General features: G+C 41.1%; 37 protein-coding genes (1 of these 37 running past the window's edge). 2 read left to right on the top strand and 35 right to left on the bottom strand.

Features of this window, described 5'->3' with window-relative positions:
• A protein-coding gene (locus tag DWZ47_RS16905; RefSeq protein WP_165860915.1) for a hypothetical protein crosses the window boundary here: on the bottom strand, positions 1-2,604 show its 5' portion. 96 nt of this gene lie to the left of the window's left edge; the window shows 2,604 of its 2,700 coding nt (coding positions 1-2,604); its start codon is at positions 2,602-2,604; its stop codon lies beyond the left edge, outside the window.
• Positions 2,605-2,820: 216 nt separating this feature from the next.
• Between DWZ47_RS16905 and DWZ47_RS16900 the strand changes: the two genes are divergently transcribed.
• Both DWZ47_RS16900 and DWZ47_RS16895 read left to right on the top strand, forming a co-directional pair.
• Entirely contained in the window at positions 2,821-5,253 is a 2,433-nt protein-coding gene (locus DWZ47_RS16900) for an ATP-binding protein (RefSeq protein ID WP_117513884.1), read from the top strand.
• A gap of 113 nt (positions 5,254-5,366) precedes the next feature.
• Entirely contained in the window at positions 5,367-5,897 is a 531-nt protein-coding gene (locus DWZ47_RS16895) for a GNAT family N-acetyltransferase (RefSeq protein ID WP_117513931.1), read from the top strand.
• 444 nt (positions 5,898-6,341) lie between these two features.
• Here the strand turns inward: DWZ47_RS16895 and DWZ47_RS16890 are convergent, their stop codons facing one another.
• The 34 genes from DWZ47_RS16890 to DWZ47_RS16725 form a co-directional block, all read right to left on the bottom strand.
• The gene (locus DWZ47_RS16890; RefSeq protein WP_117513882.1) at positions 6,342-7,577 is read right to left on the bottom strand and encodes an MFS transporter; all 1,236 of its coding nucleotides are present in this window, start codon (positions 7,575-7,577) and stop codon (positions 6,342-6,344) included.
• A 36-nt stretch (positions 7,578-7,613) separates the two neighbouring features.
• On the bottom strand, positions 7,614-8,060 hold the full coding sequence (locus DWZ47_RS16885; RefSeq protein ID WP_004296059.1) for a YhcH/YjgK/YiaL family protein: 447 nt from the start codon (positions 8,058-8,060) through the stop codon (positions 7,614-7,616).
• A complete protein-coding gene (locus DWZ47_RS16880) occupies positions 8,057-9,259 on the bottom strand; it encodes an AGE family epimerase/isomerase (protein WP_117513880.1) in 1,203 nt (400 codons plus the stop codon). The genes DWZ47_RS16885 and DWZ47_RS16880 overlap by 4 nt, the downstream gene beginning before the upstream one ends.
• Before the next feature lie 11 nt (positions 9,260-9,270).
• Positions 9,271-10,188 carry a dihydrodipicolinate synthase family protein gene (locus DWZ47_RS16875; protein WP_009039611.1) on the bottom strand — a complete coding sequence of 306 codons (918 nt, stop codon included), beginning with the start codon at positions 10,186-10,188 and terminating at the stop codon, positions 9,271-9,273.
• A gap of 31 nt (positions 10,189-10,219) precedes the next feature.
• Positions 10,220-11,773 (bottom strand): hypothetical protein, encoded by a 1,554-nt coding sequence (locus tag DWZ47_RS16870; RefSeq protein WP_117513878.1) that lies wholly within the window; start codon positions 11,771-11,773, stop codon positions 10,220-10,222.
• A 22-nt stretch (positions 11,774-11,795) separates the two neighbouring features.
• On the bottom strand, positions 11,796-13,367 hold the full coding sequence (locus tag DWZ47_RS16865) for a PQQ-binding-like beta-propeller repeat protein (protein ID WP_374938669.1): 1,572 nt from the start codon (positions 13,365-13,367) through the stop codon (positions 11,796-11,798).
• Between the two features lie 3 nt (positions 13,368-13,370).
• Positions 13,371-15,083 (bottom strand): hypothetical protein, encoded by a 1,713-nt coding sequence (locus tag DWZ47_RS16860; RefSeq protein WP_117513927.1) that lies wholly within the window; start codon positions 15,081-15,083, stop codon positions 13,371-13,373.
• Positions 15,084-15,096: 13 nt separating this feature from the next.
• Positions 15,097-16,779, bottom strand: a complete 1,683-nt coding sequence (locus DWZ47_RS16855; RefSeq protein WP_004296065.1) for a hypothetical protein — start codon at positions 16,777-16,779, stop codon at positions 15,097-15,099.
• A gap of 16 nt (positions 16,780-16,795) precedes the next feature.
• Positions 16,796-18,544 (bottom strand): RagB/SusD family nutrient uptake outer membrane protein, encoded by a 1,749-nt coding sequence (locus DWZ47_RS16850; RefSeq protein WP_117513925.1) that lies wholly within the window; start codon positions 18,542-18,544, stop codon positions 16,796-16,798.
• A gap of 20 nt (positions 18,545-18,564) precedes the next feature.
• A complete protein-coding gene (locus DWZ47_RS16845) occupies positions 18,565-21,813 on the bottom strand; it encodes a TonB-dependent receptor (protein ID WP_117513876.1) in 3,249 nt (1,082 codons plus the stop codon).
• Positions 21,814-22,187: 374 nt separating this feature from the next.
• Positions 22,188-22,943, bottom strand: coding sequence for a creatininase family protein (locus tag DWZ47_RS16840; protein WP_052587824.1), 756 nt, complete (start codon positions 22,941-22,943; stop codon positions 22,188-22,190).
• A gap of 27 nt (positions 22,944-22,970) precedes the next feature.
• Entirely contained in the window at positions 22,971-23,963 is a 993-nt protein-coding gene (locus DWZ47_RS16835) for a FecR family protein (protein WP_117513874.1), read from the bottom strand.
• A 5-nt stretch (positions 23,964-23,968) separates the two neighbouring features.
• Positions 23,969-24,589 carry an RNA polymerase sigma factor gene (locus DWZ47_RS16830; protein WP_004296070.1) on the bottom strand — a complete coding sequence of 207 codons (621 nt, stop codon included), beginning with the start codon at positions 24,587-24,589 and terminating at the stop codon, positions 23,969-23,971.
• A 182-nt stretch (positions 24,590-24,771) separates the two neighbouring features.
• Positions 24,772-26,976, bottom strand: coding sequence for an alpha-L-rhamnosidase C-terminal domain-containing protein (locus DWZ47_RS16825; RefSeq protein WP_182281656.1), 2,205 nt, complete (start codon positions 26,974-26,976; stop codon positions 24,772-24,774).
• Positions 26,977-27,138: 162 nt separating this feature from the next.
• A complete protein-coding gene (locus DWZ47_RS16820) occupies positions 27,139-28,998 on the bottom strand; it encodes a right-handed parallel beta-helix repeat-containing protein (protein ID WP_117513872.1) in 1,860 nt (619 codons plus the stop codon).
• A gap of 35 nt (positions 28,999-29,033) precedes the next feature.
• Positions 29,034-31,130 carry a glycoside hydrolase family 127 protein gene (locus tag DWZ47_RS16815; RefSeq protein WP_117513871.1) on the bottom strand — a complete coding sequence of 699 codons (2,097 nt, stop codon included), beginning with the start codon at positions 31,128-31,130 and terminating at the stop codon, positions 29,034-29,036.
• 128 nt (positions 31,131-31,258) lie between these two features.
• Positions 31,259-32,008, bottom strand: coding sequence for a DUF5131 family protein (locus DWZ47_RS16810; protein WP_055235035.1), 750 nt, complete (start codon positions 32,006-32,008; stop codon positions 31,259-31,261).
• A 729-nt stretch (positions 32,009-32,737) separates the two neighbouring features.
• Positions 32,738-33,676 carry an N-acetylmuramoyl-L-alanine amidase gene (locus tag DWZ47_RS16805; protein WP_117513869.1) on the bottom strand — a complete coding sequence of 313 codons (939 nt, stop codon included), beginning with the start codon at positions 33,674-33,676 and terminating at the stop codon, positions 32,738-32,740.
• A gap of 28 nt (positions 33,677-33,704) precedes the next feature.
• Complete coding sequence (locus DWZ47_RS16800) at positions 33,705-34,055, bottom strand: hypothetical protein (protein WP_004296077.1); 351 nt, start codon at positions 34,053-34,055, stop codon at positions 33,705-33,707.
• Between the two features lie 85 nt (positions 34,056-34,140).
• Positions 34,141-34,659 carry an HU family DNA-binding protein gene (locus tag DWZ47_RS16795; RefSeq protein WP_004296078.1) on the bottom strand — a complete coding sequence of 173 codons (519 nt, stop codon included), beginning with the start codon at positions 34,657-34,659 and terminating at the stop codon, positions 34,141-34,143.
• Positions 34,660-34,971: 312 nt separating this feature from the next.
• Positions 34,972-36,921, bottom strand: a complete 1,950-nt coding sequence (locus DWZ47_RS16790) for a protein-disulfide reductase DsbD family protein (RefSeq protein ID WP_117513867.1) — start codon at positions 36,919-36,921, stop codon at positions 34,972-34,974.
• A gap of 43 nt (positions 36,922-36,964) precedes the next feature.
• Positions 36,965-38,737: a hypothetical protein gene (locus DWZ47_RS16785; protein ID WP_117513865.1), complete on the bottom strand. Its 1,773-nt coding sequence runs from the start codon at positions 38,735-38,737 to the stop codon at positions 36,965-36,967.
• Positions 38,738-38,759: 22 nt separating this feature from the next.
• Positions 38,760-39,302, bottom strand: a complete 543-nt coding sequence (locus DWZ47_RS16780; RefSeq protein WP_229065724.1) for a hypothetical protein — start codon at positions 39,300-39,302, stop codon at positions 38,760-38,762.
• Between the two features lie 121 nt (positions 39,303-39,423).
• Positions 39,424-41,268 (bottom strand): S41 family peptidase, encoded by a 1,845-nt coding sequence (locus DWZ47_RS16775; RefSeq protein WP_117513863.1) that lies wholly within the window; start codon positions 41,266-41,268, stop codon positions 39,424-39,426.
• A gap of 29 nt (positions 41,269-41,297) precedes the next feature.
• Positions 41,298-43,832 carry a PL29 family lyase N-terminal domain-containing protein gene (locus DWZ47_RS16770; protein WP_117513861.1) on the bottom strand — a complete coding sequence of 845 codons (2,535 nt, stop codon included), beginning with the start codon at positions 43,830-43,832 and terminating at the stop codon, positions 41,298-41,300.
• An 82-nt stretch (positions 43,833-43,914) separates the two neighbouring features.
• Positions 43,915-46,134 carry a hypothetical protein gene (locus DWZ47_RS16765; protein ID WP_117513859.1) on the bottom strand — a complete coding sequence of 740 codons (2,220 nt, stop codon included), beginning with the start codon at positions 46,132-46,134 and terminating at the stop codon, positions 43,915-43,917.
• A 21-nt stretch (positions 46,135-46,155) separates the two neighbouring features.
• Entirely contained in the window at positions 46,156-47,211 is a 1,056-nt protein-coding gene (locus tag DWZ47_RS16760; protein ID WP_117513857.1) for an Omp28-related outer membrane protein, read from the bottom strand.
• Between the two features lie 9 nt (positions 47,212-47,220).
• Complete coding sequence (locus DWZ47_RS16755; RefSeq protein ID WP_004306194.1) at positions 47,221-48,339, bottom strand: Omp28-related outer membrane protein; 1,119 nt, start codon at positions 48,337-48,339, stop codon at positions 47,221-47,223.
• 5 nt (positions 48,340-48,344) lie between these two features.
• The gene (locus tag DWZ47_RS16750; protein ID WP_117513855.1) at positions 48,345-49,442 is read right to left on the bottom strand and encodes an Omp28-related outer membrane protein; all 1,098 of its coding nucleotides are present in this window, start codon (positions 49,440-49,442) and stop codon (positions 48,345-48,347) included.
• A 35-nt stretch (positions 49,443-49,477) separates the two neighbouring features.
• Positions 49,478-51,082: a DUF6029 family protein gene (locus DWZ47_RS16745; RefSeq protein ID WP_049702890.1), complete on the bottom strand. Its 1,605-nt coding sequence runs from the start codon at positions 51,080-51,082 to the stop codon at positions 49,478-49,480.
• A gap of 33 nt (positions 51,083-51,115) precedes the next feature.
• Entirely contained in the window at positions 51,116-51,604 is a 489-nt protein-coding gene (locus DWZ47_RS16740; protein WP_004306197.1) for a TlpA family protein disulfide reductase, read from the bottom strand.
• Between the two features lie 36 nt (positions 51,605-51,640).
• On the bottom strand, positions 51,641-52,534 hold the full coding sequence (locus tag DWZ47_RS16735) for a Calx-beta domain-containing protein (protein WP_117513853.1): 894 nt from the start codon (positions 52,532-52,534) through the stop codon (positions 51,641-51,643).
• Positions 52,535-52,571: 37 nt separating this feature from the next.
• On the bottom strand, positions 52,572-54,155 hold the full coding sequence (locus tag DWZ47_RS16730) for a RagB/SusD family nutrient uptake outer membrane protein (RefSeq protein WP_233525063.1): 1,584 nt from the start codon (positions 54,153-54,155) through the stop codon (positions 52,572-52,574).
• A gap of 20 nt (positions 54,156-54,175) precedes the next feature.
• Positions 54,176-57,145: a SusC/RagA family TonB-linked outer membrane protein gene (locus tag DWZ47_RS16725; RefSeq protein ID WP_117513849.1), complete on the bottom strand. Its 2,970-nt coding sequence runs from the start codon at positions 57,143-57,145 to the stop codon at positions 54,176-54,178.
• Between the last annotated feature and the right edge of the window lie 526 nt (positions 57,146-57,671).

Raw genomic sequence — 57,671 nt, 5'->3', positions numbered from 1 at the left:
GCCTTTGGGTAACATCAACGTATGCTTTCCAGCCGGAAAACTATATGCATGCACATTTGCCAAAGGCATTCCATTGATACGGACAGCATTCGTCAATACAGGTTCCGCCTGACCGTAATCATTGGCTGACGCATCGATTTCCAGTTTCGGAGCTTTTGCATACTTTTTCTGGTCGTCTTTGAAATAAGCGACTAACAATTTCACCGGAGCATCCGTTTCGAAAGTGATACTCGTGCCTTTCTCTCTCTGCTCGTTTCCATTGAAACGAAGCGCTTTCATTCCTTTTAATTCAGGAGCTACTGCTTCTATCTTACCTGGAACATCCACAAATAAAGAAATACCCTCCTCCACTTTCACTGTCGGATAATTAGAAATCAGTTTCACGTTTGCAGGAGTCCAGGCAGCAATCTCGACAGTTTCAGTCACCGCATTTCCATTCTGTTTTTCTTTCAACAAAGCGAGGTTGGCTTTGAAATTCTCCAATTCCTTCTCATAGTGTACCAGCAATTCTTTCCATGTCTTGTTCTTTCCATCATCTCCACCGATAGGAATACGACGTTGGGCAGTCTGCATACTGTTGGCATACAAGTAATGTTCGTCCGTCAGTTCCACCAATTTGCGATAGTGTTCCAAGCTTTGTTCCATCAAAGGAATAGCTTCTTCAAGATTCTTAATCTCTTTTCCCCATTGATAATCCAATACCAGTTTGGCAGCTTTCACTTTCAGGTTGAACGCATACGCAAATTCACGATAACAATGCATATCATTCTGTAAACGTGCAAATTCATCCTTATTTGAAGAGACGGAACCAGCTGCTTTATCAATAGCCGCTACTGCTTTATCTCCATGTTCTATTACTTGAGCAACAATATCCAAAGGCATTTCACCTACATGAGGTTGCTTTTTCCATTCTTTTTCTACATACTCTATCAGCTTCTCTCCTTCCGGTCCGCAGCTTTCATAGAATCCCGGATAGATCGTATATTTGTATGGATTGACAAGCTGACTCATAAACATACCCAGTAATAACGTTTGGCGATTTCCCTCTGTGATACCGAAACGACGTAACAACTTCGGAGCAATCTCTCCGCTTTCTTCGTATGCTACACGGATATTACTTGCATTTTCGTCAGAGGTTCCGTAGAACTTGCCCAACTGATGGTCCCAGTAACCCATTTCATCTGTACGGTCGCGGTGGCAGTTCCACGCATAGCGTCCCCAAGTCTGATACCAGATCCAATCACGATCCAATTGGAATTCACGTTCATTGTTCGGTAATTTGTCCGCTGTATAAGGCCAGTCCCAATATGAGGCCTGCGGATAAAGGTGCAACGCATTGGCACCGTGTACATTGTGCATGGCAGTGACCGCCTTTTGTACGAAATCCGGAGAACCCCAGCGGAACGGTTCCAAATTTGCCAGGATATGTACGTTACTGATATGAATGGAACCCAACGAACTCAAATCCGTATGAATTTTCGACCAGGGACCACGAGGTTCGTAGGTAGTCAACGATTCACCATTATACTTATGCATCGTATAAAGATTCTTATAGAGCGGCAAGGCAGCGTCCATCACCAGTTTGCAGTCCGTGTCGTGCGCACGCAACAAAAGAGGTGGTTCATCTGTACGTCCCAATGCCTGTAATCCGTCTTTCACTCCCGGAATAATTGTTTTAGTAAACCATTCCACATCGTCCTCCACTGTACACATCGCTTCACCCAGACAAACAAGTAATCCTACATTGGGATATTTTTCAATGAAAGCGGCAATACTCTTGCGTGTATAATCGGCAATCAGAGGAGTAATGGGGCGGTTACGATCCTGTGTTTTCAGTCCGTAATGTTCAGCAAAGGGTTTGGAAAGAATGATATTATAAAACATCTGTATGACAAAGATACCGCGCTTGTCTGCTTCTTCCGTGAGGAAAGAGAACATTTCTTCGTTCATTTTGAAGGTTTCTTCATCTACTTCCAGTGCAAACGGATAATCTTCCAGTTTCACCAATGAGGCAAACGGATGTCCATTCCAAAGGTACAGTGAATTCATGCGGTTGGCAACCAGCATATCCAAGTATTTAATCCATTGTTCTTTATCATAAAACCAAGGGAAACTTTCCGGTGTATATGGATATTCGTATACGCCATGTCCTGGCAGGTAGGTCATCTTCTGTAACCCTACACATGCACCGCGTAATACCATTTCAGGACCATCTTCCAGTTCCTCCGGGAAGTTCAACTTACCATCCGAATCATTTACACGGTCTATCAGTTCACGACACCCGTAGATGACACCACTTCCATCCCTGCCGGACACTCTGGTCAGATTGCCCGTCGTCGAAATATGAAAACCTTCTTTCTTGAGTGTCGTGTCATTTACTTCCGTCAACAGAATCGTTTTGATTTCGGGATCGGAGAATGTAGTGTCTCCCTGTTGCATCATTACCTGATAACCGGCTTTATCCAAGGTAGTCTGTAACTGCTCCGCACCAAACAAAACACGATTTGACGCATCCGGCGGAGTCATAATCTTCACGGTTTGCCTGCCACACGCTGCCAAAAAAAGTGTGCATGCCGCAAACATGAATAATCTGGTATTTTTCATTCTTCTGATATATATTATAGATTATATAATTCACTTCTTCACTAAGAGAAAGACGAAATAATCCCCTGTTTGTACTCATTTGTCTCTTTTTCCATTTTTCAGCACCAAATTTCCACTTTCACCCTGCTGTGATATGCAAATTCCTCATTATTTAAAAGTTATGCTTATCTTTGCCAGCTAGCTTATAATATAAAACAGAAAACAAGAGCAAACAATATGAAAGAACAAACAAATTATGACTATGAAAAATACGTTCAGATAGCACAGATGGCCAAAATGGGATGGTGGGAGTCAGATTTGAAGAATAAAGAATATATCTGCTCTGACTTTATTGTTGACTTACTCGGCCTTGAAAGTAACCGCATCAGTTTCACCGAATTCCACCAAAGAATACGTGAAGACCACCGGCTGCGTCTTAAAAATGAATATATGTCTCTTTCTTATCTGGAGACATACGAACAAATGTTCCCAATCCGGGCAAAAGACGGGGAAATATGGGTGTACTCCAAGATTAATTTCCAAAAGCCCGATGAAGAGGGATATAGGAACATGACGGGCCTTCTGCAATATATTGACAGACCGATCGATACTACGAATGGAAACATTGATTTCTTTCAAGTGAGCAATTTGCTTTATCAACAAACTAATATTTCATATTCATTGCTTGCTTTTCTGCAATGTGATGATGTTACTCAAGTGGTTAACAAGACGTTAGGAGATCTCCTTCACCAATTTTTGGGTGATCGTATCTATATATTCGAAATAAACAGAAAAGAACAACGCCAGGATTGCACTTATGAGGTTACCGCCGAAGGAATATCCAAGGAACAGGAGTTCTTGAGTAATATTCCCTGGGACCCTTCTACCTGGTGGAATCATCAGATAGCCGAAAGAAGGGCTATCATACTGAACACGCTGGACGACATGCCCGAAGAAGCTGCGGAATATCGTCAGACGTTGGAGATGCAGGATATCAAGTCGCTGATGGTAGTTCCGCTAATCTCTAAAGAAGAGGTATGGGGCTATATGGGAATTGATATGGTAAGAACGCAGCGTAGCTGGAGCAATGTGGATTATCAATGCTTTTCCTCTCTTGCTAATATTATCAGTATTTGCATCGAATTGCGAAAGTCGGAGTTACAAGCCAAAGAAGATCGTCTTGCTTTGGACAACAGCGAGAAGATATTGAGAAACATCTATAAGAATCTTCCGGCAGGCGTCGAACTTTACGACAAAGACGGTTATTTGGTAGACATTAATGATAAAGAGCTTGAAATATTCGGCTTGTCTGACAAGCATGAGGCATTGGGAGTTAATCTGTTCGACAATCCCAATATTCCTTTAGAGGTTAAAGAGAGATTGAGAGCGAAAGAAGATGTAAACTTCTCCATCAATTATGATTTCTCAAAAATAAATCAATATGTAGATAGTCGGAGAAATGGGATTATTAATCTTACCACTAAAGTTACTGCTCTCTATGATTCTCAAAATCGATTTATCAACTATCTGTTTATCAATATAGATACGACGGAAACGACCAATGCATACACCAAGATACAGGAGTTTGAGAATCTGTTTCTTCTAATCGGTGATTATGCCAAGGTAGGATTTGCTCATTTCAATGTATTGACAAGAGACGGATATGCCCAAGATACATGGTACAGGAATTTGGGTGAAAAAGAAGGTACTCCCATGCCGCAGGTTATCGGAGTATATGCACATGTAGTTCCTGAAGATCAGGCTGTTCTGAAAAACTTTGTAGGTGAAGTGAAAACGGGAAAGGCAACCAGTTTGCGTAAAGAAGTTCGTGTATGCAGGGAGAATGGCAAATATACATGGACCAGCATCAATGTGATGGTCAGGGATTACCGTCCGCAAGACGGTATTATTGAGATGTTGTGTATCAATTATGACATCACGCCTTTGAAAGAGACTGAACAGAAATTGATTATTGCCCGCGATAAAGCGGAAGAACTGGATCGTCTGAAGTCGGCTTTCCTAGCTAACATGAGTCATGAGATCCGTACTCCTCTCAATGCTATTGTCGGTTTTTCCAGTCTTCTGGCAGAAACGGACAGCAGAAACGAACGGCAGGAATATATCAAGATTGTGCAAGAGAATAATGAACTTCTCTTGCAACTGATATCGGATATTCTCGATCTTTCGAAAATCGAAGCGGGAACATTTAATTTTGTATATACCAATGTGGATGTAAATGAGACGTGTGCTGAAATCATCAAATCAATGAGTATGAAAGTGAGTAAAGGTGTTGAATTGATTTTTGAGGAACCATTCCCGGAATGTTATATCTATACGGATAAAAACAGATTCACCCAAGTAATCAGTAACTTTATAAATAATGCGTTAAAGTTCACCCAGCAAGGCTGTATCACCCTGGGATATGAACAAGTATCCCATCAGAAAATAAAATTCTATGTGCGCGACACCGGAATGGGAATACCGGAAGAAAAGCAAAAGAGCGTATTTGAACGTTTTGTGAAGCTCAATACCTTTGTTCAGGGTACAGGACTCGGACTTTCTATCTGCAAAAGCATTGTTTCCCAAATGGGAGGAGAAATTGGCGTGGATTCAACCGAAGGAGTAGGTTCCTGCTTCTGGTTTACACACCCGTATCATGCTGCTGACTAGACTGACCATAAGTGAAGAGGGGATTCAATGAATAATAGTTAATACTTATAATAATGAATAACCTCCAACAAGGAAAAAGAATTGTATCTTTGCATTCCATTATTATCATTATTATGCAAAAGTATATAGAAACACCCCGTCTGATTCTCCGCGACTGGAAAGAAGAAGACATCCCGTTTTTTGCCCGTATGAATGCCGATCCGAATGTGATGGAGTTTTTTCTTAATTCATTGTCATCGGAAGAATCATTTGCCTTTTATCAGTGTATTCAAAATGAGTTCCAAACCTGTGGCTTCGGTTTGTATGCTGTAGAACGAAAAGAAGATCATGCTTTTATGGGCTATACCGGACTACATCAGATTACATTTGATGTAGACTTTGCTCCGGGCATAGAAATAGGCTGGCGGTTAGCACACGAATATTGGGGACAGGGTTATGCTCCTGAAGCTGCAACAGCTTGTTTGGAGCATACACGCAATAAAATGGATATAAAAGAACTCTTTTCTTTTACTTCCCTTCTCAACCAACGGTCAGAACGTGTAATGCAGAAAATAGGAATGGAACGAGTAAGGGAATTCGATCATCCGCTTGTCCCTGGTGAACATCCGTTGTGCAGGCATGTGTTGTATCACATCAAATTTTAAAAAGCTATTGACTTTCCTCTTTTAATTTTGTATATTTGCAATAACCAATTAGCTAACAATAGATATGATATATACAAAAATAAAGACATAAAGAGAATTTTCAGAAACATAAATATGTGTCTGAAAGAATAGAAATGGGGTGGAATCTACATAGATTTCACCCCATTTTGTTTAATATATTCGTATCTACTTAGTGAATTATCCCGAATATCGTTTATTATAAATGTAAGACCCGTTTATAATAAACTGTTTCATTATTTATTAAAAATGCAAATTGAGTTTATTAGCATCCTGTATAATAAAAAGAAAACAGTTTAAGAGTAAGAATAGTACGAATACAATATTTACAAATATATCTATACATTTGAGATAATAAATGAGCTTTACACTAAAATTCTTTTCTTCTTATTACTCATAACACCCCAAACTATAACCATCATTGTATTACTCCATATTATCCGTTTTAGGTCTTAAAAAGTAGATTTGTAGCCCTAATGCAAGTGCAACGACAATACTAAGCATAGCAAATCCTTCGCCCAGACTTCCACCGTCCGTCCATTTTCCCAATAATTGAGTTACTGCAGCTCCTGCAAAAACTCCTGTCATATTCATAATACCATATGCCGTCCCCCTATATTTAGCAGAAACGAACTGGCATAGAATAGGCATATTGTTGGCATCGAAAATACCAAAGCCGATGCCGAACAACAATCCTGCACCTATTACGCTAATGAAACCGTGTCCGAAACCTAACAATAACAGTGCGGGGATAGTCATCCCCAGTCCGATTGCCCCTGTATAGACACGTCCGCGGATATTCTTCAGCACCCATCTATCCGACAAGAATCCTCCCAATATTACTCCGACAAATGAAGATAGAGCAATGGTAATCGTAGATATTGGTCCTGCCTGTGACATCGGAATATCCAGATTCTCCGCAAATAGCGTTGGCAACCAGTTCTTTGTAGCCCACCCCGGTAAACTCGGAGCTGCAAAATAAAATAATATCACCCAAAAAGAAATATTTGAAAATAACAGTAACAGCCCTTTTCCAATTGAATTCCCCTTGTTAATGCCATTAGCAACAACCTTTTCTATTTTCATTCGGACAGGATTCTCATGCAGGAAAAAGATAAGAACCACAGAATAAGCAATACCTACAATGCCAAACCAGTGAAAAGTGCTCTGCCAGGAAAATGCAGCGGCTGCCGTAGCTCCAAACCCACCGATTGCCTGACCGACATACAGTCCGGTCATGTGAACTCCAATTGCCAATGAGCGTGATTTGTCCTGATGCCAATCCGCTATCAAGGACAGAGCGGAAGGAATATACAATGCTTCACTAATCCCCATCACTGCACGCAAACCATATAATTGCTCAAACGTCGTGGCATATCCCATCAGGAATGTTACAGCTGACCAAACAAACAAGCTTCCGACAATTAACCGTTTACGACTAAGCCTGTCTGCAATAATTCCGGCAACCGGGCTCATAAAGCCGTAAATCCAAAGAAAGACTGCCATTAATGCACCGAAAGCTTCTGCCTTCGTCAGCTCTACAATATCTATTTTCATTGCTTCCTGCATTGTAGAAAGCATTTGTCTATCCATGTAGTTGAGCAACGCTACTACCCAAAGCAACGCAACCACTACCCATGGATAAATATTTTTATTTTTCATGGTAGTTATATTTAAAAGATTTTTGAGACTGTTTACTTAGACTTTTACTTTAGCTATCAGTTTGCGTATCCAGCCTTTACCGATAGCCGGAGCATGGGGGTCCTCCGGATATACAATGACGAATTGTCCGGGCAAGAGATTGATGAAAGTAGTAGGAACGTCACCATATAGGGCACAATCACTCTTTTTATCATAAGCTTGTCTTTCCACTTTTAATTCTTCCAAGGCTTTCCAGCCAATGGTTTCTTTGCCTTCAAGCAATATGTGCACATCAATATAATCGTGATGCAGTTCTAATAAACGCTTTCCTTCAGGAATACATTCGGGATAGATATTATTGACAATCAGATTATCACCATCCAGTCTGATAGTTCCCAGTTCCTCGTGCAACAGATCGTGCGATTTCACATAATCGAAAAGCTGTTTGAACAACGGGTGAAGTTTCTCCACCCGTTGGCTATTTTGTAAATTGGATACAATCATCTTATTTCTTTTTTTATTTCAGACATTATTTCCTCACAAAGCATATATCCTTTTGTCATCATGCGAGGGATATGAAAAGGTCCTTTAAATAAATTTCCTTTTGCCGGCTGGGCGACTGTTCCATCCCGATGGAGATAGCCATACCACTCTCCGTATTCTTTGTCCGGGAAATGTGTATATGTCCACTCGCTGATTTGTTGATGCATCTTCAGGTATTTCTCTTCTTTCGTCATCAGATAGGCATACAGGGTAGCGATAATTGCTTCTGTTTGCGGCCACCAGAATTTCATATCCTGCGCATAGTCCTGCGAAGGAAGATTCCTGCAATCTTTGAAATTGATAATACCGCCGAATTCTTTATCCCAGCCCCACTCCCATGACCAGTCCAGAATCTTCAGCCCCAGTTCTTTTATGTTTTGATCCCTTCCCCGGAGCTTGGATTCTTCCAGCAAAAACCAAGCTGTTTCGATACAATGCCCCGGATTGATGGTACGCCCCATATTGGAGTCTATAAATTCTCCGTTCGGTCCTACGGTTTCCAATAATGCCTTGAACTCCGGATGTAGGAAATCTTTTTCCAGACAGCTAATGGACTCGTCAATCTGCCGTGTCAGACATTCGTCTTGAATAGCTTCCCTGATTCGGGAAGCTACGTTTATCAATATCATGGTGATGGAATGTCCTTTCATGGGGAGCGTATCTGTATATTTGGGAGCAAGCAGTCCGGGAGTTTGCAGGAAATATTGCATACGTTTGAACAGTTCGAGTGCCTTCACCGCATACGTCTTATCCCCCGACGCTATCGAATATTCGGACATCGCTATGGCTGCAAATGACTCGGAGAAAATATAACGGCGCTTACGTAAAGGGTGACCGTCTGCTGTCATCTCAAAGTACATACGCCCGTCCGAATCAAAGCAATACTTCTCTATAAAGTCTAGTGTGCTTTTTGCGGCTTGCAACCATGCCGGATTCTTTTCTATATGATTATAGGCATAGGAACAAGTAAATGCAAAACGCCCCTGAAACCAAACGGATTTTGTACTATCCATTAATGCACCGTCGCGATCTACACAAGTATATATACCACCATTCACTCTATCCAGTCCATACTTTATCCAAAAGGGCATGATATTATTCTGCATATCATCCTTATAGGTATTAGCCCATTGTTGTATATAGTCAGTAATATTCTTCATACGTCCTCCTGTTAGAATTTATTGCAACGTTCGAAGAAACGGATTTCTTCCAGTTCCGCTTTCATTTGTTTTTCTTCGTCAGCGGTCATGTTTTGGAAAGGAGTACGGTTGCCGCCCAAATCAAGTCCGATAAGCTTCATGATACGTTTGCCACCAACAATATTCCCACGGAAATGGCAGATTACGTTAATCACTTCCTGAGAGAAGTTTTGCAATTCACGGGCTTGCTCCAATTCACCGGCTTTCCAGGCATCAATGATACCTACCAGGTTTATACCGTTATAGTTGGTCGTTCCGCCGATTCCGCCTTGCGCCCCTCCCATTGCGAGACAAGGAAGAATGGTTTCATCCTGCCCGTGAAGCATATCGAACTTGCCGTCTTTATACAAACGACATTGATTGTATTCATACAGGCTTTCGAAGGTATATTTGATTCCCGTAAAATTGGGAATACGGTTTTCAACAGCTTTCAGGAAAGCAAGCATCGATAAGAATGCTCCATTGAATGCAGGAATGTGATAATAATAGAAGGGCAGCTTCGGTGCTCCGGCAGCGATTTCTTCGCAGTACTTTACCAATTCTTCTATTCGTCCTATTTTCGGGAAAGGAGGTGCCATTGCACCAATTCCCCAAGCTCCGATTTTCTGCGCATGTTCCGCCAGCATCCGGCTTGACTTTACGCAGCAACTCCCCACGTGTACAATAACCTTAAAGCCATCCGGTGCAACTTCCATCCAACGTTCTGCCAACTTCATTCGTTCTTCATCAGTCAACATATACCCTTCTCCAGAAGAACCGTTGATGAAAACACCTTTCAAGCCATTTTTTACAAGTAGCTTTGCATAGGCTTCGATTGGTTCATAATTTACTTCTCCATTTTCATAAAACGGAGTAAAAGGAGCATTGATTAATCCTATAATCTTTTCCATAATACAGTTTCTTTTTTTAAGTTTAATATATTTAGTTATTTTTCAATTTATCTATGGGGGTATCTATACCCTTGTCTGATAGTCCCGGTCCTCCACCGCCGGTATATCCACCACTTTCGCCTGTTTGCCATGCCGAAATCCAAAATGCATAGATATCCGCCTGATTCAGATAAAACTTCAACCGGACTGTTTTCCCCACCAGTGATGTTACGCCTGGATGTTTTTCCCATGAAATCATCTGTTTCGTTTTATCCGATTTTTTCATTGATATGCAGTCTTTCTTTGTAAATCCTTCCATTGGCTGACCGTTATCATCCAACACTTCTACCGCTAAAGTTCCCTTCACATCTGCATTTACAAACAAATAGTTTCCATTTGCCGGAATCTTAGTTTTTATTTCTACATATCCTTCTTTTCTTCCTGCCCGCATCGAAACAAAACCATCACGACGAAGCATCGCAAGTCCTGTGGCAAAATTGGAATCATGTTTCGGCTTGCTGTTATAGCGTCCACTGACATAAAAATAAAGAGAGTCTCCGACTATCAGAGGGCTACCCGCAGTAGACTGTACATTGCCTGCATTCCATGCATGAAAGTCCTCACTGACAGGAAGAAATGGTTTCTTGTTTTCCCGGTTCCAATGAAAACCGTCTTTGCTCCAACCTATCAGGACTTCATTCCTTTTTTGAATGTTCAGACTGTCACAAACATTGTTCTCCGGTCCCTGCCAAACGGTGAAGTAGCCTAATATACAGCCCTCATACGGCATTGCTTCATGATTGTATATCTGTGGACGCAGTTCGGGAAATTGAGGATGACGCGGATCGTCGTCATCGGCATTAAACCAATAACGGATAAACTTATCACTCTTGTTGTCATATATCCTATGTGCCAGGCTAACCAGCATTTCCGGATCTTCATGTTCCAAATAATTGCGTGAACGCCTATACACTCCATTTATGGTTTTCAATGACAGGACATATTTCTTGCGAAACGGGTCGTAATAAGCCGCACAACGGTCGTACAATTCTCCCGAAAGAGCTTTCGGCTCACTCCAATGGATTCCGTCAGAAGAATATTTGAGTTTCATGCTGACTGTGAAGCGATTATTAAATTCTACAACAAACATTTTATAACGCTTCGTCCGGTCTTTCTCAAATTTATCAAGCAACACGGAAACGCAATCATGCTCTAATGTATCTACGATATTGGTTCCCGGAACAACGTCCAGCTCCGGTTTTATCCAGACTTTCCCGTCGAACGACTCTGCATAGCAAGTGACGAGCCCTAATAACTTCCCGCCACCGGCAGAATACCACATCTTGAATTTTTGCTCTTCCTCATCATACCATACGCCACCGCTAAAAGGGGCGGCATAAGGGTCACCATTTATATTCAATTCCCATTTTTTATCAGCCTTCAATACAGGATTGCCTGAATAATAGACGGGGGAATGATGTATTCGTTGCAGATTTGTTTTCTCAATGAATGTTGTATCCACAAAAAGGATACGTCCTGTTTGCCCGCATACCGAAACATTGCACATTAATAATAAGAAAACTGCCAATAAAGAATATTTCTTCATAATCGTCTACATTTTAAACTACTTACTTTTGCAAACCTGTCCGTTGCGGATTCTGGCCTTTCATCGGCCATGCAGAAGCTGCATAGGAAGTAGCTCCAGATGAGATACATACCATATCAGATGCACCTGCGACAGCTTCTATGCCGATATATAAATATCCTCTTGAATCCATTACCGGACTGGAGGTACATTTAACTCCTAATTCGGCGGATGCAAGCAAACTACCGTCTTGTTTCACAATATAATAGATGGCTTTGTCCGAAATGATGTGGATATATCCTCTGTTATCGATGATTGGCACGCAGTTGCTAACGTCCTCCGTTGTAGCATAATGCCATTTTAAAGAACCGTCCGAATTCAAAGCGAAAACACCTGCCGAAGCTTCACCGGCAACAGTATTTCCACCGTTGGCATAAAGCGTTCCATCCGTACCAATCACAACACCACCGTTAACAATGGCTCCCGGTGTCTTGTACACCCATTTTTCCGTTCCGTCAGGATTCAGAGCTATGATGGCGCCACCTGATGTCAGTTCGGCTACGGTATAAATAGTTCCGTCCGTTCCTACTGTGTACGAGTTTCCTTTCAATGCTGTACCACCCAAATCTTTCTGATAGACAAACTTTTGAGTACCGGTAGCAAAATCATAACCGAAATATCCCGTATTCTTGGAAGAGCCGAAATAGACAGTTCCGTCTTTGGACAGAGACATACCGGACAACACTTCTACATCTAAAGCTATTTCTTTGACTATATCACCGGCAGGACTTAATACGATTAGTTCCTTTCCTCTATGTCCGAAGTAAATATTACCGGATGCATCAATAGCCGGAGTGACAGCATACAAATTAGAATCGGCAGCTTTGTATGCCCATTTTCTGCTACCATTACTTCCTACAGCAAATAAAAACAAAGCACGGGGGTGTTCAGCAGTAGCTGGCTTCAAATCACGAACCACAATATACACATCTCCATTCGGTCCTACTGCCGGACTTGCATATACCATACTTGCCCCTCCGCCCGGATTCAGTTCATTCATATTGGCAGTTACGTCAAATGCCCATTTCTGTGTTCCGTTTTCTGTATCATAAGCATAAAGTTTCACGTCAAATGCTCCTGTGGAAGTCTGGTCGGTAATCATATAAACCGTTTTACCGTCAGCCGACAATGCGGGTGAGACTGTACTTTCAATAGGTCCGCCCATTTCTTTCTGCCACATTACATTGATTGCTTTAGCCGGGTCTAAGATGGTAAGGTCCTTCTTAGCTGTGGCGCTCAAGCCGTTATCATCAGTCACCGTCAGTTTAATGGTAAATGTACCGTCCGATTGATAAACGAAAGTTGGATTCTGTTCCGTCGAGACGGATTTTTTTGTATCGCCAAACTCCCATAACCATGCTACTATCCGGCTTCCTTCATCGGGTATGGAAGCATCTTTAAAAACAGCGGTCTGTCCCAGTTCGTACATATTCTCACCAATGGTAAAGTCTGCCTTTGCCGCAGTGTGATAATATACCTTATCCTCTTCGCAAGAAGAAAATGCAAGAATACAAATCAATGATAATAAATAAGCTAATCTGTTCATAGTATTCATTTTTTAATTGGTTTTATCTATTCCGGAAATATTCAACCCGGGACCTCCGCCAGCGGTGTATCCCATACTCTCTCCATTCGCAGAAGGAGAAATCCAAAAAGCAAATATTTCACCGTTATCAATATAGAATTTCACTTTCAGTTGTTTGTTCTTCAAAGAGGCTAATGAAGCGTTGCCTGTCCATTCTATCTTCGCTTTTACATTATCCCCTTTAAAGGCTTTGCACTCATCTTTTGAGAATCCTTCGATTACTTTATTATTGGGATCTAAAAGTTCCACTTTCATTTCTCCCGTGACATTGGCATTGACAAAGAAGTACGAACCGTCAAATTTCAGTAAGGAAGTTTGCAACTCTCCTGTTCCTTTCATAGATGCAAATCCATCGCGACGAAGCATGGCAAGCCCGGTAGTGGTAATCTCTTGAATGCCTCTCAAACGACGACCGCTCAGATAGAAATAGAGTTTGTCACCTACTATTAACGGTGCTCCGGCTACGGATTGCAGGTTACCTTGATTCCATGCGTCCGAGGTGGTCGTATTTACGGCATGGAAAGGATTCATATCCTCACGGAACCAACTGTAACCGTCACGGCTATATCCTACCATAACTTGATTTCTCTTGATTACGTTGTCCGAAGCACAAACATCATTTTCCGGCCCTTGCCAAACGGAGAAGAATCCCAGCATAATGCTTTCATAAGGCGTGGCATCCTGATTATATATCGCAGGCGCTATATTCGGATAGTCTGTATGGTGTTGCTCATTAGCCCACGGACCAAACCAGAATGCACTCAATAATGCTTCCGCTTTCTTTGTTCCGGCTTCCGGATCGGTGTTTTCATTATAATCCCTCGCACGTACCAGCTTATTCGCATCCACCCGAACATTATGCCGCATACTATATACCCAAACGTTTCTGAAAGGATTTTTATATACTGTTGAACGGTCGGCAATCGGTTCCGATTGAACTGCGGCACGCCAGACTTTGCCGTCCGGGGAAGTCTTGTAATGGTATCTCCATTTCCCGGATTCACGGGCAACTAAAAACATCTTGTATCTTTTCGAAGCATTACTTTCCTGTTTATCCAGCCAAATAACAGACGCGTCACGTTCTGAGTTATAGTCAACGATATTTGTTCCGGCTACAACGGAAAGAGTGGGTTTTGTCCAGTGAATACCGTCCGTTGATTCCGCATAACAAGTCACTCCTGCTCCGCTAGTTGCATAGGAGCCACCACCTGCCATGTACCACATTTTGTATTTTCCTTCCTTTTCGTCATACCATACCCCGTCGCTGAAAGGAGCGGCGAATGCCGCACCTTTTGTTCCAGTTTTCTCCCAATCCTGTTCTGGTGTCAGTATCGGATTGCCTGAATAATATTCAGGATAATAGAACGTACGTTTCAGATTAGTGGATTCTATCAGGAAATTGTCTACAAATAACTGGCGTCCTACCGAGATATTAATAACAGAAGGTTTATCCGACAGATAAAAAGGTGACATTCCTTTTTCCAGTTCAGACGAAGATGAACGTACCGGCGGCCACTGTTCGGGCAGACGAATACCATTGTACAATAGCCGTGAATCTACCGGCTCTTCGCAAGGGGGAGCCACTACCGGGGGATTATTATCTCCATCCGGAGTATCATCACTGCCACCGCAAGCTATCAGCATACAAGGCAGGAAAAATAGTAATGTATAAAATAAACGTTTCATAGTCATTTATCTTTTATTTGTTTGCAGGAACATCTATGCCACAGGTTGACAGTCCCGGTCCGCCGCCGCTTGTATATCCACGGCTTTCGCCCGTTTGCCACGGAGAAATCCAAAATGCATATATATCAGCGTTATCCAGGTAGAACTTCAAACGGACAGCCTTCCCGATAAGTGATGCTATATTCTGGTGTTTCTTCCATGTAACCAACAATTTTGTTTTATCTGTTTTCTTCATCGGTACACAGTCTTTCCGTGTGAATCCTTCTAATGGCTTTCCATTTTCATCCAGAATTTCTACAGCCAAGCTACCTTTTACATCTGCATTGATAAAAAGATGTTTGCCGTCAAAACGAACCTTCTCCGTCAGCAGATAGCCGTCCTTATCTCCATGCATGGAGACAAAACCATCTCTGCGCAAAGTAGCCAGTCCGGTAGATGTATAGCTATCCCACATAATCTTGTTCCTTTGGCGTCCGCTAGAATAGAAATAAAGTGAATCTCCTACTATCAAAGGCACTCCATTGATAGACTGCATATTTCCCCAGTTCCATGCTCCTTCCGTCTCATTCACTGCCATGAAAGGCTTGAAAGAAGGACGATAGAAATGGAAGCCGTCACGGCTATACCCTAGAAAGATTTCATTCTTTTTCTGAATACCTAGTTTGGCACAAACTCCATTTTCCGGTCCCTGCCATACACTGTACAATCCTAACATAATGCTTTCATAAGCAATGGCATCAAAATTGTAAATACCCGGTTCTACTTCCGGAAACTCCGGATGACGCGGCTCTTTATCGCTCGGAGTAAACCAGTAGACCATATTCTTATCAGGTACTCCTTTTCGGATACGATGTGCGAAACTTACTGCCATTTCCGGGTCTTTATTTTCCAAATAACTGCGTGAGCGGGAAGAAACTGTTGTCCCGTAACGCATACTCAATGCCCACACATCACGGAACGGATTGTAGAATGCGGATGAACGGTCGTATAAATCACCGGACTGGGCGACTCCCTCTCCCCAATGAATCCCGTCCGATGAGTATTTCAAAATAAATTGCCATCTGCGGTCGGTGGGGCGGCGTTCGACATTGAACATCTTGTACCGTTTGGACGGGTCTTTCTCCTGTTTGTCCAGCCAAATAGTAGCTGCGTCACGATTGCAGGTATCTACAATATTGGTTTGGTTCCAAATATCCAGTACAGGTTTTGTCCAGTACTTGCCGTCTTCCGATTCGGCATATCCGGTATAAAAGGTCTGATTGTCTCCTTTGTGAAGAACACCTGCACCTGCCAAGTACCACATTTTGAACTTCCCGTCTTTTTCGTCATACCAGATCCCATCACTGAAGGGTGCAGCGTAGAGTCCGCCTTCGGTTGTCTTTTCCCATTCCTTATCAGGTCCGAGTACCGGATTCCTTTCGTAGAACCGGGGAGTATGAATCACTCTATTCAAATTAGTTTCTGCAATCAGAAAAGAATCAACAAATAGTTGCCGTCCTACATTTACAGGAATTACTCCCGGCTTTTGTTCAAGATAGGGTATCGGCATATCTTGTGCTTTTTGTGGTTCCGCATAGCGGGGTGGCCATTGTTCAGGCAGGTGTATGCCATTGTAAAGTACTTCTGTTTGGGCAATAGCGAGCCCCGGTACTACCAAACTGAACAGTAGTACCGCAATATTTTTCAAATTTATCATGCTAATTCTTTCTTAGTTAATATCCCGGATTATTTTCTGTGATATAAGGGTTAGAATTCACTTCATTGATAGGAATCGGCAACCATTCGTGCTTATTGGTGACGAATCCTTTAAAGTCATCTGCCGATATGAACTTCTTGAAGTTAGGATCGGATTCCTGCAACTCTGTAAAACGGCTGGCTAGCTTGCCCCAACGGAGCAAATCATAGAAACGATGCCCTTCCAAAGCAAATTCCAGGATTCTTTCATTCTGAATATCAGTCATGGTTACCGAAGGGAGTTCACTCATGTTGACACGTCCGCGTACTTTATTTACCGCCTGCAAGGGAGTCATGTTTGATGCTTGCGTGCCACCGCTAACGATAGCTTCCGCATACATCATCAACACATCGGCATAGCGGATATAGCGCCAATTCACTCCATGGGCACGGGGCTGATTATATACATACTCCTTAACGCCTGCACCTACACCGACCAGTTTAGGAGTCCCGTCTGCTTCCGTTTGTGTAGGCATGGAACAATCAATCCCTTTTCTTATACCTGCTTTGAATGAATGTGCCAAAGGATTGGACACGGTAGCAAATCCTTCTTTTCCATTCTTTGCAGGATAAAGTTCTTCCCATTTATAACCGCCGGGACCTTCCAGACGTACAGGATTGCCGCCTGCATCATTTCTCAAATGAATGCTCGCATCCAAATCATTGAATATCATTGTGGAGAACATCCGGATATCCGTATAACCGTCCTTGTCTACCGAATTCACAAATGCGTTATAAAGCCAGTTATGTACTACGCCTTCATAACCTACTCCCGCCCCCGGCAACATCAGTCCACGTGAATCGAACGCCAAACCGGAAGTGGCAAGCCCCGGATTGAATCCTGCATTATCGACATCGCCTAAGAATTGAAACTCAAGGATTGATTCTTCATTATTTTCATGAGCGACATCAAAATTATCAGCATAATTTTTAGTCAGGTCATAAGTTCCGTACTTTCCGTCTATAACATCACCAAATTCTTTGGCAGCTTCACTGTAAAATGTAGTCTTGTCTTCACCATAATATTGTTCGATTCCACTACGGTAGAGGTAAGCTTTTCCCAATAAGGCGGCTGCGGAAGCTTTTGTCACACGACCGGCATTCTTGCTGTCCCAATATCCCTTCACGGGCAACAGTTCTTTCGCATGTGCCAGGTCTTCTTGAATAAAATTCCATACGGCAGCAGGTTTTTCCAAAGGACGGACATAGTCATCGCCATTGCGTGGCATCTGTCTGATGGGAGATATATTCCGGAAATTAATCAATAGGTAATAATGCGCAAATGCCCTCCAGAAATAAGCTTCCCCTATGTATGCGTTCCGCAGTTCCTCATTACCGCTGAAATCAACAGACGGGGCGGTTTCAATAATGTAGGATGCTTGAGAAGCAGTGGTGTACATCAATGTATAAGGTTGCTCGATAGTGTAATAACTGGCATTTAAGTCGGCACCAAACATGCCCGGTTTGCCATAATCCGAATTGGACGATGCCTCGTCGGAGCGGATTATCGTTGTTTTAGAGCCGGAAGCTCCCAGGCAGCGTTGCGTAGACATATATCCGTACATGGTCATCACTGCGTCATTAACAGCGGACGGACTGGTGAAATAAGCTCCCATACTCGGCTGGTTCGGATTAATTGCCAGGTCATCAAAGATACCGTTGCATCCATGTAATATCAAGCCGCCCGCCAAGATAAATGCGGCATATACTTTCTTATAGTTTTTCATATTAATCATATTTTTAGTTATCAGAATGAAGCGTTAAAACCAAAAGTGAATGTCCGGGCATTAGGATATGAACTGATGTCAATGCCACGTGAGAACAATACATTTGAACTAACTTCCGGGTCATAACCGGAGTATTGGGTCAACGTAAACAGATTTTGTACGCCTGCATAAACACGCAGTTTATTGAACCGGATTGCTTCCAACCACTTTTTAGGCAGTGAATAGCCTAACTGAAGGTTTTTCAGACGTAAATAGGAACCGTCTTCAATATAAAATTCACTCGGCAAGGAGTTTCCGCCACTAGTGTTTTGGGTTTTCATAATAGGGATTCCTGTATTCCTATTTGTTTTCGTCCATCCATTCATAGCCTCTTTGACTACATTATTGGAATAATCAAAATAATAGGTGTACTTTTTCTGATTGAATATATCATTTCCCTGCACTCCCTGAAAGAAGACAGTCAAATCAAAGTCTTTGTATTCCATGTTGATGTTCAAACCGTATGTGAAGTCAGGGATAGGGCTACCCAGAATAACTTTATCATTTGCATTGACTACTCCATTCTTGTCCGTATCCGCGAAGATGAAATTTCCTTCCGCATCAAAACCGTCAATCTTATAGCCATAGAATGAACCGATAGCTTCTCCCGGCATGGTAATGGAAGCTGCATCATTAAAGTAGCTGGACATTGCGCCGGAAGTAATCGGCTGCACGTTTTCTCCCAATGATAGTACTTTATTCTTCAACGTTGCGATATTGAATGTTGCATCTATATGGAAGTCTTTCGTCAATTGTTTCCTGTAATTCATCATAAACTCCCATCCTGTGTTTTTTACGGAAGCTGTATTAACGTAGGGTTTTTCACGTGAACTGTTGATTTCAAAGATTTGCCCGGAAGACAGGTTCAAGTCTATCTGTGCCAACAAATCTACGTTCTTTTTCACGAAATAGTCTAATGACAAGGTCAAGTCGTTGTTGAAGAAGCCCAGTTCAATACCAATATCTGTGGTTTTGGCAGTTTCCCATTTCAAGTCTTTCGATTTCAGATAGGCTGCGCGTCCTGTCACATAACGTTCACCGCCTACTGTGTAAGGAATAGGTCCATAAGCTATCGCGTCAAAATTATAAGGATTGAGGAAGTTGGCACCCAACTCACCGTAGCTAGCTCTGATCTTCAATTTGCTCATTACAGGATTTTGGAACCATTTTTCCTGGTGCACATTCCATCCGGCGGAGACAGAGGGGAAGTAACCTACTCTATTGTCTTTATGGAATTTGGAAGATTCATCCCGGCGGATACTCAAGGACAGCAGATATTTATTATCATAATCGTAGTTCACACGGGCGAAGAAAGAGAGCAATGCTGCATTACTGTCGCCTGCCGAAATCTTACCATCTTCATTTTGGAATCCGGTAATATCCGTTCCTCCCAAATCGTTAATGGTAGAGTTGGTCATGTAACGATAGTATTCTCTCATCCAGCTTGTTCCTAATAAAGCGTCTATTGAGTGACGGTTGAATGTTTTGTTGTAAGTCAGCAAGTTATCAATCGTATAAGTGAACTCTTCACCTCTTGTTTCCGATACACTGTTACGTGTGTTGCCATAATCTTTATCGGGAGTTCCATCCGAGTTCCACTTTGTATAGTACTCGGGGGTATGGGTGTAATTATGCTTATTGCTATAATTTCCACTTAACGATAATTTGTATTTTAAGCCGCCCCAAATATCCAGTTGGGCATTTAAAGAGCCGATTAAATCCGTCACTTTATTAAACTGGTCTGTATAATGTAACGGGGCTATCTTATTCTGCGCCTTGCCATCTTCGGGGTTGATGTAATAATCAGGGCCACCAGAGGTAAACCGTCCTTGTTCATCATAAATAGGTAACGTTGGTAAAGCTATGTTGAAAGCTGTTGTAGGAGTTTTATCCTTATGCGTCAGTCCGAGAGTTTCGGAAAATGAGAAACGTCCTTTTTTATAAGAGGTATTCAGGCGGAAGTTATAACGTTTATAATCCGAATAAATCGTCATACCGGTTTGGTCAAGATAACCAAGGCTTGTGCTGAAAGTAGAGTTGTCCCCACCCCCTGCGATACTGGCATTCAGATTCCATACCGGAGCAAACTGTATCCATTCTTTTGACCAGTCGGTATTCAGGTTCGGATTGGTGGGATTGTCATTCTCCGGTGCATGAGGCAAGCCACTGTTATCTGCCACCATATTGGCAAACTCTCTCCATTCCGATGCATTGAGGAACTCCGGAATATTAGTCGTTTTCTGGAAAGCGAACGAACCGTCTATCTGAATGACGGGCTTACCGGACTTTCCTTTCTTGGTAGTAATCAAAACGACCCCATTGGCGGCACGTGAACCGTAGATAGCGGCTGCCGCACCGTCTTTCAGTACTTCGATAGATTCAATATCATTGGGATTCAATGAGCTTAATCCGGCATTACTGAATGCTCCATCAATGACATACAGAGGTTCGGTAGCGCCAAAAGAAGCGGCACCGCGAATCACGATGTTTACATCTGCCCCAGCAACACCAGCTTGCTGCACGATGTCTACACCCGGTGTACGCCCCTGTAAGCTTGAAGCAACATTAGATGATACCTGTTTGCTGATTTCTTGGGAAGAGATGGAAGCAACGGCACCTGTCAGGCTTGATTTCTTCTGCACGCCGTAACCAACTACTACGACTTCATCCAGTACTTCCGTATCGTCCTGCAATTGGATAGAATATGAGTTCTTATTCCCCACCTTTACTTCCTGTGTTTTATAACCAATATAGCTGACTGCCAGAAGAGCATCTGTCGGAGCATCCAATGTAAAGTTACCATCAACGTCTGTCACAGTACCTGTCCCCGCTCCTTTCACCAATACACTGGCACCAATTATCGGTTCGCCTTTGGTATCCGTCACGGTTCCCGTTATTTTCTTTGTTTTTTGGCTCCCTTGTGATGTAACGGGAGCTTCTTTTGCTTTCAAATATATTTTCTTCTCTCCAATTTCATAAGCTACATTTGTACCTGCGAATAAATCATCCAATACTTTAGAAAGGTCTTTGTCTTTTGCCTGGACAGAAACAATCCGTTCGGGATTGACAATCGTACGGCTATATGCTACCGTAAGTCCTGTCTGTTTAGTAATGAGCGAAAAGACTTTCTCCAACTTGACTTGTTGAAGATTCATTGTTATTTTCTGAGCCGACGCCGCAAGACTTACAGCAAAGCTCAATAACAATATAAGCAATACTCTGTTCTTCATACTTAGTTTGTTTAAAGTTATAAATAGGTTCTTAATCTCTTTGTATTTAGTGGACACACGAGATTAAGAAGCGGGTGAGGGAAAAAACGTTTTTTTCTGAAGTTTTTTTATTTCCAATATTTTTTTTGTGTGATAATGCATTAGTTTTCAACAAGATATGGTTTAGTTTTTATTTGTAGGAAAATGGGATATAAAAAGAAAAGTCCTTCCGGATTTTATTTTCAGAAGGACTTATAACAATAGATTCGTGTTCTTGGCAATTCGCTAGAAACAGTCTTTTGTGATAGTGACGGTATCTTGTTCACATAGTGACGCTATACTTACCGGATACTGTCACTATCACAAAAGGATAGCGTCACTATATTTTTTGCAATCTAGTAAAGTTCCTGATTCACCAATTCGTCAAAGAGCTTTGCATATTTCTCTGCGACTGCTTCCGCAAACTTCTTTCCTTTTTCTACGGAAGCTCCACGTGGATCGCCAACACCGGTATCTTTAGATACTTTCCCCCAGTTCCTGGGAATCCATGCTACTTTTTCATTCAAAGATTGTATGGCAAAAGTTTTATATTCTCCATTCCCTGCTTCTTCAAGATTGACTAATTCGGGGTGATAGTGCATCATTACGGATGTCTCGACTTCATCTGCATGGTCACCCGGATTTTCAAAATAGTCCTTTACCTTTAACACGGTGTACCATTCACTCGATGCTATCAGGAAGTCAGGATAGTCTACCGACAAATCACGAATCATACTTTTAAAAGTATTGCCTCCATGCCCGTTGATAATAACCAATTTTCGGATACCTTGAACATAAAGGGAAGAAACAATATCAGTCAGTATTGCTTTCTGTGTTTCATAACGCGTATGGATACAGAAGGGAAGTTCCCGTTGTCCCGGATTTTGTGAACCCATGCCGATGGGTGGCATAACCATGCAGTTCACGCCATATTTCTGTTTAGCTATCAATGCAGCATCAACTGCTACATCATGGGAAAGAATACAATCTGTCATATATGGCAAATGCAGATTATGAGGTTCAGTAGCTCCCCACGGCAATATCACAATATCATATTTCCTGTCTTTTACTTTTCCATAACAAGATACGGATAAATCCACTTCTTTATTCATATACCCCATTTATTTCTAATGATTATATTATTTCATTTTTACTATCACTTCTTTCTTATCTTCATTATACTCAAACTTCACCGGAGCGATTTTCTCTAAATCCATTAATACTTTCTCTAATAATGTATTGTCCGAAGTCAATGTATAGACATACTTCAAAACGTTTTCATCTTCGACTTTAAACTCTACATTATACCAGCGGTTCAATATTTTAATGACTTCCGGCAACGGGGTATCTTTAAATACTATCACATTCTGTTTCCACATCGACAGGCGTTGCATATCGTTCATTTTGGAAATGGTGCACTGCTGGTTATCTTTGTTGTACACTAATCTTTCGCCGGGTTGCATCGGGTATTTCTTTTCCGTAGGAAGGGTAAGATTAATATTTCCTTCATCCAGACATACTACTATATCCTTATTCTCCGGGTAATCCTGTACATTGAAAGAAGTTCCCAATACATGAATTGCCGGTCCACTTAAATTGACTATAAAAGGACGGTTCTTATTTTTGGCTACTACGAAATAGGCTTCTCCTTCAAGATAAACTTCCCGGGTGTTCAAAGCAAACTTCTTCGGGTATCTTAGTTTCGAATCAGAATTGATATATACTTTTGTTCCGTCCTGAAACATGATTTGTATGCGTTCTCCTTTATCTACCACCACTTCCTCATATTCGGAAGTACCGAACAGGTCGACTTTTGAGTTCAGTTGCATATAAAGTCCGACAATTAAGACAACAGGTATCAATACGGCTGCAACTCGGAAACAGATACGCTTCAACTTCTTGATGCGAATGTTCTTCCGTATCTGTTCTAATATTTTCTTTGAAGGAATATCATGGTCTACATACAAGTCTGCAAACTCATTTTTTATCAGTTCGGAATCCTGTGTCATAGCAGCTTCAAGATAGTCGCTACCTTCTTCCGTGGCAAACCACTCTGCCACATATTTTGCATCTTCCGGGCTGGCAATTCCTGCCAGGACTTCTTCTATTTGTTTATCAGTAGGTCTATTCATTTTTATCACTTTATTAAATGGACACTCAAAAAGGTCATTAGTGTGGTAAATGCAACAATTATTAACATCTTACTTAGATGGATACGGAGAAGTTTCAACGCTTCCGAATAATGTGTCTTGATAGTATTTACGGATAGATTCATCCGTTCCGCAATTTCCTGATTTGTCAGTTCCTCCTGTACTTTCATCAAGCAAATATCCCGTTTTTGCGCAGGAAGCATATCCACTGCTTTATAAAAACTGGACATCAACTCTTTTTTCTCCAGTTTTTCTATCAGATTATCTTCGTAAGGCGAAGCGGCTTGTGCCATCTCATAGTTCTTTGCAATCGCGCTGTTTTCATTGCGAATCAAGTTCAAGACATGATTTTTTGTCATCGTAAAGAGATAGTTCTTTAGGCTGATTCCCACACGTAGTTCTGAACGAAATTCCCACAAACGGCTAAAGACATGTTGCACTACATCTTCTGCCATATCAGAACTCATTAAATAACGATAGGCTAATACATATAATAGTTTATGATACCTTTCATAGGCTTGGGTGAAAGCTCCTTCATCACCTTGTTCAATCAAGGCGAAGAGTTTCTCATCATCTGTATCAGTATATTGGTCAATCTTGTTTTTCATTCTTCGGATTTTGTTTACTTGTTTCCAAAAGAACTAAATGTTTCTCTCTTTATGAAAAGCAAATGTAGCAAATTCCTTAGAAAACCTAGAGGTATTTACGAAAAAAGTCCCCAATTAACAATCCCCCATTAAAATGAGGAACCGTTAATCAAGGACTACTCCACTAACTAATTAACAATGTATTATAAATGATAGGTAACAATTCTTTCTTCAGGTGAATCGATCCAGAGGCGCCATACTCCTACCGACACTTTTTCCGGTGTTCCGATATTTGCTTTAGGTGGACGACAGCTTTTGATGGTCAGATAGCCTTTCCCTTCTGTTGCTTTCACTTTCATCGTTTTGCTGTTCATATAGACATGGATATTGCCATTTGGAGTGGGGACAGTGCCTTCCATCCATTTCAATCCTCCCAACACAGGAGCAATAGCAAACTCTTTATATCCTTCTTTTACAGGTTTCACTCCCAGATAATATTTGCCCAACAGGTAGATAGGACTCGCTCCCCAGGCATGGCACAAACTCTTTCCGTATGGACGGCCATACATGGCAAGATGTTGCGTTCCGGTTTCTTCCGGGTTATATTTTTCCCAGAAGGAGGTAGCTCCTTCCTTCAACATTCCTCCCCAATAGGCTTTCATTTCTTTCATTACAGCATCTTGTTCGCCAAGAGCACAAAGTGCTTCCAGTTCGTAAAAACGCATATAGGGAGTCGTTATTTTCAGAATACTGTCATTTAGCAAAACAGACTGTTTAATGGCTTGTTGCTTATCTTCATTCAAATATTGAAAGAAGACAGAAAACATATTCGCATAACGGGTGACCGCATCACTTTGCTGACCATTGACGCAGTTATGTACAAATGCCTGTTTCTCGTTATTCCAGAAGGCAGGTTCTAACTTTGCTTTCAAAGCAGCAGCCAGTTTCTCGTATTTCTGTTTGCCATTGGCATCTCCAACCAGTTCCGCACACAAAGCCATCGTTTCCAGACTTCTGCAAAATAAGATTTGTTCAAAAGAGAGTTCGCCTTTTTTATCCAGATAGCCGTCTGCCCAGTCCACAAATACCCAGTCGCCGGTCATGCCTTCTACCATGCCATTCTTATTGGTACGTCCCAACACGTAATCCATCATTGTTTGCATACGTGGATACAGTTGGTTGACAAAATGGCGGTCGCCACTATACATATAATAATCATATACGCTAAGGAACCAGTAGAAAGTATAGTCCATGATTGTATTACTGTGGCTGGTCACAGGATCCTTGCCACGAAGTAACCAGATTGTACGTTTGACGGACTCGTTATCAAAGAAAAGATAATAATTCATCAAATAACTTTGGATGGCATCGCCACTCCATACCCAACGGTCACGTTTGATACCATCAATGAAGAATTCGCGGGTAGTGAGATGCATGGTGTATGCGCCAACTTCCCAAATACGATTCAGTTCTTCATCATTGCAACGGAAATTTCCGCGGTATTCTTCAGGAAGATATTCATATTGCATGGAGACTTCTCCAATCTGTACACCCGGCTCGTGAGTTACATAGACATAGCGGAAGGCTTTACTGTTCTCCAATGTATATTCGTTTTCAGAATTACTCAAGGGAGAAGTGCTGCGGATAGCAAGGTCGGTCACTTGTCCCGGTTCGAGCAAGAGTTTGTCCAATGTTTCGTAATATGCTTTATCTTTTGCTTCTTCCGGGCTTTCACCATAATAAATTTCTATTTTTCCTTTTCCGGAAAGATTCTTCAATGTGATGAATCCGAATGTTTCTTTTCCAAAATCATAAAGAATACCTCCTTCGGACTGTTCTGACTTCGTAACAGGTTGCTGCGGTTCACGCATCAGACTGAATTGGGAAGGACGTTGGGTAGCTCCGTCAAAGTTCCAGCATCCGGCATCCATATAGATAGTGGCAGATGTGTCACTCGCTTTTCCGCTCTCGTCAATCCATTCTTTATCTTCGTAAGTCACACGCCAGGAAGAGTCTGAATTCACCGTTTTTCCCTTCACATAAATTGTGGGAGGAGTAGCCTGATTCCAGACTTTGATGTTCAGATTATGTTTTCCGGCCGGAAGCAACACGGTTTCCGGCATACCGAACTGGAGCTTTCCATCCAGTTTGACGTTGTACTTTCCTTCGGCAGCAATAAAGATTTCTTCCGGCTCGGAAAGATTCAGTTGCTTGCTGAATTCTACGACAACATAATGACTGTCCGTTTTCCAAAAAGGAGGAAAAAATGCACCTCGTTCCGTGCGACGGTTATTCATTTGATTTCCCAACCAGATTTCGTAGTCTCCCGGATACCATATCCAGGTCTGGGCAAATGTGCTGCTTGCCAAAGACAAGGCACTAAGCAATATCATATATTTCTTTTTCATTTTTCTTTCTATTACTAACAAACTGAATCATAAGAAATAATTCGTTCCACAGTGGTTGACGTTTAGTTCCACATCTGTTTCCCTTTAGTTCTACAATTGTTTTCCTTTAGTTCCATATCTGTGGAACGAATCACGTATTACAGTTAAATGACTTGTCAATACCTACTGGATATTTAGTAAATCCTTATATCCTGCTTCCAGTCCCGCACGTTCACGAATAACACTATCCACTTTCGGGCCATTGTTTTCCCATACATTTCCCGGACCATTGGCATTTTGCAGATACTTCTCTCCTTCTGTCCAATTATCACATACAGTAATAAAGGAAGAACCTTCATCCGTATAAAGATAGAACCAGTGATTAGGGTCGTGTACATATCCTGGCTTATAAATACTATGCACACAATTCTCCGTTACATAACTTTTCGGCTGCGAACCGAGTGTGTAAATACCTGCCACATCATACATGTGTTTCGCATAATGATGAATCAGATTGGCATGTACTCTGTTATTACGCATACAATTCACAGTTTGCGTCCATCCCCAACCAAGGCTGATGCCACTATAAGGCACTTCACTGATTTCATTATGCTCGATATTGACGTCCCCTACATATCCCGCAGCAATGGCAAGACATCCCCAATCTTCATTGCCTATTTCCGTGAAATAGCAGTTATTGATTTGTTGCTGTGTGCATACTTCCCGACGATCAGCAGGATCGTATGGCAAATGCGTCTCATGAGCAGCCGGAGAAAAACTGCCGACTAACAGACCATTTCCGGCAATATCGCGGAAGAGACAGCCACGAACAACACCGCCTTGCACCGCTTCTTCATAATCCAATCCGGTCGAGCCTAAATGCTCGAATCGGCAACGTTCGAAATCAATCTGCCTTGCAGCAACCACACGAACAGCAGCTGCGGGACGTCCCAACCATCCTTGGTTATCCAACGGATGATTCAAGTAGTTCCGTTGCATTTTCGGATCAATCCGGTAACCATCTGTCAGATACATACCTGCCTGAAGAGGTACATGTCCTTTTTCTGACGGACGCATCCACGTAGTATAGGAAAAAGTAATTTTCTCAAAACGAATATGACACACAGGACGATCCAAAGTTCCTTCCACCCGTACTAATGTCTCAACAGCAGGCACGATCACTTCCGCCTCCTGCATCTTCTCTCCTTCCCGTGGATAATAATATACTTTACGGGCATCTATATCATGATACCATTCTCCGGGTACATCCTGCAATTCGCGGGCATTTGTCAGATAGAAAGCAGAATTATGTCCGTCCGTCGTCACCATCGGACGCGGCCAGGGATGCTCAAACTGAATCCGGCTTTCCGGTTGATGAAAACGTATTGCCGCGCTATCTCCCTGCACTTCAACTGAACGAATCCGAAGATTGGCAACACACCACATCTGATGTAATACCATCTCGGCATATTTAGCTTTCAAATTCCCTTTATTATCAATAAGTCTGCGAATGGAAACTACAGGTACATAAAGAATTTCATTCTTCTCATCCACACTGCAAATGCGATTCATCTTTTCGAAATCCTCCACATCACGGGCACGAACTGCCTTTTTTCCATTCACCCACAACTGGCGGAAATCCAATGGACGTCCATTAAATACCGGTACATCTGCCACCCAAACTTTCCCTTGCTTCTTCCAGCCATTTATGCTGATTCCTCCACTCAATATCACTTTTTCATCGCCTACCGAACGAATGATTGTGGGCGATTCCTTGGTTCCGCTATCTTCCGGACGGATAAAAACCGGTTCATAGAAAGCATACGTTCCACCTTCCATATAGATTGTGATTCCACCTTGAATACGGTTATCCTCTGTCCTGCGCCATTCTCGTGCTTGTCGTAAGGCAGAAGTCAGCGTGGCTTTAGGAGATTGACGAGTTCCGTCGTTGAAGTCACTTCCTTTGGGAGAAATCCAGATCTCACCAGCCAATAGCCAGTGACTGCACAAGATACATATAGCCGTTACAAATAACTTTTTCATGATTTTTTTCACTTCTGTATACTAAACAATCCGGACTATCTGGCAAGAGGCATCCATACAGTCATTTCTCCCTTTCCTCTGTTTCCCCAGGCATAATAAGGAATCAAGCGGATATTTACTGTCTTTTCAGCCTGAACAACCGGCCGGTAAAGCACTCCTTCCCACGAAGTTGCAGATGCCAGACGTGCTATTCCTTCAAGTGCAACAATCGGACTGCCTTCGATTGTGATTTTCTTCGGAGTTAGTTTTATATCAGCGGGAATCAATACATTATCAATCTTTTCCCCGTTTGCAATATCCATACTTTCCAGACAGTACACCAACGGCCCGCGCTTCACGACCACCTGATTACGAATCTCCTCTGCTAACGGATGAGCTTCGAGCAAACGGACAGGCATATCCATCACCAGCTCCACTACATCCCCCTTCTTCCATGTACGATTTACTTCCGCATACGAATTTGCCTTTGCATTGGTTTGCAGCGGCTGTCCATTCACCCTAAGCGTAGCCTTTTCACACCATTCAGGAATACGTAAGAAGAGCGAGAAAGTACCCGCCTTACGAGGAACTTTATCCAACGTTACGCGCACATTTCCATCCCAGGGATAATCCGTTTCCTGCGTCAGAGCTACTTCTCCCTTCTCTTTCCAAGTCGTTGTCAATGTATTTGCCCCATACAGATTGCAATAAATCCCTTCCGGACTCAATGTATATGCATAGTTTTGTGTCTGGCACAGCGTACGCAATGTGTTCGGAGGACAGCAGAAACAACTGATATATTCTGTCCGTTCCTTTGGCCAGCGAAGCGTGTAAGGAAGATCGGCACTGATACGAAGCGGATTCGTGTAGAAATACTTCTTTCCATCCAGACTAATACCGCTCAATACACTATTATAAAGACAAGTCTCCACAAGATCGGCATATTTCGCATCCCCTGTCACTTCCAGCATCCGCCAGTTGAACAACATATTACCGATATTAGCACACGTTTCATTGTGAGCAGTGCTATTCGGCAGCTGATAAGGACGTCCATAACTCTGATGCACTTTCTGAATACTATCCGGCTCATAACACGTTCCATCGGGCGATGTACCATCATAAAGAGCACCGCAAGCACCGGTCACATACATTTTCCGGGTCACGATATCATTCCAGATACTAGTCAGATTCTTCATTAATTGCTGCTCACCGGTTTCTGCATATACATCCGCTACTCCGGCATACAGATAGTTGGCACGTACCGCATGTCCCATCGCACGATATTGATCGCGGAAAGGAATACGGTCCTGATTATCGTCCGTACCGTTCTCCACCATGCCACGGATATCAATCAGATTCTTTGAAAGTTCCAGATAACGGGGATTTCCGGTAGCCCGGTACATTTCAACTACCCCCATATAATGAGAGGGACAAATAGCATTACGAGCCAGTTCGGCAGAAGCCGTTTCATAAAAATGACAGAGGAAATCCGTCGCTTTCACGGCAGCATCGAAAAGAGTCGTTTTTCCGGTGGCACGACGATGCACAATACCCGCCATCATCAAGTGTCCCAGATTATAAGTCTCAAAGTTCAACCGATTCGCAAAAGCTCCTTTTTCATCCTCGTCACCTACTTTCGTTCCAATGACCGTTTGTTTATGCTGACCCTCCAATGCATGAGAGTCAATCCCTTTATTCAGTTCTTCGATAACAACAGGCGTATGTATATAACCGTCTGCACGTTGGGCTTTTACGACACAAGTAATAAAGTTATCCATTAACTTGTCCAACTCCGGATCTTTATTAACTGCATAGACAGAAGCGACACCTTCCATCCATTTATACATATCTCCGTCATGAAATGGAGGTCCCCAATGCTCTCCTTTGCATACCCCGGCAGCAATCTCAAAATTACGGAAACCGTGAGAGATCTCCGGCGCGTTCCAAGTGTTCCACATACTTTGCAGGGAAGTCCGGCTAAATACCTGAAAGCGATCTCCCCAGAATCCATCTGTCCAATGTACGGCACTGATTCCGGTATTCGCCATCTTCGCAAAACGGCTCTGACTCATATCCGTCAATCCATTGCTTTGCGCAAGTGCTCCCGTAACGGAGGCGGAAGCTAAAAGAAGTAACAGTTTTATCTGTTTCATTAATATGGATAATTTAAAATTTACACAATATCTTTATAAAAAGACGTGATTATCCGCATTTTGTACTCAATAAAACAAAAAAGCGAAGATTGCCAAGCAACCCTCGCTTTCAGTAAAAAATATCTGAACTAACCTTTTATTTCTTGTTTATCAGGCGTATAATTCAATCCTGCCTTCCTCGCCTGCGAATGTTGAAACTGTCGGGCAATTTTGTATTCATGTCCCTCTTTCAGCAAATAACTCCCAGTCTGCTTGAACCAAAAGCCGACATTCGCATCTATACATTGCTGCCGGATATCCAGCACCCACTCGTAGTCACACATTCGGGCTTCCTTTCCCGACTCCCCTCCGGCAACCACCTGTTCCACCCAATCCCCTAACTCACCTCTAAAATCAATCCGGCTAAGAAGCGGCTCGCAGATAATAATTTTATGTTTAATAGGGATTTCTCTATAAATAGGTAGACGATAATCCACCCTATCCTGATTCTCCATTGTGCAGCAGATTGTTACGTTCTCATACCCATCACCCCAATCGGGAGGCAGACACTGTTGCAATCGGTCTATCCGTTTAGTGATAAAGAGGAAACGAAGATCCTGCCGTATCCGCATCATCTCCCACGCTTCGGCACGCCATTCGTCAGCATCTTCTATCAGAAAGTCCGAAGTAAAACAGGTATATACCAGATTGCCCGAAGGTATCTTATACGTACCGTTCTTTTTCCGAAGCAAGGGTAAATCAAACTTCTCCGTCTTTGTCACCACCGAACTGTCTTTTCCATATTTACCATCCGTCCGATACACATAACAATGGCGGCAGCCCTCACTCAATTTGTGACAGCCATGCCAAAGATTCCACATTGAAGCTTTTTCACCCATCTTCTTTTTTTCTTCAAAGATATATTTAAACTATTACATAACCATAAAAAGAGTGCACCCTATTCTTCAACAGAATAAAGGTGCACCAAAACACAAACAAAACAAACAATAGAGCGACCTTCACAGGCAGCCGATCCACAAGGGATCTTTATCTTAGTCAGCCCATCTTGATGATGACAGCTTCACTCATAGCGATACTCCTACTGCTGATAACAATGCAGGCAAAAAGTATTCCATGTATTGCCTTACATGAATCCGGTTTTCCATTTCCTCCCAAAATTCTAATTGCTTATAACGGGTAAAGTAGCACCCAAAAATCATAAAAGAATGTTTTTTTATCGAGAAGACATTTTGCTAATCGACTATTATATATAATCATTAATCCCTAATATTGTTTGTTAGTTACCTTCTGCAAAGGTCCGTATAATCACGAATATGGCAAATTGTATTCATGTTTAAGAGAACAATATCTGTTTACAAACAAGACTAATAGCTAATATTTTAAAATAGCCTGTTTCAGTATATGCAAAATTCAAACTCAAAAGCTACCACTTTTACGTTATTCGCACATTTAGGGCTATACAATTCCAATTATCACAATAGAAAAATTCGCCCTCATTCTCATTGTATATCCCGATGATGAATATGAATATTATTGAACAATCACTCCATTAAGCCCGATATACCTCTACAAAGATAGTATTATTCTATATATTTCTATGCAAATCCTCAAAAAAGAATTCTCCTCTTTTTATAAATAAAGTAAAGTAACATCAATGCCGATATACTAATTATTAGCATCCAACTTATATTTTTCCTATAATATAAGCTATTCTCTTCCTCCTCACAAACCACTTTATGATGATTCGTGTCGATGAAAGATGATATTTGAGTATCTTCTTTCTCATCTATCCTCTCTTTCTTTTCAAAAACCTTATTCACCGTCTTTCTGCTACCTGAAATAAAACAGGTGGAAGAGAAATCCCCTGTCGCAGTATCTTTCCCCAATACTACCAATATTTGTTCGGTAGACTCCTCCATCCGTTCCAGCATCTTCCTTTCCTGATTAACATCATACGAAGCCACATGGGAAGAATGCCCGGAAGAACTTGAATCCATCTGCACCTCACTGCTCCTACTGATAACTTCCTTCTTAGTCCTACATCCCGAAAGCACCCCCGGAAGAACGAACCCCAATAATAAAACAAACAGCAGCTCTCTCCCACTCTTCATAAACTCCCTCACATCAAAACAAGGACACGCTTTCACATATTCATAAGGTTCGATCACCCCGTCTCCATTCAAATCCGGCGAAGTATCCCGGTGTCCCAATACCTGAAGAATAGTATATTCCCGTTGCAAATCCATTATTACTTGATAAAGCACCCGTTTTTGAACATTTGTCCGAGTATCTGCCGGATGTCCGTTCTCATCCAATCCCCCGATATAACAGAGCCCGATACTTCGCTCATTCCAACCTTTGCAATGTGCTCCAGGCAAATCAATTTCCCTTCCTTTCTCCAGTCTTCCGTCCAGACGGATAACATAATGATATCCGATACCGTTGAACCCACGTTCCCGGTGCCAACGGTCAATATCTGTGGCGGTAAAGTCCTGTCCGGCTTTTGTTGCCGAGCAATGCACTATAATAGAATCTATCTTTCTCATGACATTTTATTTTTATCAACTAACCTCATTAATATTCCGAAGGAGGAATGCGCTTCACACACCCTCTGATCTCACACTTTTTCACCTCCGACTCTTTCTGTGCCAACTCCACCTCATGGCATTTATGTATCCAGTCGATCTTCTCTTCCTGCTCCTTGCGAAGCTCGATATAAAGCCCGTCTATTTTCTCGTCCCGCTGTGCCAGGCGATCTTCCAACCAATCCACCTTTTTACGACGATTTTCTTCTTCCAGACTGCTCACGTCTGCCTCTTCTTTCCGTGCATCCGTTTTCCGGCAAGAGATATATCTCACCATCCATTTCACCGCTTCCAAACCACCCATAGCAGTAATAAAAGCAAGGATTGTAGTTATTTGCATATTGATCTATTTATGTAGTTATAAAGAAAGAATGAGGCCGAAGCCCCATTCCATACAAAATCGCTAATTCCCGACTTTCCGTTTATCAAGCTGCCGGATCGGGTGCTTCGCCATTACCTCCTGCACCTCCGTCAGGATCCGGTGCTTCGCCTCCTTCGCCTGAATCACCGTCGATGATACTTGAGTCGTTGATATGATCCAAATCCTTAAACTTCAATCCATCCGAACGCGTCGAGGTTCCCGTAAAGAGACGGATATCCGAATTCGCACGAAAACAAACCCGCAGACCACTGATGTCGGATACAGTAAAGTCTTCTGCCTTTTCCGTTCCTTTGCTTTGAGCTGAAAGGAAAAAGTAACCCAATCCCTTAATGTTCACTGAACGGCCCGAAAGTAATGTCTTACGTAGAAGTGTGCGAAAATCTTTCAATACACTAATTGTTTCACCCTCACTTACACCGGAAGTAGAAGAGATTTCTTTTGCAAACTCATCTAGTGTAGCGCTCGTATCATATTGATAAGAAATCACCGGATACACTTTCTTTCCTGCCTCTTTGTTTGTCGGATCACACAGACGTTGAACTCTTTTAAATCTAATTGCCATAATACTTTTCTTTTTTTAAATGAATACTGTTTAATAATTACTTCGCTAACGTTAACAATGCAAAGATGCGACATATTCAACGGACATGAAACGACAAGCGATTATCGGCACTACAGAGCCTACAAACAGTATTTATAGCAAATAATCAACCCAATACCTGGAAAAAAGCGACAAGCAGAGGGACAAGGGAGCATAAAAAAGACCGGCAAACAAAGTCACGCTTTGTATGCCGGTCCCACTACCTAAAAACAAATTCCTTTTCTAATCCTATCGATCACAAGTCCAGGTTAAAAAGAGAATCAATGACTAAATTCATTTTACGTAATGTTCCAATCCTTTCTGTAAAAACTCAATATAAGAAGTAATATCTTCATTATATGCATACGACTTATTCAACGGATAACCTTCATTATCCAGCAATACATAAAAAGGCTGTGCATTTGCTCCAAACTTCACACGTTGCAGATAGCTCCATTTATCCCCTACCGAGCGTAAGGTACGTTCCGTTCCATTTTCCGTTACTTTGAGCGGCTCATTCAATGGAGTCTTATCATCTACATACAAAGAGATAAGCACATATTTATCATTGATGATACCGCCTACCTTACTATCTGTCCATACAGCCGCCTCCATCTTACGACAATTCACACAACCATATCCGGTAAAGTCGACCATCACAGGCATTCCCTGTTGCCGTGCATACTCCATCCCAATATCATAGTCCTTGAATCTGGGGTGAACCTCATTCGAATATAGATTAAAGTCCTGTGTCATCACAGGAGGAGCAAATGCACTGACAGCTTTCAAAGGTGCTCCCCAAAGTCCGGGGATCATATACACAGCAAACGCTAAAGAGACAAGTGCAAGAAAGAAGCGGGCTACGCCTACCCTACTTTCATCACCGTCATGCGGAAACTTGATCTTTCCTAACAGATATAACCCCATCAGTCCGAAAATCACAATCCATAATGCAAGGAAGGTTTCCCTATCCAGAATTCTCCAACCATAGGCTAAGTCCGCAACCGATAAGAATTTCAAGGCAAAAGCCAGTTCCAGAAAGCCCAATGTCACTTTAATTACATTCATCCACCCTCCTGACTTAGGCATTGATTTCAGCCACGAAGGAAAAAGAGCAAACAGTGTGAATGGTAAAGCCAAAGCGATGGCAAAGCCTAACATTCCAATAGCAGGAGCAATCACACTACCAGTTGTAGAAACCTGTACGAGCAAAAATCCAATAATAGGCCCTGTACAAGAGAAAGACACCAGAGATAACGTAAATGCCATCAGAAAAATACTTAGCAGCCCACTCGTCGCTTCCGCTTTGCTATCCACAGCATTACTCCATTTAGAAGGCAAAGTAAGTTCAAATGCCCCAAAGAAAGAAGCAGCAAAAATAATCAGCATCAAGAAAAAAAGAATATTGAATACGGCATTCGTTGATAAAGCGTTCAATGCACTAGCACCAAATATTAAAGTAATTGCTAATCCCAGTGTTACATAAATCACCACAATCGAAGCACCATAAGTCCATGCATCCCGAATCCCTTTCTTCTTGTCTTTGTTTCTTTTCAGGAAGAAACTCACAGTCATAGGAATAATCGGCCATACACAAGGAGTAAACAAAGCCAATAAACCGCCAAGAAATCCGGTGACAAAGACATACAGCCAAGATTTATCCTCTTGAGAATGTTCTTCCCCCAACTCTTGCAGTTCATTAATAACCGGCTTCCAAAGATCACTTTCCGATTGCTTCTCTAGCACATTTGCCGGCCTCTCTTCCTCTTCTTTTGCAACTGCTATATCTGCTTCTGCTTTTTTCCCATATTGAAAAGGAATTTGAGTCGGAGGTAAACAACTCTCATCATTACAAGCCCCAAACTCCAGAAACCCTTCTATAAAGTAATCATATCCTGTAAATCTCACTTTTTGGATAAACTGTACCGTATCTTCAAAATAACGCACGTTCATCTCGAACATCTTATCATAGATGCTGATTTCTTTTCCAACAGGTTGCAATTTACCCACTGTTTCTACATGACTACTCGCATTGATGTTGAAAGTAGCGGAAATAGGCCCATCATCCCCTAGTCCAGTCGAGTATACATGCCATCCTTTCTCTATCGAAGCGGTAAACACGATTTCCGCTTCCGTTTCAGAGGTCATTTTCAACTCATTTTTGAACTTTACAGGCTCCTTGATTTGTGCTTGTATATTTCCGATAGTGTACCAACTCAATAATAAAAATAAAATAATTCTCATTTTCTAAGTTCTAAATTATAATCTATTAATATCCTTTTCACCCTTATTTTATCAAATAGCAAGCATCTTTAGGATATATGACTTCACATTTGAGAGGATAAAGAATAGAATGATGATCCACGTAATTTATTGAGTCCGGATGATACATACTATAAACTGTTACCCCCAATTGGGCGGACTCTCCCGCACGAAAGACACGAGGTGCAGAGTCCTCGATATAGCTACGATCGATACGACGAAACTTTAAGAAGTTCTGAATATATGTAGTTTTAATATCACAAGCCACACGGTGTTCAAATGTCGGTGCTTGCCCCATGCTTATATCATATCTATAGCGTTCTAGCCTATTTTCTCCTGTTGGCTGACTTGGTTTACTTGGAGGTAAACTAACATTTCCTTCATTCACTTTTCCCTCTTCTGTAAAAGTCACATTATAATCGGGACGATAATATTTGGAAAAATAAAAATACCTCGCCGGGATATTTCTATTATTGGAGACTCTTGCTGTAACTTTATAATTTCCATAGTCATTAAATTTAATTCGCACATGTCCATTGTTTACTTGTACTATCGAAACACTTTGTGCTGTATTATTATCAAACGTACTTTCTTCTACGGTAATTTTAAAAGTAGGTATAAATCCATCCTCCTGATACGCCACTTTGAAATCATAATACTCTCCAAGTTCAATACTACTTGGAACTGTAAAGGTTGGTTTATCATAAGCAGCATTAAACTTCTTTGTATATCTATACTCAGTACCATCTATATCATCAGTTACTACAAAAGTAACAATACATCCTCCAGCTTCCGTGAAGCATAAATCGAATGAATTTTCACCTGTTTTCTTAAATTCATAAGATCCTGGATTGCTAATTGGTTCTGCTGTAAGTGTATATTTGGGATTATAGCACCACTCATACGTATATGAAGTTGTAACAGTATATTTCACTCCTATTTTTAGTTTCATTGCACCCTTGTTGTCTTCAGGAGTCGGGTTATAATCAATTTGAGTTTTAGCCGGATTCAATTGATATAATTCAGGAATAAGAACTTTATCTTCAAAAGAAAGTCCATTCCAGAGATTTTTATTTGTTGCCAATCCCGCTTCTGGTTGCATAATAGAAGTATCATATTCACTGGAATGTTCCAAACCTACTAAATGTCCTATAGCATGCATCAAAGCATACTTCTTTTGGTCTTTAGTCAATTCTGACCAGTATTTATATTTAGAATTTATATAAATATAATCGCCCGCTTTTCCACCTGTAACTCCTTCAATACGAATCAATTCCGAAGAAGTCATAGAGTAAGCATTATCTTGAATTACAATACTCACTTTATGACGCTTACGAGGAGTATCTATATCAAAATAAGTACTAAAATGCAGACAGCATTTGCTCAATTTATTCCATTCTGCTACAGCCTCTTTAAAAATAGCCTCATTACCATATTGGTTATCGAAAAGTGACAGATGCATTCGATAACATTCAGGTTCTATCCGTCTTTTATAATTCAAACGTACTTCAGGTTGTTCACGTAATTCTTGTAATCTTGATTTCTTAAAAATAAGTTCCGACTCAACCAAATAAAAAGAATCACAATCTACTATCGCTATGGTATCATACCCGTGAGCTGCTAATATTGCTTTATCAGCCTCAAGAATAGAAGAGTAACTTCCTAATCCTCTAGTTTTTATTTTCTCCGAAGTTGTTTTATCTTTAATTACTAACTCTTCCAAATTGCTACTGCATGAAAAGCAAAAAAAAGTCGACAAAAAACAGAACAAAAAAACCTTCATATTTTTATCATTCATAGTATTATTTTTCTTAAGTTAATTAATTATTTACCAGCGAAATAGAACGAAACCACTTATACTCTCCCTCCATTGCCCCTTCTCTCCATACTTTCAATTGATATGGCTTGGTTACAAAATATTTGTTTAAAGTAGGATTGTAAATTCTTACAGCAAAATTATATGTTCCTTCACCACCATATAGTACTACAACAGTCGCATACCAATCAGAATTAAATATTTCCTTTATAGACTCACTCGCAGGTACAGGTCTATTTATCCAACGTCCATATTCATTCCATTGATAGACACCTCTCGGTATGACTATCGGATATTCAGAATCATAATTGACTATTGATATGTATGTATTCGACAAAGGACATTTGTCACTCTCCCCAATACATAATAATTCACTTAAAGGTACTGTTTCTTCGTAATGGTTTGAAAGTATAATATCCCAACTAGTTACCACATTATCCACCACTTCATATTGTGATTTACTTTCAGAATCATCATCCGAACAACTGCTTATTAATCCTAACATTCCAATGAATATGATTAATTTATATAACGATTTATTCATCATAATATTCCATTTTATTTCTATTCATTTATAGAGCAAAATGGGGATGCCCTCACTAACACCTTATCGAGAAGCATCCCCTTTAACTTAAGAGAAAATTTATTTCACAAGAGATTTAGTCTTATTAATATAAGTTTTCTACTTCCGGCTTGTTGTAAATAAGCGAGCCAAAAGTTCCCGCAGGACGTTTCAAAGGTACAGATGGTACTCGAATGATTTCATCTGGTTGCGAGCGGGTCATTCCTGATCTTCCACTACGTTTCACCGGTTCACCTGTCATTGGATCCACCCCTTGAACATCGCATAGTGCCCAATATAATGGATAATTGAAATCAAAGTTATCCCAATCTCCAAAAGCATAAGGAAATACATTATCAATGTCATCCTCGTAATTCGAGTTTTGATTATTCAACATGACGTCCGGATCAATACCGTCAGCATAATCTCCCCAATCTTTAGCATTGAAAGAACGGAAAGTTATCGGAGCAAATTCATAATATTTATTTCCATATTTATACTCTTGCACTTCCATTCCTACATTCTTTCCTTCCGTGCGGCTGCCAAATAATTTCACAGGAAAATCTATACCTCTTAATCCACTAATTATCAATTCACTGGCGGAAGCCGTTTCTTCTGAACAGATGATTCTTACAGATTTAAGATTTAGATCATCACCGTCACCAAAACGGATATATTCATCTGCGCCGGAACTACGTTGCATTTTCATAAATACATCCGAACGATGTGATGTGCCGGCGATAGAAGCAGCTAAATAACGAGCTAATTCAACAGAACCTCCATTGTTGAAACGTAAATCCAAAATCAAATCTGTAATACCTTCTGTCTTGAACTGTTGAATTATATATTTTAAGTCTTCCTCAAAATTCAAATCAAAACTTAGATAAACTAAATAACCGATGTTGAATTTGTTCTCTTTTTTGTCTTGTATAAACATCGAAGTCAATATAGGACTATTATTATAACTACCAGTGGTTAATGTGGTAGTTCCATCTACTAAATCATAGCCGCCCCGGGTTTCATCAAAGATTTTACGTCTATAACCGATTTTAAAAGTTTCGCCTCCACCTGCATAAAACAAAGTGCTCATGTATTGCTGATAATTATTCTTGTTCAAAGTAACCCCATTAACGGAAACAATCACGTCGCCCCGTCTCAATCCGGCTTTTTCAGCTGGAGATCCTAGATATACATATCCAATAGCCAATCCAATAGTTGTCTTATCTGGCATATAAGAAGAGAAAAACGTACCAAGTCCCGACCCTGTAACGCTTGTTGCACGAGTATTTGCGCGAGTTCTACTGGAACCGGTTTCCATTATATAAGAATAAATATAACGCTTGCCTGCATTGACTGAAAATGCACGATAAGTTCCTCCATCCTCTGTGTTGGTTTTCATTGGCAAAAGATAAGTTGACAGAAAATTATCATAAGAGACTGATGCATAATCTACATCCAGTGTATTATATTCTTCTTTAAAGAGATAATGTTCCTTCAAATATTTATCCATAAACTCATTAAGAGCCAGATCTACCGCTGTGCCGGAACCTCCTCCTTGTGTGATTGTACATACTGTAACAGGAGTTTTATATCCCTCAACTTGCACAAGTACTGTTAATATACGTTCTTGTCCGGCTTCATTTTTATCAACCTTTACCCTAAAGCCTCCTTTACCGGCAGCAGAATTACCACTGGTATTAGTAATAGCCGCCCAGTCCGATCCTGTAGAATATTGTAAAGAAGGAGTCCATTTTCCTGAAGCAGTAAACGAAATTTCAACAGTCTCTCCATAAATTGAAACAGTCTTTTCCGTTTCACTGCTAATTGCAGTGATTCCATTATCCGTACCGCCAACTTCTCCTTCGTCATCACTATCCGAACAATTACTGAAAGCAATCAGACACAAAGCAAGCAATACTGTACTATAAAAGCTATTAAATAAGTTTTTCATCTATTATTTTATTAAATTAGAAATTAAAATTATTGCGTCGGAGCATCTACTACAGTTTTAGAAACCTCATAAAAACGTCCTTCTTCATCTACCCAGGTTACATTGATATTAGCTGGCAATGTTCCATAAATACTCCCCGAATAAGTCGTTGTTTGTTTCACACCATTTTTCATCACATACCTGATTTGTTCATCATACATGCCAGTCAGATAATCTGCAGGTCCTGCAAATACATAAAAGACTTTGCAGCCAGATTTAGGTTTCACCGTGTAGGAAACGGTATAGAACTTGTCTTTTTCTATCTTGTCAATCGTAACTTCCGGTACGCTGGTATTCCATAAATCCGTATCTCTGTCTTTTCTTACAAAAGTTGGTTTTGCACTGGTATATACCTTCTTTGTCATAGTTGAAGAAGGATTACCAACAGCATCAACCGCTATCATAAACAATACATATTCTGAGTTAAATGCGATGTCCTCAATCACCAGTTGATGATTCTTCAGTTCTGCAGCAACAATTTCACTAACATTACTATTCATAATCAATGCTTGCTTTACTGTTTCTTCATCTCCCCAATACGGATAATTTTTAAAATCACTCGATTTCATGTGGACATAACGAAATTTCACCGGATTTCCGGTCGGGGTCAGCGTTAAAGTCGTAGACATAGTTCCTGCATCAATTGCCACATCCACCGAAATTGAAGAATTATAAGATATTTCCTTGGAATCAGCCTGCACTTTGACTAATGATCCGAGTTGTCCTTTGTCATTTAATGCTACTGCAACAAAAGAACCTTTTGTTCCCGGTTCTAAAGAAGCTCTTTCAAAATTTTCTGCCTCTTTGGAAAAATCTCCGTTTTTGATAAGATAGGAAATAACTTCTTTGTCAGTGCCATAATTAGCCAAAGTCTGTTCTTTCATATAAGAATAATAGAACTTATAACAGTCAGTTCCAGGAGTAATGGTCGCACTTACACTTGAAACCGTAGTAACAATATTACCAATATTTATTGTTGCTGTTCCATCGTACGTCAACGCAGGAACAGGAATCTCCACCGTTACCAATTCATCTGTTTTATACTCCTTATCTTCTTTATAAGGGATAGCCCAAAGTACATATGTTGTTCCTGGTATTACCCTTGGAAGAAAATCCAATACTTTGCCCTCCAACGGTCCATTATAATCCGAATTCTGTTTGTTTCCGCCTCCAAAGGACAAATCGTCAATAACTCCTTCGGGTGAATAATTTGCCTTGTCTGCAATTCCCGTATAATAAATCCCACACCCCTTTCTAATTGCAGAAACCGTTGCACCTTCAAAAGTAATATTTGAAACCTTTAGTTCTACAGTCGGATCTATCTTAATCACAGTAGCAATCACATCGTCAGGTAAATATTCGCCTGTATCAGATGGAGGCACTGCCCAAACCATGTATGTCATTCCAGCTTCAGGGTCTTTGCCAATCAATTCTGCCAATGGCATCTTATCAAGCGCCTTTGTCTTCATATACATACGGGCTGTATATCCGTTCACTAATTCAGCTACAGTTTCTGCACTGTATTCATTGATTTCCAATACTCCCAGATAATACATTTCTATGCCATTTGTCAAAGTAGTAGAAACCGTCTGGCCCACAGTAGATATGACTACAGGAGCATCTCCTATGATTACCGGAATCTCCGAAATAATACTCTGTCCGCCGGATGCAACAGCCATTATAGCTACTTTGCCACTCATCTCTGCATATTGATTTTCTGTCACAGGAGCAGTAATAGTCAGTCCTTTTCCTGACAGTGAAGCCTTCCAACCGTCTGGTTTTGTTACGGTATATTTCGAAATTCCACTCATTTCAACTGAAATAAGTTTCTCCTCACCATTCTTAAAGTATTGTTTTCCGGACAATATATCGCATTTCAATTCCTTAGACTTCAATAGCTTTAATATTGTACCATCTTTCAGAGTAAAATACGCATAATCATCATCCTGACTTACTTCACTGAAAAGAGAAGCATCTCCTGTCCCTTCTCCGGACGCATAAACACCAGTAGGATCCCAAGTTTTTCCACCATCCGTAGAAATCTCCCACTCTTTCGTATTCGTATTAATGCGGATCTTAGGAGCGGCAGCCGTCACAGGCATCAAATTGCCTTCTCCATCTTTCAGAAATGTTTTTTTACCGTCCGTACCGGTTATACCCCAATAATAAATGCCATCTTCTTCATTCTTTATTACGGTTATTTGAGGAGCATCCTCTCCATTTTCACCATTACGAATGGTTACTTCCGTCTGATCTGAAAACTTGATTGTATAACTTCCGTCTTCATTCTCCAGTACAGAAGCGATTGATTTATTTTGAGATAAGGCATCTGTCAATGTCTTCAAGGTAGAAAGGTCTGTCTGTACGCTTTGCAACGAAGCTTCCAACTTATCCATGCGATCTTCCAGACCGGAAATTGAGTTTTTTAAATCATCGTCATTATAACATGACGATAACATTACCACACATACTGCCAGAAAACATACATATTTTCCCATACTACATAAAAAATGATTTCTTCTCATATCTTAAAAAAATTAGATGATTAGAGAAAAGCCGCACGACAGACTTTCACGCTATCGTGCGGAATAATTGTTCCAGTAATATTTATTTAGCGTGAGGATGTTTACCCAATTTTTTCAAATCAAGATAAATAACACTTTCACTTTTCATAACCTTAGGAGTCTTTGTTTTTACCTGCTCATTAACAATCAAGTTTGCAGGAACCCGGTTATCCTTTTTCAATACTTGAGGTTTCGCTGTTCCCTTTATTCCCTTTTTCACTTTCGGAGCATCCGGGAATAAGACGGAAGGATCAGTAATGATGCCCTTTTCCTTATCATAGAAAACAGTATAAAGGTCACCAAACACTTCATTGCCTTCATCATCAGCACCAATAGGCACACATAAAGCAACCAATCGTTTAGCTTCTCCTGTCTTATCGTATGATTGAGTAGTTGAATTTACTGTTGTCAAGCCACTATTCAGACAGAAATCTTTCCAAACATCCATACATTCTTTATAAGTATAGTCTCCGCTTGCCGAATACTCATCTTCAATGATCGTATGATAAATCTTCGCTACATCTTTTACTATAGAGAACTGAACTGTGAAATTACCCAACTCGCTCATATAAGCACTCAGTTCCATCTTCGGATTCGGACCTGCCACAATAGCTTCAGTTGTAGCTTTCACAATCTTCACATCCGTCAGTACACCATCCCAATCTTCTGCCATATAAGCGAACGTATATTCAGTTGCGGGGTCCAGACCGGTCCACGTGAAGCTTTCCACTCCTCCATTTGTATTTGCAGGCCATATATTCGAATCTGCTGACAGCAAATATTTAATCAATTCAGCCTTGTTACCTTCTTCAAGCAAATCCGGCGTCATTATGTATTGATGATAATATACTGCTGCCTCCTGATTATAAGAATAGTTCAATTTCAGACTTGTACGTCCCGGATCAGAAATAGTAATATCTATTGTAGCCTTGGATGCTTGGGGATTATCTGTCACGCGTGCTTTGGTAGAAAAAGTTTTATTTTTCACCTCTGATAACTGTCCATACTCATTACGTCCTACATAAGCGACAACATAAGAACTATTCGGAGCAAGATCATACTGATAGTCTGTAGTTGCATACGAACCTTCCTGACTGAAATTCATATTCTTAATGCCCCATCCTTCTTGGTCCAAAGCTTGTGCCAGAGCCGTCATTGTAGCCTTGTCCGCATTCTTATAAGGAGCCCAGTCCGCCTCACTAAACACACGATAAAACATGGCATAACAAGTACTTTCTAATTTAACATCCATATTAACAATAGAGGCACCTGTTTTTGCTATTTTCAAATCGCATTCCGCTTCTTTGGCATCCTCGGGAATCTTCTTCAATTGAAAATCCTGACGTACATACTTTCCTTTATTTTTATTTTCATCCAATCCTATAGTCGTAGCTGTAATCTTTCTTGTCGGATCGGCAGTATAGCCAAAATCCACTATATATAATAATTCATCTTTAGATGCTTGTCCATCCTCAGCAGACTGTGTCCAATGTCTCATAAAGTCAATATACATATCCTGTCCATAAGCATTAATAAATGCATCAATAGGCTCGGAGTCTCCACAGAATTGATAGAAATATTTGCAATCTTCATTCGGAATATATTGAATAGCAGCCGCCTGATAGCTTGCATTAACATCAATATCAACGCGAGGATCACCTATTACATCTTCTGAAGGAGTCTTGATATAACAGATTTTCATATCAGCCGGATTTTGTCCACCTTCATCATTACAACCGACTGTTATAATCAGATATTCTGCTCCCGGCACAATTTCTGATTGGGAATATTTGGAATTTACCCAGTCAAATTCTGTATTCGGATAACTGTCTCCCAATGTTTTCCTATTAAAAGTATAAGCGCCGGCACCCTCCGAATTATAGAGAGCTTCCAGAATCAAATCTTCAATTTCTTCTTCACTTGCACCAATGCCACCACCTTCAAATAAATAGTTGTACATACGGCATAAAGGATAGACGTCCAAACGGTAAGATTGAACCTTATCTCCCGGAGTACATTCAAACACAAAGTTGTTGGTGGTTTTACTAGTCACTTTAATACCTACTCCACGTTCACCGCCATCTACTTCATTTTCAACCCACCTGATAGGAGTTGGCACGGGGGGAAGTGGAGGATCCGGGGTTTCCGGATTTTCCGGATCTATAATCTTCTGTTCGTCCTTATCCGAACACGATAACACCATAGGGCTTATAACTAGCACCAGCCCTAACAAAAGTAATAAGCTAAATAATTTCTTCTTCATAATTAAAAGTGATAAATGTGATTAATCATTTACATATTCATAATCGGCATCGCCATCAATAGCCTTGCAGACAGCCAAATTATTTACATATCCGTTTTCATCGGTAACCAATGCATAAAAAGAAAGATTCTCCGCATTCCATCCTTCTTCCATTATAACAGTATAACTCCTGCTTGACTCCTTTCCGGCCGCTATATGTCCCAATTTATCGCCATCAACGGTAGCAGACAGTAATTTACGTACCACATGGTTATGTGTGTAATCACGATAAACTCCCCCGTCATTTTGTTGATATTTCAATCCGTTTTCTACCGCATATAAAATCAAACGATATTCAGCGCTTTTTTCCGATTTAACGCTTACCGTCACATCAGCCTGTCCGTTATATTGTGACTGGATGGCCACTCCGCAAGACGCGGGATACTCCTCCAAAGACTTATTAAATACAGCTCGCATGACACTATAATTTTCAGACAACCCCATTGCCTCACGCATATCAACCACACATGAAGGATAACCGGAGATAGAAAACTTTCTGGAAAGGATCGAAGACTGTTCGATTGTCATCGGATCAGCACTTGTTCCATCGACATGAAATGACATCAGATAAATAACTCCCTCATAACTCGAACTTATCAGATAGTTCAGGCGAGTCATTCCTGCCGGACACATGGCACACCATGTTCCGGTAAACTCCATTGCACAAATGCGTCTTACAAACTTAGAAGGTGTACCTGGTGCGGCACTCGCAACTACTGTTATCAATTTAGATACATAGTTACCATAAGATGCCTCAAAAGCATAGGTTCCAGCTTTAGAAGTGGAAAACGTGCTTCCATCCAAGGTTTGCCCATCCATCACGGAACGGATGATTGCATCAGCAGTTACATCCATTCCCGCATGCATTACCGTAAAGGTTATAACATCCTTTCCGTCAGCAGTCAACGTATTTTTATTGACGCTCAAAATCACTTCTGTCTGCTCCGAATCATCGGAATTGCCAGAACAGGAAATCCAGAAGATTCCTACACAGCATATACAGACCAGCAATATTATTTTATAGACATTTATACACATAACTCGTCTTTATTCGTTATACAAGTAATCTGCCGATTCTCCAAGTTTGCACTCATTTACGTTGTTACACGTATAAGTTTTTCCCCCATCCAGCGTTGTCAACATCGACACAATCACACGCATATTATCCGCATTCCATCCCGATTCCAACTGACAAGATCGTTGCATGGTAGATTCTATTCCCGCATTTACTTCTCCATTGAAACGGTCACCATTCAACGATGTGGACACCACTGCACGTACTACATTATTATGAGTATAATCATTTCCTCCATTCGTTTGAAAGTATTTGATACCATCCTCTACCAGATAAATCAAACAACGATAGGTATTTGTTACGTTGGAAGTTAATTTGGCAGTAATCGTCACCGTACGGTCAGAAGCATTATATACAGATTCAATCGCTACCCCGCAAGAAGCCGGATAGTTACTTAGTTCTTTTTGAAGTTCCTCTTCAATCTGGCTCTTGATACTGATCATTTCTTTAGTACCTTTACGCAGATTGTAAAAGAGACGAGGCAGTCCGGAGAAATTGCCGAGAATATTAGTCCGGTAATTATTGGTAGCTGCCGTACTCATGGGATCCGTCATTCCCCCGAAATCCATGTGGAAAGAAGCTACCGCCAGTCGTCCCGGTTGTTCATTCTGAATTGCTTTCAATGTAGTGCTAAGTGCCGGACAAGCCTGACACCCGACAGAAGTAAACTGCATCCCCAGTAATTTATGATAATAGCTGGTTCCTCCTGATACGGGAGTAACCTGAACGGTCACTTCATTTTCACTAACCATTGCTTTTCCCTCATAATAGCGGGCTTTAAAAACATACGTACCCGGCACTGAAGTGCTGAAAGCACGAACGCCATAATCCAGATTTTCTTCTCCCGACTCCTTTACCAGAATCAGATTCATCGTGCTTTCTTCGCTTACATCTTGTGTGCCCAGTTTGACCGTAAAGGTCACTTTTTCTACCCCATCTGCCTGTATAGCCGTCTTATCGGCTGTAATCCGCAAAATGCCGTCATCCGTCCCTCCATTCTCCGTTTCGTCCGAACTACCGGAACAGGATGACAGCATTGCTAAACAAAGGATCATTACAATTGGTAGAATTGTCGAGTATAATTTCTTCATAAGCCTCAATCATTATAGAGATAGTCTATGCTACCGTTGATAGAACATTCGGTTATATTATCCACCATATATGCGTCATCTACTTTACGTAATGCATAAACCACTACACGCGATGTGGCAGGATTCAGGTTCTTTGCATTAGAAATGCTGAAAGTAGCGGCAGTGTGCTCCTGGTTTGCATCCACAGTAAACCGTCCGTTGGTTGACATCGACAGGTAATTGTTGGAAATAGCTCTTACCGTATAGTCATACGAGGTCTCATTTCCTCCGGATGCTGTCAAGCCATCAGTCACCAAGACATAAACCAAGTCATATTCTCCTCCCTCGTTCGACTTCAATGCAGCATTTACCGTAATTTCGCCAGTAGAAGAATTATAGGATGTATTTACCTTGATTCCGCATGTAGCCGGATATTTTCTAATTTGGCTTTGTAATGTCTGTTTGATAGCACTCACATTCCTGTCTATTGACATCACTTTTAAATCATAAATACAAGTAGGAAAGCCGGATGCTCCAAAACGGCTCATGATGGTGCTTGTCTGTGACAAATGGAAGGGATCAGTCGCTGAACTGCTGGAAGAATGAAAAGCCATTTTCACCATACGTCCCGGCATCAGTTCTTCCACTTTCTTTAATGCCGAAGTCATGGCCGGACAATAGGTACACCAAGTCCCAGTCATTTTAAAAACACCCACCTTGCGATAGAAAAGTTCATAATTCTTACGATTCTGTGCGGTTACGGAAACTTCATCCGACTCCCAGTCCAGATAATATGCTTTAAACTTATGAGTCCCGTTTTCTACTGACACGAACGTATTGGTCCGTCTCTCCAAATAATCACCGGTAGTAACATCTTCAAAATATACATTCTTCATATATTCAGAGGTTGTCAGTACTTTCCCTTTGGCATCAGTCACCGTAAAAGTCGCCATATCTGTCCCGTTAGCTTCAATCTTGGCTTTATCCACAGTCAAAGTAATAGGCCCTGTCACTTCGCCGTTGTCCGGCTCTTCACCATTGTCGTCTGAATTGCCGCTGCACGCTGTAAAACATCCGCACATGCATATCAGACTTGACATAAAAAACATTGTAAATTTTCTCATATTCTATATTCTAATTAATAAATGATTCGATAAACTCAAAATGAAGTCGTTATAGTCAGGTTAGCCCCTGTATATTTAGGAATCGTCCGGCAAACTCCACCGGAACAGACATACCCTTCCCTGTTACGACCATAACTCAAAGCTACACGCGTACGAGATTTGGCATAACTGGCTCCCACATTGTAATAATGGATTTTTTCCTTGCCGTGATTATACATATCACTTCCATAAATACTCCATGCCGGAGCAAAATTTATTTCCAACAGAGCCGCCATCCAGTCCTTTTGATCTTCCTTTGTAGTTAGGTATTGCAACTCCATGCGAGTTGAAAAAGAAGGTGTGAACTTATATTGTAAATCTGCGACAAAAATATTCGATAGGTTGGTCGCCTTATTCGCTCCGTACGAAGGACTATATTCTTGCATGGAATAAAGCAAATTCATTTTGAATGACTTCGTCCATTGCTTTTCCACATCAATACTAAAATCACGGAATGACAAGTTGCCTATTTGGGCTGTACCTTCTTTTTCTAAAGCATAATAGGAAGAAAAGTTTGCATGTAATTTCAAACCGCGTTTGCCTCCGATGACCGTTCCTCTTTTGAAATGATAAAAAACATCCAATTGTCCGCCCATCTCCCCGCTGATTGCTTTTGTCACCTCTCCTGTTTGTGGAGTGTGAGGATGCAAGTTGGTCAGCATATAGGTATATTGCGTACTCATAGCCGGGACATAATTCAACAGATTCGAAGTCGAACCATTACCGGCAATAATCTCACTGTTCATCCATTCCAATCGACGTCCGGTCAGATTTATTCCCAACCCGTTACCGCTATATCCCAGTTCCAACAGTTGCGCATTGGCACGTTTCTTCGCATAAAGCTTGTCATCATGAATGAAATCATAATACTTATTGCCACCATCTACATATTCACCTTTTACCGTAAATCCGGAGCGTTCAAAATTAACCCGCCCCGAAAAACCGTTCGAATAAGGTTTTCCTCCTTCTTCTTCAAGGTCAATACTGATCTTCTCATACCGGTTCAACGCCCCTCCTTCGATACTCAAGGACGTATTTTGCCAACTAAGCATTTCAGATAAGGAGAAACTTACATCTATGCCACGTACTTGTGTATCGGAAAAGTCCATACCAAAACGTGGAGTACCCCAAATGGCTTTTAACCCTACAATATTCTTGTAATTGTAGGTAAAACGTGCTCCCATCACTGCATTATTTAATCCCAGCATACGATCCTCCCAGCTACGAAATAGTAGTCCACTCCCGAACTGCTCATAAAACGTACCCGCTGTTACGGAAAAATCCTTATCAGCCCAGGATACATAATAATTGGTCAGCTTTGCTTTCTCCAATTCTGCCGGGTATCCCACCAGGACCGGTTCATAGGCTTCCAACTGTACACCTACGGCAAACTTACCCTGATAGTAATCCAGTTTCAGATAATTGTTCGATCCGAAATGATCTTCCGGTGATTCCGCTTCTGTTTTACTATCATCTTTGTAATATATCGTATTCGTTTCAAAGCTCCCTGTCAGATAACCTTTCTTGTTATCTTCCTGCGCATAGGTCAATGTCGATGTTAACGCTAACAAAGCCAACACCTGAATTCTTATTTTAGTCATGTCATTGCGTTTATCTATGGATAATAACAGTTTCTATTTCTGTAGTTTTTTTATTGCTTTCAGTAGTTCCAGCTCACTTCCCGGCGCATATCCGGTATGTGAATAGACTATTTTCCCGTCAGCATCCACCACATATACCTGTGGAGTCAGGCTTACATTCATAGCTCGCATAAATTCCTGATTTTTATCATACAGCATGATAAAATCATCCCATCCATGTCCCTCTGCCAATGCACGCGCTTTAGCTGTAGAACGACTGTCATCTGTTGAAACAGCTACTACACGGAATTTGGCTTCTTCCAACCAATCGGGCAATTGTTCATTTATGGCATCCAATTCACGAATACAAGGTTTACAGGTTGTTGCCCAAAAAGAAATAATCATAGGCGTTTTGTGATTAACCAAGGATGCAGTGTTAACTTGTGCTCCCTTAGTATCTTCAACCTTAACCGATGGTATTTGTGCCATAGTACAGGTTAACAAAGCAAACAACAGTGTAATGCAGACAATTAGTGCTCTCATAAGTTCTTTTTATTTGTTATGTTAATAATCTTGTTTTTATCTGATGTGTTCCATTTTACAGCCAAATAGCCTGAATTTCTGTATTTGTATCAGTCCGTCCTTATACATATCACCAATTAGATTGGCATTCTCGAAAGTGACTGTTTTAGTTTCGGCATCATATTCTCCACGATATACGTCAGAAGTACTTCCGTCTAATGCCAGTCTCCTGAAACGAATGGTATACGGACCATAAGAAGCGACATCTTCACCCGGTACAATAGATAAATAGGTTTTCTGCGCCACCGAATCATATTCATAATGCAAACGCCAGCTAAATTCCCACTCAATGTCATTATCCGGATCAAATCCATTCTTATTCGAGCAAACCAGATAATGCTCGTATGCCTCCGTACCTTCTTCCGCGGTATTCACTTTTACGGAAAATCCCACTTGTACATTGGAAGCATTGGTAGCAGAAGCTGTTCCGGTAAATACCCAGGTTCCCGAAAGTGTTTCATAAAAACTGGAATCATTGTCTTTGATAATCACCGTCAGACGATTGTTTGTACCAATGGATGCCCCTTTCACATCGGCAATTTCAATGTCAAAAGAGCGGTCGTCATTGACATCCTTATCATCAACAGTTTTAAACTCAAAATTTATAGTTTCCTGACCGGCAGGAATAAGCAGCGTCTTTGTGGTGACGATATAGTTTTCATCCTCTTTGGCGGTATGATCTTTTAATTCGAACGTCACGCGGATAGTTCCGGTATGTTCTCCTGTCACTACGACAGGCACAGTGCATAAACCGGCAGACTCTTTCACTGTCATTACTGTTTCCTGCAAACTTACCGTAGCCGCTCCGGAATTGAACTGTTCCTCATCGTCCGAACAGGCGGCGATCAGAACGGCACACAGAAGAAGGGTGTATATTTTCAGATAGTTCATTTTACTCAAGTGTTTGATAAATTACGTTATTCATTGATTAATATCCCGGATTTTGCTGACCTGCCAGTTGAGGGTTGGCATCCATTTCTGTTTTAGGAATCGGCCAGAGCATCCGCTGGTCATCCACAGGTTTATCCAGTCCGTCAGTACTTGCCTGTCCCGGAAAAAGCACCAGTCCTTTGCTTTGCGGTTTTCCACGCTTTACACCTTTCCCCCAACGTTTCAGGTCCATCAACCGGTATCCCTCACCTACAAGCTCACGTTCCCGTTCGTTCATGATTTCATTTAATAAAGCTTCCTGATCGTAGGTTGCATCAGTCCATCCCTCGATTCGCGCTTTTTTTAATGCATTCAAAGCATCATTACCTTTTTTTACAGCGGCTGCGGTTCCAATCTTTGCATTGGCTTCAGTAGCAATCAAGTACATTTCAGCAATACGGAATGGTTTGGGCTGATTCAAATAGCGTGTTTCACTTCCTAATGCATTGTAATATTCATTACCCGGGTATTTATTAAAGAAATAGATATCTGCTGCATTACCTGACGATACGGTTAAGTGATATTTTCCGAAATAAGTCTTTAGCCGGATATCTTTTTCATTGTATAGGTCAATCAGTGTTTGTGTAGGAATATAGTCCTTCTTTGTAGTCGGATAACCGATGAAAATACTCCCCAGAGGTACACCGGCATCGTCGGCACTAGTCATGGCAATCTGCCAGATGGTTTCCGTTCCCTTGTCATTCTTCCATACACTTTCAAAATCTGTTGCTGTGTTCGATAATGGATATCTGTTCGAATTAACCAGGTCGTCTGCATATTTGGCTGCATTTTCATAGTCATCCATCTGCAGGGCAACACGCGCTTTCAAGGCAGTCACTACATCTACCGTGATATAATTCCCACAATTCTTGGGAGCCGTGTTGACTGTCACGTATGCGCCATTAATATACCTGTCATAATCAGCAATGCCATACTTAGCAGTCTCTATACGTTCTTCGGCTTCTTCGAGGTCCTCCAATATTTGTTTGTAAGTATCTTCCAGTGAAGATCGTCCCGGATATTGGGTAGCAGGAAGTTTAGGCTCATATTTCACCTGAAGTGGTAGTCCCGGAGTGTTTGCCGCAGTAGCCACATCGTAATCGCGGCAAAATAAGGTAGCCAGATAAAAGTAGCAGTATGCTCTCGTAAAATATGCTTCCCCCTCATATACATTAATCTGTTGTCTCTGGGTTTCAGTCAATTCGATTTCCGGGTTCTCATCAATCTTACCTACCCCGTCAATAAAGAAATTGACACGTCCGATAGCGGCATAGTAGTTCGACCAGATTGTTTCTACGGTAGAGTTGGTGCTCTCGAAAGTCCAACGGTGCAACTCACCATATTTATTAGAGAAATCCGCCACTGCATTAAAGGCATCTGCCTGAACTTCTGGAGCTAATACATAACTTCCTCCTGTCAGTCCTAAATATACGGAATAGATACCGGCACGTGCTTCTTCAAAACCGACTATGGTTGTTAACGCTTCCTCTGTAGGAACAGCATCGTATGGCATTTTATCCATATCACAGGAAGTCATTCCTAGTGTCAGTATAGTCAATGCTATTATAGATATTTTCTTCATATTCACCATTCTTTATGTTTTTAGAAAGTTAGTTCGACTCCGAAAGAATATTGCTTGGTATTGGGATAGTTCCCCAACTGGATATTACTGTCTACTTCCGGGTCATATCCTTTATATTTAGTCACTGTGAGTAAGTTACGTCCTACAAAGTAGATTCTGGCGTTACTGATTACTCCTGTTTTCTGAATCACTTTGGGCGGAAGGGTGTACCCGACAGTCAGGTTTTTCATGCGCATAAATGAAGCATTTTCCAGTAAATGCGTATCAAACTGCATCGGGGAGTCGGGAGTAGCAATTCTGGTTACATCTCCCGGTTTTTGCCACATGGTAAGCATTTCTACAGTTTGATTGTCCGAGCCTGCAAAAGTGGGGTTCTCTGTAAAAAAGCGTTCATTATTCAACATATACTGGCCGAGCATAAAAGAGAAGTCGGCACTGACGGAAATTCCTTTCCATCCGAACTGGGTACCAAAACCTCCGGACCATGGAGCATAACGTTGCTTGCCGACAAAAACGGCATCTTCTTCCGAATAGCTTTTTGTCAGATTTCCATTTTTATCATACCATGTATTATATCCGTCACGCGGATCGACCCCTGCCCATCTTACATAGTAGTATTCTCCCCAAGGTTTACCGACTTTCATCTTCAAACCGGTATCAGGCAAAGTATATTCATCCAATCCGTTAAATAGTTTAGTTATCTCATTCTTATTATAATTCAGGTTTCCTGAAACACTCCATGAAAAATCTCTCGTTTTCAGAATATCCACTCCCAGAGTAATATCGAAACCACGATTACGCATACTTGCTACATTTTCCACACTGCTTCCGTGTCCGGTAGTATATGACAATGGATACCCCATCAACATATCGTCCGTCTGACGGTTATAAAATTCCAGTTCTACAGAAAAGCGGTCAAACACTCTTGTACTGATGCCTACATTCAGTGTTTTCATGCTTTCCCATGTCAGGTTATCATTGCCGACGGTAGAAGGAGCAATACCCGGTTGTCCGTTATACAACAAACCGGAGCCGACCAATGCCAATGCATTATAGGCGCTGATACCGGAATTACCAGTTGTTCCATAGCTCACCTTCAACTGTAAACTGTTCAACCATGAAACGTTCTGCAGGAAATTCTCTTTTCTCATATCCCACATGGCTCCCAAAGAATAAAAGTTTGCCCACTGGTTGTTTTTGGCAAACAGAGAAGAACCGTCCCGCCGTGCTGCCAAATCGACATAATAGCGATCAGCGAAACTATAACTGATTGTGCCGAAATAAGAATTGAAAACCTTGTCATACATCGAATGTATCGGCACTTCTGACTCTGCTCCAGCTGCCATCAGCATCATTCGTGAGTCTACCATTTTTTTAGAAGTTGCCGAGAAATTCTCATTCTTTGTGATAATGGACTCCTGGCCAGCCAACACAGTAAAAAGATGCTTGTCTGACAGACTGAATTTATATTCCGCCGTATTGGTGAAAGTAAATGAATAATAACGTTCAAAAGACTCGGACGCCACTCCTGCCCCTTCAAAGGGGCCTTCCGGATAGGCTTTATGGGAGTTACGATAATCAAAGGCATCTACCGCCTGTGAAGTACGGATATTCAATCCTTTTATTGGGTTTATATTAAAGAAGGTATTGCCATTGATACGTACCGTACTCCGGTCATTCGGTTGAAGTTCTGCCAAGTAATACGGATTATAATATCCCATATCGTCAAAATAGTCCAATCGTTTCCCATAACCTGTAAAGTTGCCTTCTTCGTCTGTCAATATCTCGTTTATTGTTTGGTCAGGACGATAAATACGGGCAGCATACGCTTTATTATAAACGCTGTTAGCTTCCGTTCCGAAAGTTGTCGTGTTATATTTCTGATAGGAAAGGTTCACGTTAATCCCGGCTTTCAGCCAGTCGGTCACCTTTACTTCCACATTACTGCGCAAAGTCTCACGGCGCAATGAGGAATCGTCCATGATTCCCTCTGTATCATAATGTCCAAATGAAATGTAGTAGTTGATCCCTTCGGAACCACCAACCACATTTACATCGTATTGTTGGGTAGGAGCTGCATCTCCGAAGAAGACATCCGCCCAATCTGTAGATATACCATTATCTATATAGAACTTCTTCCGTTTTTGAAATGTAGTGTCGTATGCTTTTCCAGGATCTAGCATTTCCTGCAGGTTAAGCCATTGTTCGGTGTTCATCATCTCTATATTATCTCCTGTCATTTTCGACCAGCCATATTGTGCATTGATACTAACACGGGCCTTCTGTCCCATTTTTCCTTTCTTGCTAGTCATTATCACGACTCCGTTAGCAGCACGGGAGCCATATATAGCTGTTGAGGAAGCATCTTTCAATACGGTCATGCTTTCGATGTCGTTCGGATTTAATGCTGTAAATGCTCCGGATGATATAGGTGAACCGTCGAGAATAAAAAGAGGTTCTGTATTTGAATTGATCGAACTGACTCCACGCAATCGCATTACAACACTCCCGCTCGGTTCTCCACTAGGGGTAAACACTTGTAAACCGGCAACTTGACCTTGTAATGCATCTCCGGCATTAGCCACCGGTCTGTTGGCTATCTTACTATTATTTACCGTTGTTACCGAACCGACTACTGACCCTAGTTTCTTTGCTGATCCATAGCCTACCACAACAACTTCATCCATCAGCTGTGTGTCAGACTTTAAGATAACTCTAACAGTCGGCTGAACAGGAACCGACTCCGTTTTCATACCTATATATGATATTTGCAATATTTTTGCTGAATTCGGCACATTCAATAATGTGAAATGCCCGTCTATGTCTGTTATTGTACCTAAGTTAGTGCCTTTTACGACAATTGAAGCCCCTACAACAGGTTGTTTGTCATCATCGGAAATCACTGTCCCCGTGACTTTCTGCGTTTGAGCTGTTATCAGCCCGATACCTATAAAAAGGTATCCAAATAGCAGCGCTAATTTCTTCTTCATAAATCTCTTTTTAAGTTATTAAATAGCCCTAAAACAATTAAACTCACTTTTCACACTTCGATAAGTTCTATCAGAACTTAATAACGATTCATTGCTTTTGTTGTGTTTTTGCATCAAATATGCTATTTATAAAAGAAATGTCGCTTGATTTTACTTTTTCAATCAGACTAGATGACGATTCCATAAAAAAAACATGTCTTTTTGTTGTTTTTTGCAAAAAGAATATATACTTTTGTTCCATTATATGATACCAAAAAGGAATTGTTAATAAATGAAATTAAAAAAAGATAGATAACTCATATTTTAATAACTATATATTTATTTTATTATAAATGGAGTATAAAAAATCACCAAGTTCTGATAGAACTTGGTGATTTTTCTTTTAATGAAGTAATCAATAGCAATTTTTCCTCAATTAACCTCCTATCAAACCTTTCATCAATATTATAATTAAATTTCAAATTGACATTAAACATAAAATAAACACATAGCGAAAAAGTAAATTTGGGCAAAGCGTAGCGAATTA

Origin of the sequence: Bacteroides sp. AF32-8BH (assembly GCF_003435205.1) — a bacterium.
GTDB lineage: Bacteria > Bacteroidota > Bacteroidia > Bacteroidales > Bacteroidaceae > Bacteroides > Bacteroides ovatus.
The sequence above is the reverse complement of the archived record's forward strand: the minus strand, read 5'-3'. Positions and strand labels throughout refer to the sequence as shown.

What these genes read in the sequence shown, in the direction of transcription:
- DWZ47_RS16785 (WP_117513865.1), bottom strand. Translation starts at nt 38,737, where the DNA reads ATGAATGATAAAAATATGAAGGTTTTTTTGTTCTGTTTTTTGTCGACT.
- DWZ47_RS16850 (WP_117513925.1), bottom strand. Translation starts at nt 18,544, where the DNA reads ATGAAAAACTATAAGAAAGTATATGCCGCATTTATCTTGGCGGGCGGC.
- DWZ47_RS16775 (WP_117513863.1), bottom strand. Translation starts at nt 41,268, where the DNA reads ATGAAAAACTTATTTAATAGCTTTTATAGTACAGTATTGCTTGCTTTG.
- DWZ47_RS16900 (WP_117513884.1), top strand. Translation starts at nt 2,821, where the DNA reads ATGAAAGAACAAACAAATTATGACTATGAAAAATACGTTCAGATAGCA.
- DWZ47_RS16730 (WP_233525063.1), bottom strand. Translation starts at nt 54,155, where the DNA reads ATGAAGAAAATATCTATAATAGCATTGACTATACTGACACTAGGAATG.
- DWZ47_RS16885 (WP_004296059.1), bottom strand. Translation starts at nt 8,060, where the DNA reads ATGATTGTATCCAATTTACAAAATAGCCAACGGGTGGAGAAACTTCAC.
- DWZ47_RS16765 (WP_117513859.1), bottom strand. Translation starts at nt 46,134, where the DNA reads ATGAAGAAGAAATTATTTAGCTTATTACTTTTGTTAGGGCTGGTGCTA.
- DWZ47_RS16770 (WP_117513861.1), bottom strand. Translation starts at nt 43,832, where the DNA reads ATGAGAAGAAATCATTTTTTATGTAGTATGGGAAAATATGTATGTTTT.
- DWZ47_RS16725 (WP_117513849.1), bottom strand. Translation starts at nt 57,145, where the DNA reads ATGAAGAAGAAATTAGCGCTGCTATTTGGATACCTTTTTATAGGTATC.
- DWZ47_RS16835 (WP_117513874.1), bottom strand. Translation starts at nt 23,963, where the DNA reads ATGAATAGACCTACTGATAAACAAATAGAAGAAGTCCTGGCAGGAATT.
- DWZ47_RS16795 (WP_004296078.1), bottom strand. Translation starts at nt 34,659, where the DNA reads ATGGCAATTAGATTTAAAAGAGTTCAACGTCTGTGTGATCCGACAAAC.
- DWZ47_RS16880 (WP_117513880.1), bottom strand. Translation starts at nt 9,259, where the DNA reads ATGAAGAATATTACTGACTATATACAACAATGGGCTAATACCTATAAG.
- DWZ47_RS16845 (WP_117513876.1), bottom strand. Translation starts at nt 21,813, where the DNA reads ATGAAGAACAGAGTATTGCTTATATTGTTATTGAGCTTTGCTGTAAGT.
- DWZ47_RS16750 (WP_117513855.1), bottom strand. Translation starts at nt 49,442, where the DNA reads ATGAGAAAATTTACAATGTTTTTTATGTCAAGTCTGATATGCATGTGC.
- DWZ47_RS16825 (WP_182281656.1), bottom strand. Translation starts at nt 26,976, where the DNA reads ATGAAAAAGAAATATATGATATTGCTTAGTGCCTTGTCTTTGGCAAGC.
- DWZ47_RS16855 (WP_004296065.1), bottom strand. Translation starts at nt 16,779, where the DNA reads ATGATAAATTTGAAAAATATTGCGGTACTACTGTTCAGTTTGGTAGTA.
- DWZ47_RS16745 (WP_049702890.1), bottom strand. Translation starts at nt 51,082, where the DNA reads ATGACTAAAATAAGAATTCAGGTGTTGGCTTTGTTAGCGTTAACATCG.
- DWZ47_RS16790 (WP_117513867.1), bottom strand. Translation starts at nt 36,921, where the DNA reads ATGAGAATTATTTTATTTTTATTATTGAGTTGGTACACTATCGGAAAT.
- DWZ47_RS16735 (WP_117513853.1), bottom strand. Translation starts at nt 52,534, where the DNA reads ATGAACTATCTGAAAATATACACCCTTCTTCTGTGTGCCGTTCTGATC.
- DWZ47_RS16810 (WP_055235035.1), bottom strand. Translation starts at nt 32,008, where the DNA reads ATGGGTGAAAAAGCTTCAATGTGGAATCTTTGGCATGGCTGTCACAAA.
- DWZ47_RS16870 (WP_117513878.1), bottom strand. Translation starts at nt 11,773, where the DNA reads ATGAAGAAATATTCTTTATTGGCAGTTTTCTTATTATTAATGTGCAAT.
- DWZ47_RS16830 (WP_004296070.1), bottom strand. Translation starts at nt 24,589, where the DNA reads ATGAAAAACAAGATTGACCAATATACTGATACAGATGATGAGAAACTC.
- DWZ47_RS16820 (WP_117513872.1), bottom strand. Translation starts at nt 28,998, where the DNA reads ATGAAAAAGTTATTTGTAACGGCTATATGTATCTTGTGCAGTCACTGG.
- DWZ47_RS16865 (WP_374938669.1), bottom strand. Translation starts at nt 13,367, where the DNA reads ATGAATACTATGAACAGATTAGCTTATTTATTATCATTGATTTGTATT.
- DWZ47_RS16815 (WP_117513871.1), bottom strand. Translation starts at nt 31,130, where the DNA reads ATGAAACAGATAAAACTGTTACTTCTTTTAGCTTCCGCCTCCGTTACG.
- DWZ47_RS16875 (WP_009039611.1), bottom strand. Translation starts at nt 10,188, where the DNA reads ATGGAAAAGATTATAGGATTAATCAATGCTCCTTTTACTCCGTTTTAT.
- DWZ47_RS16740 (WP_004306197.1), bottom strand. Translation starts at nt 51,604, where the DNA reads ATGAGAGCACTAATTGTCTGCATTACACTGTTGTTTGCTTTGTTAACC.
- DWZ47_RS16800 (WP_004296077.1), bottom strand. Translation starts at nt 34,055, where the DNA reads ATGCAAATAACTACAATCCTTGCTTTTATTACTGCTATGGGTGGTTTG.
- DWZ47_RS16755 (WP_004306194.1), bottom strand. Translation starts at nt 48,339, where the DNA reads ATGAAGAAATTATACTCGACAATTCTACCAATTGTAATGATCCTTTGT.
- DWZ47_RS16780 (WP_229065724.1), bottom strand. Translation starts at nt 39,302, where the DNA reads ATGATGAATAAATCGTTATATAAATTAATCATATTCATTGGAATGTTA.
- DWZ47_RS16805 (WP_117513869.1), bottom strand. Translation starts at nt 33,676, where the DNA reads ATGAGAAAGATAGATTCTATTATAGTGCATTGCTCGGCAACAAAAGCC.
- DWZ47_RS16760 (WP_117513857.1), bottom strand. Translation starts at nt 47,211, where the DNA reads ATGTGTATAAATGTCTATAAAATAATATTGCTGGTCTGTATATGCTGT.
- DWZ47_RS16890 (WP_117513882.1), bottom strand. Translation starts at nt 7,577, where the DNA reads ATGAAAAATAAAAATATTTATCCATGGGTAGTGGTTGCGTTGCTTTGG.
- DWZ47_RS16860 (WP_117513927.1), bottom strand. Translation starts at nt 15,083, where the DNA reads ATGAAACGTTTATTTTATACATTACTATTTTTCCTGCCTTGTATGCTG.
- DWZ47_RS16840 (WP_052587824.1), bottom strand. Translation starts at nt 22,943, where the DNA reads ATGAATAAAGAAGTGGATTTATCCGTATCTTGTTATGGAAAAGTAAAA.
- DWZ47_RS16895 (WP_117513931.1), top strand. Translation starts at nt 5,367, where the DNA reads ATGCAAAAGTATATAGAAACACCCCGTCTGATTCTCCGCGACTGGAAA.